This window comes from Candidatus Pelagibacter sp. HIMB1485 (assembly GCF_052048055.1).
Lineage (GTDB): Bacteria > Pseudomonadota > Alphaproteobacteria > Pelagibacterales > Pelagibacteraceae > Pelagibacter.
In genome coordinates this window covers 346,029-403,699 of sequence record NZ_JBNAIN010000002.1, presented here as the reverse complement: position 1 = coordinate 403,699, position 57,671 = coordinate 346,029, and the positions used below count along the sequence as shown (strand labels likewise).

Below are 57,671 nucleotides of genomic sequence, written 5' to 3'. Positions count from 1 at the left end.
AAATCAATAGTAGGCATCAATCCAAAAGAAATTTTCAATCAAATAGTTTTTACTTCAAAAGATATTAAGCCTGATGCAATCAAAATAGGAATGTTACACTCATCTAATGTTATCAAGATGGTAATTAAAGCATTAAATTTAATTAAAGTTAAAAGTATTATTTTAGACCCTGTCATGGTTGCAAAAGGTGGTGCCAAATTAATAGATAATAAAGCAATTAAGTTATTAAAATCGGAATTAATAAAAAAAGTTTCACTAGTTACCCCTAATATTCCTGAAGCTGAAATTTTGACTGAAACAAAAATCATATCTGTAGAAGATATGATTTACGCTGCAAATAAGCTTATGGAATTTGGAGCTAAAAATGTTCTTATTAAAGGTGGACATTCAAAAAATAAAATAGTTAAGGATGTTTTTGTTAATAAAAAAGATATTAAGATTTTTAATAGTACGCGTTATAAAACAAATAATACTCATGGCACAGGTTGTACTTTATCAACTGCAGTCACTACATTTGTATCGTGTGGAAAACCAGCAAAGAAATCTTGTGAGCTTGGAATTAAGTATGTAAATTCAGCTATTAAAACAAACCCAAATTATGGAAGAGGTCATGGTCCAATTAACCATCTCACTTCTATAAAAGTAAATAAAAAATTTAATTAATGAAAAACATAGTTGTTGTTGGATCTCAATGGGGTGATGAAGGAAAAGGTAAGATTGTTGATTGGTTATCTGAACAGGCAGATGTAGTTATTAGATTTCAAGGTGGTCATAATGCGGGCCACACTCTTGTTATTGATGGCGTTACTTATAAGCTAAGATTACTTCCATCTGGCATTGTTAGAAAAGGTAAAATATCAATAATTGGTAATGGTGTTGTTGTAGATCCTTGGGCCTTATTGGAAGAAATTGAAGAGATTAAATCTAAAGGTGTAGAAGTAGATGTAGATAACTTCATAATATCAGAATCTGCAAATCTGATTTTGCCATTCCATAGAGAAATGGATGAAATTAGAGAAGATACGGCAGGAAAAAGTAAAATAGGAACTACCAGAAGAGGAATTGGTCCTGCTTATGAGGATAAAGTAGGAAGAAGATCAATAAGGGTTATGGATTTAAGATCAGAAAAAAATTTAGATCAAAGATTAGATTCTGTATTGATACATCATAATGCAATCAGAAAAGGACTTGGAAAAAAAATTTTTGAAAAAGATCAACTTAAATCTGATTTACTCAAAATTGCTCCTAAAATATTAAAATTTTCACAGCCTGTATGGCTTAAAATTGATCAATTTAAAAAGCAAAAAAAGAAAATTTTATTTGAAGGTGCCCAAGGTATTTTACTTGATGTAGATCATGGAACTTATCCTTTTGTAACTTCATCTAATACAGTTGCTTCGAGCGCAGCTACTGGAACAGGCTGTGGTCCTAATTCAATAAACTATGTTTTAGGAATTACAAAAGCTTATACAACAAGAGTAGGGGAAGGGCCTTTTCCAACAGAACTAACTGATGAAGTAGGTGAACTTTTGGGCACACGTGGAAAAGAATTTGGAACTGTTACAAGTAGAAAAAGGAGATGTGGATGGTTTGATGGTGTTCTAGTAAGACAAACAATTAAAGTTTCAGGTATAGATGGTATAGCTTTAACAAAATTGGACGTTCTTGATGAATTAGATGAAATTAAAATGTGCGTTGCTTATGAACTAGATGGAGAAAAATTAGATTATTTGCCTGCTGCTGTAGAGGATCAAATCAAAATAAAACCAATTTACAAATCTTTTCCAGGCTGGAAAGTATCTACTAGTGGAATTAAAAATATGAACTCTCTTCCTGATAATGCAAAAAAATATATTTTTGCAGTAGAAGATTTTATAGGTGCCAAAATATCTAGTGTCTCTACTAGTCCTGAAAGAGATGATACTATTTTAATTGAAAATCCTTTTGAAACTTAATTTGCCGGTAATAAATTTTTAGATTTAGCAAGAAGTAGCATTTGTTTTTGAAGTTTTTCAAATGCTTTATTTTCTATTTGTCTAACTCTTTCTCTACTGATTTTATATTTTTTACTTAAATCTTCCAGGGTTGCTGGATCATCATTGAGTCTTCTTGAATATAATATCTCTCTTTCTCTATCATTAAGCACTGTAATAGAATCTTTTAACAAGTCTTTTCTTTGCTCCATTTCCTCATGTTGAGCAAATTTTAAATCATGATCAAGCTCTTTATCTACTAACCAGTCTTGCCATTCATCACCATCCTCTCCAACTTGAGCATTCAATGAAAACTCTTTTCCAGAAAGTCTTCTATTCATTGAAACAACTTCTTCTTTACTCACATCAAGTTTGTTAGCAATATGGTTTACGTGTTCATCCCTTAAATCACCTTCAGTTTCAGGAGATATTTGGTTTTTAATTTTTTTTAAATTGAAAAATAATTTTTTTTGAGCAGTTGTTGTTCCAATTTTTACAAGACTCCAAGATCTTAAAATATATTCTTGGATGGATGCTTTAATCCACCACATAGCATAAGTTGCTAATCTAAAACCTTTTTCAGGTTCAAATTTTTTAACAGCCTGCATCAGACCAACATTTCCTTCTGAAATCATTTCATTAATTGGCAGACCATAGCCCTTGTATCCCATAGCAATTTTTGCAACTAATCTTAAGTGACTAGTTACTAATTTTTCAGCAGCTTTAATATTTCCAGTTGTTTTCCAATTTTTGGCTAACATATATTCTTCTTCTGCGGCCAACATTGGGAATTTTTTAATCTGTTCTAAATATGCAGAAAGACCACCCTCATTGGATAGTGTAGGAAGATTGTTGCTCATAGTCGTGCTCATAGCAGAGTTTATTTAGTTAATTATACTTAATTTTCAATAATTTATTCTTCAATGTTTCTAAGCATTTTTAAAATATTATTTAGTTCTTGAGGCAAAATTGAGGTAAAAATCAGCTCTTTCTGAGTTCTGGGATGAACAAAGCCTAAAGTCTTTGCGTGTAGAAATTGTCTGTCTAAATTTGTAATTGAATTTTGAATGTCAAAATCAACGTTTTTTAATTTTTTATATTTTTTTTTATATTTGTCATCACCAACTAAACTATTTCCTTTATAGTTCATGTGCACTCTGATTTGATGAGTTCTGCCAGTTTCTAATTTGCATTCGACTAAACTTAATGTAGGTATTTTTTTATTTTCGAAAATTTCAATTGTTTTATAGTTTGTTACAGCTTTCTTACCCTTTGAACTGCTCACTTCCATAAGTTGTCTGTTTTTTGAACTACGAGTAATAAATGTTTCTATCCTACCAAAAGATGGTCTTAGCTTTCCCCATATTAAAAGTTGGTATTCTCTAATAATTGTGTGCTTACTGAATTGTTTTGATAAATTTTCATGGGTCTCATTATTTTTTGCCACAACAACTAAACCTGAAGTATTTTTATCAATTCTATGGACAATTCCTGGTCTTAATTCATCCCCAATAGTTGATAAAGATTCTTTATCGTAATGCATCAATGCATTTACAATTGTTTTGTCATAATTGCCTGCTCCAGGATGCATTATAATTCCTGAAGGTTTATCGATGACTAATAAATCAGAATCTTCATAAACAATATTTAATTTAAAATCATAAGGCTTTAGAGATGCAATCTCTGGTTCTGGAATCGTAAGATTTACAACATCACCAATCGAAACTTTTTTAGATGGACTTTTAATTATTTCATTATTTAGTTTTAATTTTTCTTTTAAAATTAAATTTTTAACTCTGGTTCTACTAATAATTTCGTCTCTTTTGTTAATTAATACATCTACTCTTAAATTCTTTTCTTCTTCTTCAACTATAAAATTAATGCTTTTTTCCATAAAATATAATATTAATACTAAATGCGCTTGTAGCTCAACTGGATAGAGCGCCAGATTTCGGCTCTGGAGGTTCAGGGTTCGACTCCTTGCAGGCGCACCATTTACTCTCCAATATTAATTAATGTCCCTTTTTCTCTAGCTTTATCAAACGAAAAATAAAAAGTTGCTATAGCAACTGTGAAATAAAATGCATTTAATGAAAGTGCGATACGAATATTTTCATAGCTAACAATTCCATTGACCAAGATATTTCTGGTTTCTTCAAATATATAAACTAATGGCAATGCGAAAGCTATTGATTGAAATATTTCAGGTAAAATTTCAACTGGATAATAGATACAGCCAAAAGGTGCCAATAAAAACATTGTAGACCATGCAATATTCTCAAAAGATGGCCCAAATCTTAGCAACCCAGCTGATACAAAAAGCCCCAAAGTAATTCCAAAAATGTACAAACTTAAAAAAAGAAAAGCTAATGGTAATCCCAAGTTTAATATAGATATGCCAAATAATGGTGAGGTTAAAAGTATCGCTGGAATTAATCCGATTAAAGCTCTTATTAAAGCGGTGATTACAAGTGCAGTAATTATTTCACTAATTTTCATTGGAGCAATAAATAAATTAGTAAAATTCCTACTCCAAATTTCTTCTAAAAATAACATATTAAAACCAATGCTTGTTCTAAAAAGAAAATCATAAAGAATTGCACAAGACAATATAACTCCAACAGCTCCACTATAGTATGAACTGTGTGCTGCAAAAAAATTGGAAATGAAACCCCAAAGAGTTATCTGTATGGAGGGCCAATATATTAAATCAAGTATTCTTGGGAACGATCTAGTAATTAAATAAAAATGCCTTAAAAATAATCCATATATTCTTGTAATATTCATTTATCTTTCCTAACAATTTCTAAAAAAACTTCTTCGAGGTTTTTTTGTCCATATTTTCTTATTAAATCTTCTGGAGTACCACTGTCTACGATAGTACCATCTTTCATCATCATAACAGAATTACATAATCTTTTTACTTCATCCATGTTATGAGAAGCCAGCAAAACAGATATTTTTTTTTCTTCTTTATACTTTTCTAAAAAGGTTCTAATAAAATCTGCTGTTTCGGGGTCTAGAGCAGCAGTTGGCTCATCTAACAAGAGCACAGTAGGATCATTAATTAATGCTTTCGCAAGACTGACCCTATTTTTTTGTCCTGATGACAGCTCTCCTGTAATTTTATCTAAAAGATCTCCCAATCTTAATTTTTCTGAGAGAAAATTAATTCTCTCATTTAAATTTTGAATATTATATAGTTTCCCATACACAATTAAATTTTGGTTTACTGTTAATTTTTTAGGCAATTCAATATAGGGAGAAATAAAATTCATTTTGTGTAGAATTGAAATCTTATTACTTTCAATATTTTTACCGTTAATTAATACTTGGCCATTTGTGGGTTTTAATAATCCTAGTATCATTCCGATTGTTGTTGTTTTTCCGCAACCATTTGGACCTAACAGTCCTACTATTTCATTTTCATTAATTTTAAAATTTATATTATTAACTGCATTTTTAGTCTTATATAATTTTGATAGATTTATGACTTCTATTGAGTTTTTCATTTGAAGTTTGATGCTCTCTTGAGTCTGTCGTTTATTGTTTTTCCAATTCCTTCATTTGGTATTTTTTCTACAGCTATTGATTTATATTTATCTTTTTTTATTTTCCTCAAAACACTATACAGGTTTCTGGCAGCTTCATTTAAGTTATTTGTTTTGCTTAAATAATAAATATCTTTAGATATATTTTCTCTTTTTTTTAATAGTACAAAAGCTTCATTTTTTTTGTTTTTTTTTGCATTCATTCTTAAAGGTAATCCTGGAGAATAGTGTAAAGGAAAAAGACCAGGAGAAATTTTATCTTTTGAATTTATATTAATTACTATTTTTTGATTTAAAGTTTTTTTAATCTTTGAAACACTCAATCCTCCATATCTTAGTAATCTAGGTTTATTTGTTATATTTAATATTGTAGACTCGACACCAATTTTACAAACACCACCATTCAAAATAAATTTTATTTTGTTGCCAAATTCTTCTTTGACGTCTGCTGCTTTTACAGCACTTAATCTTGAAGAAATATTAGCACTTGGTGCTGCAACTGGATATTTTAAATTTTTGAGTAATTTTCTAAATAAAGGATGTTTTGGAAATCGTATAGCAACTGTTTTTTTATTATTAGTTACAAACTTAGATATTTTAGAATTTTTTTTGAGCTTCAATATATATGTTATTGGTCCTGGAGAAAATTTTTTATAAAGTTTAATAAAATTATCATTTATCTCGCAGTCTTCTGAAATTTTTTTTAAATTATAGTAGTGAACAATTAGTGGATTGTTAGTAGGTCTTCTTTTTAGGTTAAAAATTTTTTTAACAGCAGTGTCCGAGTATGCGTTGCCTGCGAGTCCGTAAACAGTTTCTGTTGGAACAGCTACACAATGACTTTTATCTAAGTAATTTTTCGCTTTTTTGATGTTTGATTGAATATTTTTCATGTAATAGTAATGATTAATATATGAAAGATAAAAATTTACCACTCGATTATGATAATAGAACGCTTGAAGAGTTAACAGATGAAGCAAATCAAATGATAAAGTCTTTAGAAGAAAAAGATGACCTAGACAATTCTGTAGAAAGCTATCAAGAGTTACTAAAATTAAATAATTTAATTGAAAAAAAATTTCAAAAAAATTTAAGATCTATTAGTGAAAATACAAATAAAAAAATTAAGGATATCATTAAGAGAAAGTGAAAAATCAACTTAATAAAATTGCAAAAGATACCAATTTATTCTTGAAAAAATATATTCAGGAACAAGAAAATTCCAAATTAATTTATGCAATGAAGTATGGATTATTTCCTGGAGGAAAAAAAATTAGATCTAAAATATTAATTGATATTGGATCGTTATTCTCAATTAACTATCACACATTAATTGCTATAGGCGCTGCTGTAGAATGTATTCATGCTTATTCTCTTATTCATGATGATTTACCATGCATGGATAATGATAATATGAGAAGAGGTAAACCATCAACTCATATTAAATTTGGTGAGTCGACAGCTGTCCTCGCTGGAAATTCATTATTAACAATGGCTTTTGAAATTTTAACTAGTTCCAAGATAAAGTTGAGGGACAAAATTAAAGTTAAATTAGTAGATAAACTTTCTATGTGTTCAGGACATTTGGGTATAGCGGGTGGTCAATATTTAGATTTAGATTTTGAAAAAAAGAAAGTTTCAAAAAAACAAATTATAGAAATGGAAATTAAAAAAACAGGAAAACTTTTTAGTTTTTGTTGTGCAGTACCAGCAATCATTAAGGAGAAAAGTCTAAAGGAAATAAAATTTTTTGAGAGTCTTGGTTCTGATATTGGTCTTCTTTTTCAAATAGCAGATGATTTAATAGATTTTAAAGGTAATTCTAAAATTGCTGGGAAGAGAACAAAAAAAGATCAAAAAAAAGGCAAAGCTACGCTTATAAGTTTGCTAGGTTATGATGCTTCAATCAAATATTGTGGTAAGATTATTTCAGATATTAATAGAAATTTAAAAATTTATGGTTCAAAATCAGAAAATTTAAACGATACATTAGAATTTATATTGAATAGAAATAAATGAAAAATAATTACAAGTTTTTAGATAATATTAACTTTCCATCCGATTTAAGAAAAGTTTCTGAAAATGATTTACAACAAGTAGCTGATGAAGTTAGAGAAGAGATGATCAGTGCAGTATCTAAAACTGGTGGACATTTAGGTGCAGGTCTAGGGGTTGTTGAGCTGACTGTAGCTCTGCACTATGTTTTTGACACACCCAATGATAGATTAATTTGGGATGTAGGACACCAAGCATACCCACATAAAATTTTAACAGGAAGAAAACAAAAAATTACAACCTTAAGACAAGGCAACGGTTTATCAGGTTTTACTAAAAGATCTGAGAGTGAGTATGACCCATTTGGTGCAGCTCATAGTTCCACATCTATATCATCTGCACTTGGCATGGCTGAAGCAAATAAATTAGAAAATAAATCTTCAAATGTAATAGCTGTTATTGGAGATGGCGCGATTAGTGCTGGTATGGCATATGAAGCTATGAATAATGCTGGCGCATCAAAAACTAAAATGATCGTTATATTAAATGATAATGACATGTCTATAGCAAAACCAGTAGGAGCAATGAGAACATATTTAGCAAAGTTATTTACTGGAAAAATCTATTTTAGCTTAAGAGAAACTTTAAAATTAATCACCTCAGCTTTTTCAAAAAGATTTAGTGCTAAAGCTGGTAAGGCAGAAGATTTTTTTCGTTCTGCTGTCACCGGTGGAACACTATTTAGCTCACTTGGTTTTTATTATGCAGGACCAATAGATGGACATGATCTTTCCACACTTGTCCCTATTTTAAGAAATGCTAGAGACTCAAAGCATGAGGGTCCAATTATGATACATATTAAAACTCAAAAAGGAAAAGGATATTCTTATGCTGAAAAAGCTAGCGATCACTATCATGGAGTATCAAAATTTAATGTTGAAACTGGAGAGCAACAAAAAAGTGGTTCTAATTTACCTGCATATACAAAAGTTTTTGCAAATACACTTGTTAAGCATGCAAAAAAAGACAGTAAGATTGTTGGAATAACTGCAGCAATGCCAGATGGAACCGGTATGGATATCTTTGGCAAGGAATTTCCAAAAAGAATGTTTGACGTTGGTATAGCTGAACAGCATGCAGTTACTTTTGCTGCAGGTCTTGCAACAGAAGGGTATAAACCCTATGCCGCTATCTATTCTACCTTTCTTCAGAGAGCTTACGATCAAGTAGTGCATGATGTAGCAATACAGAGTCTACCTGTAAGATTTGCAATTGATAGAGCTGGATTAGTTGGCGCAGATGGATCAACGCATGCAGGGTCTTTTGATATTACTTATTTGTCAACTTTACCAAATTTTATCGTGATGGCAGCTAGTGATGAAGCTGAGTTAATAAAAATGATTAATACTTCGGTTGATATTAATGATAAACCCTGTGCAATAAGATATCCAAGAGGAACAGGTATTGGAGTTGAACTTCCTTCAATAGAGAAAAAAATAGAGATAGGTAAAGGAAAAATTATTCAGCAAGGAACTCAAGTTTGTTTGTTGAGCTTAGGAACAAGACTTGAGGAATGTAAAGTAGCTGCAGAAGAATTAAAAGCAAAGGGTATTTCAACAACAATTATAGATGCCAGATTTGCAAAACCCTTAGATGAAGATTTAATTTTAAAATCTGCAAGGGAACATGAATTAATGATTACAATTGAGGAAGGTTCTATAGGAGGATTTGGTTCCCATGTTAAAAATTTATTAGCTGAAAAAGGGATATTTGATAAAGGGTTAAAATTTAGATCCATGACTCTTCCAGATGAATTCATAGAGCAAGATAATCCAAAAAATATGTATGATATTGCTGGACTTAATAGTCCACAAATTACAAAAAAAGTTTTAGAAGTTTTATTTAATAAGGATTCAATTAGAGTAGTAAAAAACTAATTAGTTATCCGCACTGAGCCTGATTCATAAGGTAGTGGTCTAATAAAACACAATTCATCATAGCTTCTCCAACTGGAACAGCTCTTATTCCTACGCAAGGGTCATGTCTACCTTTAACTGATATTGTGGTATTTTTTCCGAATTTATTAATAGTTTTTCTTGTAGTTAAAATTGAAGATGTAGGCTTAACTGCAAATGATGCTATTATTTCTTGCCCAGAAGAAATTCCACCTAAGATCCCACCTGCATTATTAGAGTTAAATTTTAATTTATTATTTTTTAATGATATTTCGTCAGAGTTTTGCTCGCCACTTAGTTGTGCAGAATTCATTCCAGCACCAACATTTACTCCTTTAACTGCATTAATGCTCATAAACGCTGATGCGATATCAGAATCTAATTTTGAATAAATAGGCGCACCAAGACCTGCAGGAATACCTCTTGCTCTTACCTCTATTACAGCACCACATGATGACCCTGATTTTCTTACACCAAGTAAATATTTTTCCCATAATTTAATCATAGACTTATCTGGACAAAAGAATGGATTTTTTGAAATAATTTTATCATTCCACTGTGACGTATCACATCCTAAGATTCCTAATTGAGTTACAGCACCTATAACTTTAAATTTTTTTCCTAATTTTTTTTTAAGTACTACTTTAGCTATAGCACCAGCCGCAACTCTTGAGGCCGTCTCCCTAGCTGAAGATCTTCCTCCACCTCTGTAATCTCTAATTCCGTATTTTTTGAAATAGGTAAAGTCTGCATGACCTGGTCTGAATTTATCTTTTATATTTCCATAATCTTTAGATCTCATGTCTTTATTATAGATAATTAAAGAAATTGGTGTGCCAGTAGTTTTTCCCTCAAATACACCTGAAAGTATTTGGACTTTATCATCTTCCTTTCTTTGTGTGGTAAATTTTGATTGTCCAGGTTTTCTTTTGTCTAATTCTAATTGAATATCTTTTTCATCTAGATGTATGTTTGGAGGACAACCGTCAACAATGCAGCCAATAGCAGGTCCGTGAGATTCACCCCAAGTTGTGAAACGAAATAGCTTTCCAAAAGTGTTAAATGACATTATTTATATTATATAGATTATTTTGTTTAAATTATGAATGAAAAAAACCAACTTGGTATTAATAGCTGCTTTTTAAATTTAGATGATCCAATTAAGTTATTTGAAATATGGATGGAAAAAGCTAAACAGACTGAACCAAATGATCCAAATGCAGTTGCGCTAGCAACTTCAAGTAAAAATAATGTTCCATCAGTAAGAATGGTGCTCCTTAAGGATTTTAATAGAGATGGATTTGTTTTCTACACTAATTTAAATAGTCGAAAAGGTAATGAACTAAAGGAAAATCCTAACGCTTCAATGTGTTTTCATTGGAAAAGTCTTTTAAGACAAGTCAGAATTACTGGGAATGTAACTTTAGTTTCTGATGATGTTGCAGATGAATATTATTCTTCCAGAGCATATGAAAGTAGAATTGGTGCATGGGCATCAAATCAGAGCCAAGAATTAAAAAATCGAGATGAATTAATAAATTCAATTAAAGAGTATAAAAATAAATATTCTGATGAAACAAAAGTTCCAAGACCAAAACACTGGTCTGGATGGAATTTAAATCCACAAAATATAGAGTTTTGGTTAGATGGAGAAAATAGAATTCATGAAAGATTGCTCTACACAAAAAGCCATAATGGATTATGGAATAAGTCTTTATTAAGTCCTTAAAAATTTCTCGCTAAACTAAAAGATGTAAGTTTTTTAAGAATTTCTTTTTCTTTAGTATCCCTGAATACACTCAAAGAATTTGATGCTAAATTAATATAGTGCTGAGCCTTTTGGTAGCATTCATTTATAATCTTATATTTATTAATTAAAAATATAATATTATTAAAATCTTCGCTTGTTCTCTTTTTTTTATTAAATACTTCTTTTAGCCTATTTTTTTCATTGTTTTCTAATTTTTGGTAAAGCAAGATTATTGGTAAAGTCACCTTTCCTTCAAAAAAATCTTTTCCTATTTTTTTTCCAAATAACTTTAATTCAGAATTATAATCTAATGTGTCATCTGCAATTTGAAAAGTTAACCCTAAATTCCTTCCATAAAATTCTAGCGCATCTTTTTCTTTATTTTCTACTTCGGCTAAAATTGCACCTACTTTTGTTGAAGCAGCAAATAGTTCTGCAGTTTTGGCAGAGATAATTTTTAGATATGTTTCTTCAAGCATATCAACTTCATTATTATGTTGTAGTTGTAATACTTCTCCCTGGGCAATTTTAGATGAAGTTGATGATAATAATTTTAATACCTCTAAGTTTCCATCTTCCACCATCATCTCAAAACATCTACTTAAGAGATAATCTCCAATTAAAACCGAGGAATGATTACTCCATATTTTATTTAAAGTTTCTTTACCTCTTCTAATCTCACCTTCATCGATAACATCATCATGCATCAAAGTGGCACTGTGAATAAGTTCTACACAAGCTGCTAAATTTATATCCCTTGAACCTTTTGAGTAACCACATAATTTAGCACTTCCTAATGTCAATAAAGCCCTAAGTCTTTTACCACCAGTTTCTATATGATAATTAGTCATTTTTTGAACTAATTGAACATCACTGCTTAATTTAGATTTTATTCTTTCTTCAGTCAAAGCTAGTTTTTCTTCAACAGAATTCTTCAATTGGAAATATGAATTATTTATCTGGTTTTTAAGCTGTACTACAGTTCCCATATTAATTTTAAATTAATATAAATAAGCTATATTTATTACTTATCATTTGACGCACCTATTTCTTCAATTATAAGTAGTCTTTATAATCAACTAAATATTCTGTAAGAAATAAATATGTTCTCCTTTTTAAAAAAGAAAAAAATTATTTCACATATTAAATTAAATGGCGTCATTGGTAATGCTGGCAAATTTAAGCAAGGTATTGATTTTGCAGGACAGGAAGAAATTATTAAAAAAGCTTTTTCACTAAAAAAGGCTGCTGCAGTAGCAATATCAATCAATTCTCCAGGAGGTTCACCTGTACAGTCACATTTAATTTATAGTTTTATTCGTCAGCAAGCTAAAAAAAGTAATAAGAAAGTTATTTTTTTTGCAGAAGATGTTGCTGCATCTGGGGGATATCTTATCTCATGTGCTGGAGATGAAATTTATGCAAATTCAAGTTCAATCATTGGGTCTATAGGGGTTATATATTCATCATTTGGTTTTACTGAATTAATTAAGAAAATCGGTGTTGAGAGAAGAGTTCACACAGCTGGAAAGAATAAGAGCACACTTGATCCTTTTATGGAAGAAAAGGAAGAAGATATTCAAAGACTTAAAAATATTCAATTAGATTTACACCAAGATTTCATAAATGTTGTTGAAAAAAGTCGTGGAGCAAAATTAAATAAAACAGAAGTAGAATTATTTTCTGGTGAATTTTGGTCAGGTTCAAGAGCTAAGAAATTAGGATTAATAGATGGCATAGGAGATGCACATGAAATCTTAAAAGAAAAGTTTGGTGAAGATGTTGTAATTAAAAAATTTGAAAAAACAAAAGGGTGGTTAAGTCAAAAACTTTCATCTTCAAATCATATTGACCAATTTGCAAATATTTTAGATGAAAGATCAATCTGGCAAAGATATGGTTTCTAAATCAAAAGAGAAAATTCTTACATTTCAAGATACAATTTTAAATCTTCAAAAGTTTTGGAGCAAAAAGGGATGTGTAGTTCTCCAACCTTATGACATGGAAGTAGGAGCAGGCACATTTCATCCAGCAACTACATTGAGGTCATTAGGAGCTAAACCTTGGAAGACAGCATATGTGCAGCCATCAAGAAGACCCACAGATGGAAGGTATGGAGATAATCCAAATAGACTTCAACATTATTATCAGTTTCAAGTTCTTATAAAACCCTCCCCTGAAAATATTAAAAAACTTTACCTCAATAGCTTATCATCTATAGGAATTGATCATTCAGATCATGATATTAGATTTGTAGAAGACGACTGGGAAAGTCCAACATTGGGTGCTGCTGGTCTTGGTTGGGAGGTATGGTGTGATGGCATGGAAATTACTCAATTTACTTATTTTCAACAGATGGCTGGATTTGAGTGCAAACCTGTTTCTGTAGAAATTACATATGGATTAGAAAGAATATGTATGTTTACTCAGCAACAAAAAAATGTCTACGATTTGTTATGGAATGATGATGGTGTTAAATATAAAGAAGTATTTCATCAAGCTGAGAGAGAATTTTCGGCATATAATTTTGAACATGCGAATGTAGAGTCACTTTTTAAAATGTTTGATATGCATGAGTCGGAAGCAAAGTCATTAGTTGAAAAAAAAATTTCATTACCAGCTTATGATCAATGCTTAAAAGCAAGTCACGTATTTAATATATTAGATGCACGTGGAGCAATTAGCGTTGCTCAAAGAGCAGGATATATTGCCAGAATAAGAGATATTACAAAATCAGCCGCTAGTATTTGGTTAGATAGTCAAAAATAATGTCTGAATTTTTCTTAGAATTGTTTAGTGAGGAAATACCTTCAAATTTACAAAAAAATTTAAGAGAAAATTTACTAAAAAGTTTTAATGAATTTTTTTTAGAAAAATCTATTAAATTTAAAAAAAGCTCGTCTTACTCAACACCCAATAGGTTATTAATTTTGTTTGATGGAGTTGAAAAGAAGATAGTTTTAAAATCTGAGGAAATAAAAGGTCCGAGCACAAAGTCTCCAGATGCTGCGTTGGAGGGATTTGCGAGATCATATGGTGTTTCAAAAAAAGAATTGTTTATAAAAAAAACAGATAAAGGTGAGTTCTATTTTTATAAAACTAGATCAAAAAAATTAGATACACATACATTATTAGAAGGAGCCATACCTCAAATATTGAATAAAATTCAGTGGAAAAAGTCAATGAAATGGTCAAATTATGAACTATTATGGGGTAGGCCATTAAAATCTATCTTATCCATCTTTGATAAAAAAAAACTAAATTTTAAATTTCATCATTTCATTTCATCTAATTTGACATTTGTAGATAAAGAATTTGAAGAAAAGAAAAAACTATTTTCAGACTTTAAATCTTATAAAAATTTTTTTAAAAAAATGGATATACTTATCGATCACACTGAGAGAAAAGATTTAATAGAAAAAAAATTCGATATTATTTTAAAAAAAAGAAATATAAATATTGACAACAATCCCAAGCTTCTTCAGGAAGTAGTCGATTTAACTGACCAACCAAACGTAGTTGTTTGTGAATTTGATAAAAAATTTTTAAATATACCTAAAGAGATTTTAATACTAACAATGCAACACCACCAAAAGTATTTTCCTACTTTTGATAAAAAAGGAAACATTACAAATCAATTTTTGGTAGTAGCAAATAATAAAGATAAAAAAGGATTAATTAAATTAGGAAATGAAAGAGTAGTTGAAGCAAGATTAAGTGATGCAGAATTTTTCTGGCAGAAAGATAAAGCTCAAAACATGGTCAAAAAAATTTCTGATTTAAAATTAATGAATTATTTCAAAGGTCTTGGAAATTATTTTGATAAAGCTCAAAGAATGAGAAAGCTTGGTGCTAATATTTCTGATGAGTTATTAATTAGCAAAGAAAAAGTAGAATTATCAGCATCTATAAGCAAAGTAGACTTGTTATCTGAATTGGTTGGTGAATTTCCAGAACTTCAAGGAATTATGGGAGGTTATTTTGCAAATGAGCAAGGTTTTGATAAAGAAATATCACTTGCTGTTAGTGAGCAATATTTACCCGTTGGATCTGGAACAAAAATTCCAAAAAAACCTTATAGCATTGCTTTATCCTTAGCTGACAAGATTGATACTTTAGTTGGATTTTTTGGTGTAAACCAAAAACCAACAAGTTCCAAGGATCCTTTTGCCTTAAGAAGATTAGCATTAGGGATTGTTAGAATTATGATTGAAAATAAAAAAGATTTTAAAATTAGAGATTTAATAAACTATTCTTCAAGCTTGTATCAGGATCAAGGATTTGAATTTCAGAATAAATCTTTACAAAAAGAATTACTAGATTTTCTATTAGAGAGATTGAAATATTATATGAAGGAGGAAAATATCCGAAACGATATAATACAAGCTTCAATAAGTTCTTATAATTTAGATCAATCTGTAATTATTTTTAATAAAGCAAAAAATTTAAATAAAGTAATAAATAAACAAAACGGAATAGATATTATTGCAAGTTATAAAAGAGCATCAAATATTCTAGAAAGTGAGTTAAAAAAAGATAAAATCGAATTATCTAATACAACCGACCCTGGTATTTTTAAAACTGAGCTTGAAAAAAATTTATTTAAAAAAATTAATGAATTGAGGAAATATTTTTCTAGTATTAATAATGATGAAAATTTTGTTCAAACATTGGACAATTTAGCAAGTATTAAAAGAGAGGTATTTGATTTTTTTGATAATGTAATTGTGAATGAGGATGATCTGGTAATTAAGAAAAATAGGCTAGAACTAATTCAAATGATGTGTAAAACATTTGACAATTATGTTAACTTTTCTTTAATCGAGTCTAACTAATGACTAAACTAATATTAAACTTTAATTCGAAACAATCTAAAAGTATTAAAAATCCAAAAAATTTTTTAGGTGGAAAAGGTGCTAACCTTTCTGAAATGGGCAGAATGGGTTTGCCAGTTCCTCCTGGTTTTACAATATCTACTAAAGTTTGTGAGATTTTTTATAAAGATAAGAAAAAATTGAATAAAAATTTAATTTCTCAAATTAAAAAAGAATTAAAAAATATAGAAAAAGATGTTTCTAAAAAATTTGGTGACTTAAAAAATCCTTTGTTATTATCGGTTAGATCGGGTGCTAGAGTATCTATGCCAGGAATGATGGATACAATTCTCAATTTAGGTTTAAATGATAAAACAGTAAACGCGTTAGCTTTGAAAACTTCCAATGGGCGATTTGCCAAAGATAGTTACAGACGATTTATTCAAATGTATGGAAACGTTGTGATGGGTGTAGAGGGCTATCATTTTGAAGAATTAATTGAAAATTATAAATTAACAAAAGGTGTTTTGTTAGACACTGACTTAGATGAAAATGATTGGGATGGTTTAATTGAAGATTTTAAAAGAACAGTAAAAGAAAAAACGAAAAAAGAATTTCCTCAAGATGTATTTCAACAATTATTTGGAGCAATTAGTGCTGTATTTTTATCATGGGAAAGCAATAGAGCAAAAGTCTATAGAAAATTAAACCAAATACCAGCAGAATGGGGAACAGCAGTCAACGTTCAATCAATGGTTTTTGGTAATATGGGTGATGATTGTGCTACTGGAGTTGTATTTACAAGAAATCCATCAGATGGATCAAACGAAATATATGGTGAGTACTTAATTAATGCACAAGGCGAGGACGTTGTTGCTGGCACAAGAACACCTCAATATATAACTAAGAAGGCAAGAAAAAATGCTAAAGTTGAAGAACCTTCAATGGAAGAGTCTTTGCCAAAAGTTTTCAAAGAATTAAAAAAAATTTTAAAAAAATTGGAAAAACATTACAAAGATATGCAAGATGTAGAATTTACGGTTGAGAATAATAAACTGTGGATGCTTCAAACTAGATCAGGAAAACGAACTGCAAAATCTGCGATAAAGATTGCAGTTGATATGGTTAAGGAAAAATTAATATCAAAAAAAGAAGCAGTATTAAGAATTGATCCAAATTCTTTAGATACACTTTTGCACCCTACACTTGATGAAAAGAGTATAATCAATGTAATAGCAAATGGTTTACCTGCTTCACCAGGTGCAGCGAGTGGGAAAGTGGTATTTACTTCAGAGGAAGCAGAAAGATTAACTTCGATAATGCAAGACACTATCTTAGTAAGAGTAGAAACGTCACCTGAAGATATACAAGGAATGCATGCTGCAAAAGGAATTTTGACGGCTAGAGGAGGAATGACGAGTCATGCTGCAGTAGTTGCAAGGGGCATGGGAAGACCATGCGTATCTGGTTCAAGTGAAATTGATATAAATTATGAGATGAAGACATTTAAAACATCTTCAATGGAAATTAAAGAAGGCGACGTCATTACTATAGATGGATCAACCGGTAGAATTATATCAGGAAGTGTGGCAACAGTTAAACCAGAGATATCTGGAGATTTTTCCAAGATAATGACTTGGGCAGATAGTTTTAGAAAATTAAATATTAGAACAAATTCTGAAACACCTAAGGATACTAAAACAGCAAAAGATTTTGGAGCTGAAGGAATTGGTCTTTGCAGAACAGAACACATGTTTTTTGATGAAGAAAGAATTTTATCCGTAAGGGAAATGATTTTATCAAAGACTAAAGAAGATAGATCAATTGCATTAAAAAAACTTTTACCTCATCAAAAAAAGGATTTTATAGAAATATTTAAAATTATGAGTGGATTGCCAGTTACAGTAAGATTGTTAGATCCACCTCTTCATGAGTTTTTGCCTCGAACAGATAAAGAGATTAATGAAGTTGCAAATATTGTTAATCTTCCAGTAAAAGAAGTAGAATCTAGAATTGATGAATTGCATGAACAAAATCCCATGTTGGGTCATAGGGGATGTAGACTTGGAATATCTTTTCCTGAAATATATGAAATGCAATGTAGAGCAATATTTGAAGCTCTAGCAGAGCTTAAAAAAGAAAAAATTAAATCTGCTTTTCCAGAAATTATGATCCCATTAGTATCTACTGAAGCAGAAATAAAAATTATGAAAGATTTAGTAATTAGAATTGCAAGTGAAGTTCAAAAAGAGCATAAATTAAAAATCGAGTTTATGGTAGGTACGATGATTGAGCTTCCTAGAGCAGCTATAAAAGCCAAAGATATTGCAAAACATGCTGAATTTTTTAGTTTTGGAACTAATGATTTAACTCAAACTACATTTGGAATAAGCAGAGATGATAGTGGAAAATTTTTAAATGATTATATAGATAATAAAATTTTTTCAATTGATCCGTTTATTTCGATAGATGATGGAGTTGGAGATTTAATCAAAATAGCTGTTGAAAAGGGAAAAAGTCAAAATAAAAATATTAAACTTGGAATTTGTGGAGAACACGGTGGTGATCCTAACAGTATTTTATTTTGCTCAAAAGCTGGATTAAATTACGTTTCTTGTTCTCCGTACAGAGTTCCTGTAGCAAGATTGGCTGCTGCACAAGCCGAATTAAAAGATAAATAGAGAGTATTTTATGAAGGGATATAGATTTATTACAGATGATGACACATCAAAATTTTGTCACCGTGTTACTGAAGCATTGTCAAATGGTTGGACTTTATATGGAGAGCCAAAAATGACATTTGATAAAAAGAGAGGTGTTATGCGTTGTGGACAAGCAGTGATAAAAAATTCACCTAAAAAAAAATACTCAAAAAAAATTAATTTATCATCAATTTAAAGTAGGGGGCGTTCTGTTGCCAGGTGCCCCGGACCCCGTGCTTAATTAACTAAGTTAATTATGCAGCAAGTGCGTAACTTTCGTTAGCAATTATAAATTAGCCCGTTACGGTGGAACAATCCCGAACGAAAGAATAGCCTTTAGTCACCCGTCGATTCTAGTTCACCCCCGTAAGTTGTAATGGTGGAGGTGGTGGGTACTGCCCCCACGTCCGCAATGGTTATTACGAAATTCGTTTATCGTCGTAGTTGGAAATCCAACATTAATAATATAAAAGTAATTACAACAGATTCAATAACAATCATGAAATTAACAAAAGAACAATCAGAAGAAATAAAAAACCAGCAATCCCAAAGCAATCAAACTAAAAGAGTTACCGCTCCAGAGCTTGAAAAAATACTCTATGAAGCGCTGCCAGCATTAGATCATGGATTTGTAAGAGTAGTTGATTATATGGGCGATGACACGTCTATAGTTCAGTCAGCAAGAGTATCTTATGGAAAAGGGACAAAGCAAGTTTCAACAGATAAAGGTTTAATAAAATACTTGATGAGACATTGGCACAGCACGCCATTTGAAATGTGTGAAATAAAATATCATATTAAGCTTCCAATATTTATTGCAAGGCAGTGGATCAGACATAGAACTGCCAACGTAAATGAATACTCCGCAAGATATTCAATTTTAGATAAAGAATTTTATTTACCAACTAAAGAAAATTTAGCAGCGCAATCAACTAGCAACCGACAAGGAAGAGGAGATGTCCTTGAAGGAAAACAAGCAGAAGAAGTTTTAGAACTTTTGAAAAGTGATGCAGAGAGAACTTATGACAATTATGAAACAATGCTTAATGAAAGATATGATGGTTCAACTATTGATGAAAACAAAAAGGGATTAGCAAGAGAGCTTGCAAGAATGAACCTAACATTGAATACTTATACCCAGTGGTATTGGAAAACTGATTTATTAAACTTAATGAATTTTTTAAGATTAAGAGCTGACAGTCATGCTCAGTATGAAATTAGAGTTTATGCAGATATAATGTTAGATACAGTTAAAAAATGGGTACCAATAACTTATGATGCATTTATGGATTATAGAGTAGGAGGAACAGAGGTTTCTGCTAAAGGAAAAGTTATAATTCAAAAACTTATTAAAGGTGAAAATGTAGATGTTGAAAGTTCAGGTCTATCTAAAAGAGAATGGAATGAATTAATGGCTGCTTTTGATCTTAAAGATAAGTTGATTTAATCTTTTTAGCAAAATCTAAATATATTTTTGAAATATCATGGTCTGGGTTTGACTCAACTATTGGTTTTCCTTGATCACCAGAATTTCCAACTTCAGGATTAATTGGTATTTCTCCTAAAAAGTCTTTTTGAAACTCTTCTGCTGTTTTTTTTACTCCACCTTCTCCAAATATCTTGTACTTCTTTCCATCATCTCCGACAAAAAAACTCATGTTATCAACTAAACCTAAAATTTTAACTCCAAGTTTATCAAACATTTTAATTCCTCTTTTTACGTCCAAAAGAGCAACTTCTTGTGGAGTTGATACAATGATTGCACCATCCATTTTAATTTCTTGCGAAAACGTTAATTGAGTGTCACCAGTTCCTGGAGGCATATCAACAATTATAAAATCTAAGTCTCTCCAATTAACTTTCTGAGTAAAAGTTTTAATTGCACTGGTTACCATTGGACCACGCCAAATCATCGGTGTTTGTTGATCCGCTAAAAATCCAATTGACATACATTGAATGTCATATTTTGTTATGGGATCTAATTTTTGACCGTCGCTTTTTGGTTTTTCATTAATATCAAACATTTTTGGAATGGAAGGGCCATAAATATCAGCATCTAACAATCCAACTTTGCATCCAACTTTTTTTAAAGCTAGGGCAAGATTCGTTGCAAATGTAGATTTACCCACACCTCCTTTTGCACTTGAGATTGCAATAGTAAACTTAGTTCCTAGAATTGGATTTTTTGTAAAAACTCTAGGCTCCACCTTCTTTTTCATTGCGTCACTTAGTTCTGTCTTTTTATCTGACATAAAACTATCCTTACTTGTTTTTTAGGATAAAGACACTATATACTTTGACATATGTCAGATGATTTCAGAGGCAAAGGAGGAAGTCCATGGGGAGCACCCCCAGGAGGTGGAAGTGGAAGAAATGGTTCAGGAAGAGGACCAACACCACCAAACGTAGATGAAATCATCAGAGAGTTTCAAGATAAAATTAAAAAGTTTTTACCTGGTGGAAAATCTTCAGGCGGAAAGTCTATAGGATTAATTTTATTAGTCTTAGCCTTTGTATGGCTTGCAAGTGGGCTTTATAGAGTATTACCTGATGAACAAGGGGTTGTTCTTAGATTTGGAAAATTTGTTAAAACTACTCAACCTGGATTGAACTATCATATTCCTTTTCCAGTAGAGACTGTTCAAACTCCAAAAGTAACTAAAGTAAATAGAATCGATATTGGATTTAGGTCTGAAAGAGATAGTGGTTTTTCTACAGGTGGAGGAGTTGCAGATGTTCCTCAAGAAAGTTTAATGCTTACTGGTGATGAAAACATTGTAAATATCGATTTTTCAGTATTTTGGGTTATCAAAGATGCTGGAAATTTTTTGTTTAAAATTCAGGACCCTGTAGGAACTGTTAAAGCAGCCGCAGAAACAGCAATGAGAGAAGTTATTGCTAAAAGTGATATTCAACCAATATTAACAGAAGGTAGATCAAGTATTGAGATTGAAACTCAAGAAATTATTCAAAGCATTTTAGATGATTATGAAAGTGGAGTACAAATTACTCAAGTACAAACGCAAAAAGCTGATCCACCTGATCAAGTAATTGATGCATTTAGAGATGTCCAAGCTGCAAGAGCAGATATGGAAAGATCTAAAAACGAAGCTGAAGCTTATGCAAACGATGTGATCCCAAGAGCAAGAGGGGAAGCACAGAAAATTTTACAAGCTGCAGAAGCTTATAAAAAAGAAGTTGTTGCTAAAGCTGAAGGTGAAGCTAGTAGATTTTTAGCAATTTACAATGAGTATGCTAAAGCAAAACAAGTTACACAAGAAAGAATGTTTTTAGAGACAATGGAAACGGTTTTAGCAGATATAAATAAAATTATCATAGATAAAGAGTCCGGTTCAGGTGTTGTGCCATATCTACCATTACCAGAGCTTAAAAAGAAAGAGACAAATTAAATGAAAGCTGGAAAAATAGTAGCTGGAATATTAGTTTTAATAGCTGTTGTAGCGTTCCTATCAGTAATTATAGTCAAAGAAGTTAATCAAGCGATAATTCTTCAATTTGGTGATCCAAAAAGAATTATAATGAAACCAGGTTTGAACTTTAAGATTCCATTTATTCAAAACGTTGTTTATTTAGATAAAAGGATTTTAAATTTAGATACCCCGCCAGAGGAAGTAATTGCATCTGACCAAAAAAGATTGATTGTTGATGCTTTTGCGAGATTTCAAATAGTTGATCCTTTGAAATTTTATATTTCTGTTGGAGACGAAAGGGTTGCAAGATCAAGATTATCTACAATTATAAACTCAAGAATTAGAAATGTTTTGGGTCAAGAAGAATTACAAACTTTGCTATCACAAGATAGATCAAAACAAATGTCTTTGATTAAAGATGGAGTTAATAACGAAGCGCAAAATTTTGGAATAAATATTGTAGATGTAAGAATAAAAAGAGCTGATCTTCCTACAGCAAACAGTGATGCAATTTATAGAAGAATGCAGACTGAGAGGGAAAGAGAAGCAAAGGAATTTAGAGCAAAAGGTGCTGAGATGGCAGTAACAATTACTTCGACTGCTGACAAAGAAGTAACCGTGATATTAGCAGATGCTCAAAAGCAATCAGAAATTATGAAAGGAGAAGGTGACGGAGAAAGAAACAAAATTTTCGCTGAAGCTTTTGGAAAAGATCCTGAATTTTTTGCTTTTTATAGATCTATGCAAGCTTATGGCAAGGCATTTAATGCAGGAGAAACATCAATGATCTTGTCTCCCGATAGTGAATTTTTCAAATTTTTTGGAAATATAAATCCTGATATTAAACAGTAGTTTTTAGATGAATGAGCTAGTCATAGCTTTTGGTCTTTTTTTATTTATAGAGGGAATTATATATGCCTTATTTCCAGCAAAAATGAAAACTATGCTTAAAAAACTTGAACTTGTCAAAGATAGTCAACTGAGATCAGGTGGACTTATTTTTGCAGTTATAGGTTTTATAATTATTTATTTAATTAAAAGTTAATATGAAAAAATTAAAACTTATATTTTTAACAATTGTATTTTCTTTAAGTATTTCAATACAATCAAATTCTAAACCTGTTCCAGCATCATTTGCAGATCTTGCAGAAAAGTTGATGCCTTCTGTTGTAAATATTTCCACATCAACAACTGTAGTAACTAATAGCAATCCTTTGCCTTTTCAATTTCCTCCAGGTTCTCCATTTGAAGATATGTTCAAAGAATTTGGAACTCCTCAAGAAAGAAAATCAGCAGCTTTAGGCTCTGGATTTATCATAGATGAAAATGGAATTGTGGTAACAAATAATCACGTAATTCAAGATGCTGATGATATAATAGTTAGAGTAAATGGAGACCAAGAATATAAAGCAAAGGTTCTTGGTGCCGATCCTTTGATGGATATTGCTGTGCTACAATTAGAAACAGATGAGAAATTCAAACCTGTTGGTTTTGGAGATTCTGACAAAGCAAGAATTGGTGATTGGGTTTTGGCGATTGGAAATCCATTTGGTCTTGGTGGAACAGTAACCGCTGGTATTATTTCAGCGAGAAACAGATCAATTGGATTATCAAGATATGAGGATTTTATTCAAACAGATGCATCAATCAATTCAGGAAATTCAGGTGGACCTTTATTTGATATGGAAGGAAATGTAATCGGAATTAATACTGCTATTTTAGGAAGAAATGGTTCTATCGGTATAGGATTTTCAATTCCATCAAATAGCGCTCAACAAGTTATTAAACAATTAATAGAGTTTGGAGAAACTAAAAGAGGTTGGTTAGGTGTAAGAATTCAAGATGTTACGAAAGAAATTGCTGATGCTGAAGAACTAGATAAACCAAGAGGTGCCTTAGTTGCTAGTGTTGCTGAAAATAGTCCTTCCGAAAAAGCTGGTATTCAGGCTGGAGATATAATTTTAGAGTTTAATGGGGTTGAGATTAAGCAAATGAAAGAGTTACCAGCAATTGTTGCCAGAACAGATGTTGGTAAAAATGTAGATGTAAAAATATGGAGAAATAAAAAAGAAATAACTAAAAAAGTTTTGTTAGGAAGATTGGAAACATCTGATGATTTCAAAGTAAGCGAAAATCCAAAAAAAGATGAAAATAATTTGGATGAAATTATTGAGAGTTTAAGAATATCAGTAAGACCTTTAACTAAAGAAGATATAAAAAACCGTAAATTACCAAATCAAACTACAGGATTAGTAATTACTAATATGGCCAATAATAGTCCTTTAGTAAATTCAATTGAGATAAATAGTATTATTATTGAAGCTCAGAAGAAAAAAATTAAATCAGCAGATGATTTAAGAGACATTACTCAAAAAGCAATAAACTCAAATCAAAAAACTATTTTAATTGCAATTTATAACAATCAAAATCAACGAAGATACATTGGCGTTAAATTAGATTAGTAATGGATTTAAAATCCAAGATAATTTTAATTTCAGGACCCACAGCATCTGGAAAATCAAGTTTTGCAATTAAACTTGCAAAAAAAATTAAAGGAGAGATTGTTAATGCAGATAGTATGCAAGTTTATAAGCAACTTAAAATTTTGTCTGCAAGACCTAGCCCAAAAAATTGTCAATCAATAAAACATCATCTATATGGTTTCCAAGATGCAAAGAAAAGTTTTTCAACTGGTGATTGGCTTAAAATTGTAAATAAGAAAATAATTGAAGTTAGAAATAGAAATAAAATTCCAATTCTTGTTGGAGGAACTGGACTTTATTTTAAAGCATTAACTGATGGTTTGGTTCAAATTCCAAATATTCCAGTAAGGTTTAGAAATCAAATTCGAAATTTAAATAAAAAAATTGGCCAAAATAAATTTTATAAGCAATTATTAAAACTAGATCCTCTATCAAAAAATAAAATTAATCCAACGGATACCCAAAGATCAATAAGAGCTTTTGAAGTTAAAAAGTTTACAAACAAATCTCTTCATGATTGGTTTAAAAACACTAAATCAAATTATTTAGAAGACGATTTTTTAAAAATTTATATCGATTACCCTCGTGAAGAGCTAGTTAAAAGAATTAATCAAAGAACTGGGAAAATGATTAGAATGGGCGCTGTGAATGAGGTTAAAAGATTTCTAAAACTAAAAATTAATGATCAGATGACTGCATGTAAAGCAATTGGGATAAATGAAATTCAGGAATATTTAGCTAAAGAAAAAAAAATTGATGAAATCAAAGAAAAAATATCAATAAAAACTAGACAATACGCCAAAAGACAAAGCACATGGGCCCGAGGACACATGAGTGATTGGCTTAAACTGAATCCATCTGAGATAAATAAATTTTTAAAAAAAATTTAAATTTTCTATACTTAACCTTGACCAATCAGCACAACTTCAGCTAGATTGCGAAATGCCAAAATTATTAACTGGAGCAGAAATCGTATTTAAGTGTCTTGAGGACCAAGACGTAAACCATATTTTTGGTTATCCCGGTGGCGCTGTACTGCCAATATATGATGAATTAAAAAATCATCCATCTATTAAACATATTCTTGTAAGACACGAACAAGGTGCAGGTCATGCAGCAGAAGGTTATGCGAGATCATCTGGTAAACCTGGTGTTGTACTGGTTACATCAGGCCCCGGTGCCACTAATGTAGTCACTGCTTTAACTGATGCATATATGGATTCAGTTCCAATGGTTTGTATTTCGGGTCAAGTTCCAACACACCTAATTGGTACGGATGCATTTCAAGAATGTGATACAACAGGAATAACAAGACCATGTACAAAGCATAACTGGTTGGTAAAAGATATTAATGATCTTTCAGATGTTATGCATGAAGCATTTAAAGTTGCAACAACTGGAAGACCTGGCCCAGTATTAATTGATATTCCAAAAGATATTCAATTTGCAAAAGCAAAATATAAAAAACCAAAAAAAGAAAAAAACCTTAATGGTAAATCTCATAATAAGTTTTCGGCTGATGAAATTGATCAATTAATTAATTTAATTAACAAGGCAAAGAAGCCAATAATTTATAGTGGCGGGGGTGTAATTAACTCAGGGCCAAAAGCAAGTGAAGCTCTTAGAAAATTTGTTGAACTAACAGGATTTCCAATTACATCAACTTTACAAGGTTTAGGTGCTTATCCTGGAGATGATAATCAGTTTTTAGGAATGCTAGGAATGCATGGAACATATGAAGCAAACAACGCAATGCATGACTGTGATTTGTTAATAAACATTGGTGCTAGATTTGATGACCGTATCACCGGAAAAATTGATGATTTCTCTCCAAATTCAAAAAAAGTTCATATTGATATTGATCCATCCTCAATTAATAAAATTATTAAAGTAGATCTTGCAATAGTAGGTGATGTTACAAAAGTAATTGATAAAGTTAACAAAACAATTGTTAAAAAGAAAAATGGAAATGGTAAATCAAATAAACCAAATATTGCAAAATGGTGGGAACAAATTCAAAAATGGAGAAACAAAAATTCTTTAAATTTCATAAATAGTGAAGATAGCATAAAACCTCAGCATGCTGTTCAAAGACTTTATGAATTAACAAAAAATAAAGATACTTATGTAACAACAGAAGTCGGTCAGCATCAAATGTGGGCCGCTCAACATTATAAATTTAACAAACCAAATAGATGGATGACTTCAGGCGGATTAGGAACTATGGGTTATGGATTGCCTGCAGCTGTTGGAGTTCAAGTAGCTCATCCAGAAAAATTAGTTATTGATATTGCTGGTGAAGCATCTGTTTTAATGACAATGCAAGAAATGTCTACAGCAGTTCAATACAACTTACCAATAAAGATTTTTATCTTGAATAATCAGTACATGGGAATGGTAAGACAATGGCAAGAGCTTCTTCATGAGAAGAACTATTCTGAGAGTTACTCAGAAGCACTACCAGATTTTATGAAAATGGCTGATGCTTATGGTTGTAAAGGAATTAAAGCTGATGATCCATTAGAGCTTGATGAAAAAATTCAGGAAATGGTTGACCATAATGGCCCTGTTATTTTTGATTGTCATGTTGATCCAAATGAAAACTGTTTTCCAATGATACCTTCAGGTAAACCTCATAATCAAATGATACTTGGACCAAACGATCAAGAAGAGAATAAAATAAAAGGAAAAGGCAAAGCCTTAGTTTAATCAAAATGCCAAAATCAAAGTCAGCTTACAGCACCCCATCTATAAAACAAAAATCAGATACCTATATCTTCGTAGTTTGGGTAGATAATGAGGCGGGTGTTCTTGCAAGAGTAGTTGGTCTGTTTTCTGGAAGAGGTTATAATATTGAGTCTTTGGCAGTAGCTGAAGTTGATGCTATCAAAAACATATCAAGAATAACAATTGTAACAACTGGAACACCACAGGTTATTGATCAGATCAGACTACAATTAACTAAATTAGTACCTGTACACAAAGTTGCTGAATTTAAAAGAGATGATAAAGATGTGATTTTTAAAGAGATGGCTCTATTTAAAATTGTAGGTAAAAAAAATAAAATTGAAAAATGTTTAAATGCTTGTAAAAAATTTAACCCAGTAGTATTGGATGAAACAAAATCATCTGCAGTTATTCAAATAACAGCACTTAGAAGAGAGATTGATAAAACGAGTAAAAAATTAAAATCCTTGGGACTTATAAGCACTTCAAGAACCGGGGCAGTAGCAATGACAAGAGGTGCAAAAATTTTTAACTAATTAATAGGAGATAAATTATGAAAATGTTTTATGAAAAAGATGCAGATGTAGATTTAATTAAAAATAAAAAAATTGCTATTTTTGGTTACGGAAGTCAAGGCCACGCTCATGCACTTAATCTAAAAGATAGCGGGGTAAAAGAGATCGTTGTTGCGTTAAGAGAAGGATCATCAAGTGTTGCTAAAGCTGAGTCAAAAGGTTTAAAAGTGATGAATTTATCTGATGCAGCTGCTTGGGCAGATGTTGTTATGATATTAACTCCAGACGAATTACAAGCTGAAATTTATAAAAACCATATAGAACAAAGAGTAAGAGAAGGAACAAGCATTGCTTTTGCTCACGGTTTAAATGTTCACTATGATTTAATTAAAGCAAGAAAAGATTTAGATGTATTTATGGTTGCTCCAAAAGGTCCTGGTCATTTAGTAAGAAGCGAATATGAAAAAGGTGGTGGAGTTCCATGTTTGTTTGCAGTCCATCAAGATGGATCTGGTAAAGCTAGAGATTTAGCTCTTTCTTATGCATCAGCAGTAGGTGGTGGAAGATCAGGGATAATTGAAACTACTTTCAAAGATGAAGTTGAAACAGATTTATTTGGTGAACAAACTGTTTTATGTGGAGGTTTAGTTGAATTAATTAAAAATGGATATGAAACTTTAGTTGAAGCTGGGTATGAACCAGAGATGGCATATTTTGAAACCGTTCATGAAGTAAAATTAATTGTTGATTTGATATATGAAGGTGGAATTGCAAATATGAATTATTCAATTTCAAATACTGCTGAATATGGAGAATATCAATCAGGACCAAGAGTAGTTAATAAAGAAGAAACTAAAAAAAGAATGAAAGAAGTTTTGGCAGAAATTCAATCTGGAAAATTTACTAAAGAGTGGATGGATGAGTGTAAAAATGGCCAAAAGAATTTTCTTGCAACTAGAGCTAAATTAGCTGAGCATCCAGTAGAGAAAGTTGGTGCAGAACTTAGAGCTATGATGCCTTGGATTAGTAAGAAAAAATTGGTTGATAGCGATAAAAGTTAATTTTATTTAGCAATTTATATCTGTAATAATCTTTTTTTTTCACTTATAATTTTTTTATAAATTTTAAAAAAAGAGGTAAAAATGAAGATTAAAAAGTTAGTTAAAGCACTATTGTCTTTGGTACTTGTATTTGGATTTTCTTCTGCATACGCACAAACGATTAAGTGGTCTATGCAAGGTGATAGTCTTACACTAGATCCACACGCTCAAAATGAAGGTCCTACAACACAAGTTTCTAGACAAGTTTACGAAGCACTTGTTCAAAGAGGTCTTGATATGAAAATTGGACCTGCGCTGGCAACAAAGTGGAAAGCAACTGATCCAAACACTTGGGTCTTTACTTTAAGAGAGGATGCAAAATTTTCAGATGGTTCAGGAATGACATCTGCTGATGTTGTATTTAGTATATTAAGAGCAAAACAAAGAACTTCTGATTTTAAAGAATATATTAGTACAGTTTCAAATGTTGAGGCTATTGGTGACTATGCTGTTAAAATAACAACAAGCAAACCAAATCCTATTCTTTTAAATCAATTATCAAATATTTTTATAATGTCTAAAGCTTGGTCAGAGAAAAATTTTGCTACATCTCCTCAAAATTGGGATGCTGGACAAGAAACATTTTCAGCGACAAATGCTTTAGGAACTGGTCCTTTTAAAATAACTAAGAGAGAGCCAAATACTAGAACAGTATTTAAAAGAAATAGTCATTGGTGGGGTGAAATGAAAGATAAAGGTTTGACTACCATTGAACTACTTCCAATTAAAAATGCTGCAACTAGAGTAGCAGCTCTTTTATCTGGTGAAATTGATATTGTGACTGACGCTCCCGTTCAAGATCTAAAAAGAATTGGAAGATCGTCAGCACACAAAGTTGAAAGTACTGCTCAAATGAGAACTATCTTTTTAGGTATGGATCAAGCTGCTGATAAATTAAGAACAGGTAACACTGGTGATAATCCTTTTAAGAAAAAAGAGGTTAGACAAGCACTTTATCAGGCAATTGATATTGAAGCCATCAAGAAAAAAGTAATGAGAGGTTTAAGTGAACCTGCAGGAATAATAACTTTTCCTGGAGTAAACGGTTATACAGCTGAACTCGACAAAAGATTACCATACGATCCAGAAGCTTCTAAAAAATTATTATCTGAAGCTGGGTATCCTAATGGTTTTGAAGTTGAGTTAAGATGTCCTAACGACAGGTATGTAAATGATGAAGCTATCTGTACAGCAGTTGTTGGAATGTTAGGTAAAGTAGGTGTTAAAGTTAACTTATTTGCTCAAACTAAAAGCAAGCATTTCAAAGAGCTTAAAGATAATCAGGGTGATTTTTATATGCTTGGATGGGGAGTTCCAACTTTAGATAGTCATTATGTTTTCCATTACTTATATGAAACAGGCGCTAGTTGGAATAGAGTTAATTTCAGTAATGCTGAAGTAGATGCAGCTATTAGAGTTATGGAAGGTGAAGTTGACTTAGAGAAAAGAAATGCAGCAATTGCTAAAGCTTGGAAAATTGTGAAAGATGATATTTCTTATCTTCCTTTACATCACCAAGTAATTTCTTGGGCATCCAAAAGTAATGTTAGTGTTCCAATAAGACCAAATAATGAACCATTATTTAGAACTGCAGTATTTGGTGATAAATAAATAAAAATTATTACAAGTCCTCTAATTTTATAGAGGGCTTGTAAATTTTAATTCCTCTAAAATTGATAAAATATTTTTTTAAAAGATTGTTTCAATCAGCTTTGGTAATGCTTGTTGTTGCCTTTGTCTCATTTTCTTTATTTAATTTTGTAGGAGATCCAATAAACAATATGGTTGGAGAAGAAACTTCAGACGAAGAAAGAGCAGAATTAAGAGAAACATTGGGACTAATGGACCCAATTCACATACAATTTTCAAGGTTTGTAGTTAATGCATCCAAGGGAGAGTTTGGTATTTCTTATCAATTAAGAAGACCTGTATCAGAATTAATTGTAGAAAGATTACCAGCTACAATCGAGCTTGTTGTAATTTCAGCTTTAATAGCTTTAGTGACAGGAACTCTTCTAGGAGTCTACACAGGCATAAATAGAAAAGGTTTCTTAAGTGACTTTGTCTTGGCAATTTCGTTGCTAGGGGTATCACTCCCCACATTTGTAATTGGTATATTATTTATTTATTTATTTGCTGTTATTTTAGGAGTACTTCCTTCGTTTGGTAGGGGAGAAGTGGTTGATCTAGGATTTTGGACAACAGGTTTTCTAACAGTTTCAGGTCTTAAAGCAATAATTCTTCCCTCAGTTACATTAAGCCTATTTCAAATGACTTATATTATCAGGCTAGTAAGAGCTGAGATGATGGAAATTTTACAAACCGATTATATAAAATTTGCTAGAGCTCGAGGAATTAGTGAAGATAGTATTAAATACAAACATGCACTAAAAAATGGCCTGATACCTGTTATCACTATAGCAGGAATTAACATTGGAACTTTAATTGCTTTTTCAATTATAACTGAAACAGTTTTTCAATGGCCTGGTATGGGTTTCTTGTTCATACAAGCTGTTCAGTTTGTTGATATACCAATTATGTCAGCTTATTTAGTTTTCATCGCGTTTGTTTTTGTGATGATAAATTTTATAGTTGATATTCTGTATTATTTTATTGATCCAAGGATTAGAGTTAAAGGAGATGCCGCAAGTGGATAATAATTTAAATTTAACAAGATGGGAAAGAATTAAGGATAGTGATATCTATCATAGCTTCATAAAATCTCCAACGGCAATTATATCTTCGGCAATTTTATTTATTATTTTTTTCTGTTCTTTTTTTATTGAATTTTTAACACCTTACACTCCTTTTGATCCATCATCTTTATCTTTGATGGATGCATTTACACCACCATCATGGACAGAGGATGGTTTAGCACAATTTATTTTAGGAACAGATGGTCAAGGAAGAGATATGTTATCAACCATATTATACGGATGTAGAATATCTCTTATTGTTGGTTTCGCTGCAATTATATTTAGTCTAGTTCTTGGCGTTGGTTTAGGATTAACAGCTGGATATTTTGGTGGAAAATATGAAATGGTAGTAATGAGACTTACAGATGTTCAGTTGACTGTACCAAGTATATTGATGGCACTTTTGGTTGATGGAATAGCAAGAGGATTAATTTCAAGAGAAATGCATGATGAAATGGCGATCTATGTTTTGATTTTTGCTATTGGGATTTCAGAATGGCCGCAGTTTGCAAGAGTATCTAGAGCAGCAACTTTGGTAGAAAAAAATAAAGATTACGTTTCTGCTTCAACGATAATTGGAGTTTCAAATATAGTAATTATGTTTAAACATATTCTACCAAATATCATGAGACCTGTTTTAGTCATCGGTACAATCGGTTTAGCTCTTGCAATCCTAGCTGAGTCAACCCTAAGTTTTTTGGGAGTTGGAGTTCCTCCAACAACACCTTCTTTAGGAACATTAATAAGATTGGGTAATGACTTTTTATTTTCGGGGGAATGGTGGATTACATTTTTTCCAGCAATTTTTTTAGTGATTTTAGCTTTTTCAATTAATTTATTAGGAGACTGGATGAGAGATACTTTAAATCCAAAACTAAAAAAATGAGCTTTTTAAAAATAAATAATTTAAGTGTTGATTATAAAATGCGAAAAGAGACTATTTATGCAGCTAAAAATGTAAATATTGACGTAAATAAAGGTGAAATTTTAGGCTTAGTTGGTGAGTCTGGTTCTGGAAAAAGCACAGTTGGAAATGCTATAATTAATTTAATTGATGAGCCAGGGAAAGTTTCAAGTGGTTCAGTAATATTGGGAGATTTAAATATTCATGAAAATTCAGAAAGTATCGTTAAATATAGAGGAAATAAAATTGGATTAATATTTCAAGATCCACAAACATCTTTAAATCCAATATTAACAGTTGGCGAACAATTAATTGAAACTATACAAACTCATCTTAACTTAAGCAAAGAAGATGCAAAAAATAAATCTATTAATCTATTAAAAGAAGTTGGAATTAAGGATGCTGAAAAAAGATTTAATGATTATCCTCATCAGTTTTCAGGAGGAATGAGACAAAGAGTGGTTATTTCTTTGGCATTATGCTGTGAACCAGAGTTGTTAATTGCTGATGAACCTACTACAGCTCTGGATGTATCTATTCAATCACAGATTTTAGATTTAATTAAAAAACTAACAAAAGAAAGAAACTTAGCTGTGATTTTAATCACTCATGATATGGGTGTTATTGCTGAAACAGCCAACCGTGTAGCTGTGATGAAAAGCGGAAATTTAGTCGAAATTGGTGAAACAAAAAAAATATTAACAACCCCTCAACAAAGTTATACTAAAAGTCTTGTAAGTTCAGTTCCACCTACCAATAAGAAAATCTCAAGATTTGTAATAGTTGATAAAGATAATAAAAATAAAGTAAATAATATCAAAATTTTGAATAGATGGAGTAAAAAAGAAATTACCAACAGAGATTTAGTTCAAGTTAAAAATCTAAATAAAAGTTTTGATGACAATTTTTTTACAGAAAATTCTAAAAATTCTGTATTAGCTGTAAATAATGTTTCATTTGAAATAAAAGAAGGTGAGTCATTTGGATTGGTGGGTGAAAGTGGTAGTGGAAAATCAACTATTGCAAAAATGATTGTAAATTTATTTAAACCTTCTTCAGGAGATATATTTTTTGATAACACTTGTATTACGAAGATAAAAAACAGGTCAGAACTAATGAAATTTAGAAAACAAATACAAATGATTTTTCAAGATCCTTATTCATCGCTTAATGGTAGATTGAAAGTAAAAGATATTATTGCTGAGCCTATTACACTTCACAATCCTTTGATATCTAATACTGATCTAAATAATTATGTCTATGATTTATTAGACTCTGTTGAAATGTCTCAAAAATCAGCAGATAGATATCCACATGAATTTTCTGGTGGTCAAAGACAAAGAATTTCGATTGCAAGAGCTTTAGCAACTCAGCCAAGACTCTTAGTTTGTGATGAACCCACATCTGCACTAGACGTTAGTATTCAAGCACAAATATTAAATTTGTTAAAAGATCTTCAAGAGCAATTAAATTTAACAATTTTATTTATTAGCCATGACTTACCTGTTGTAAGACAAATGTGTGATAGAATTGGAGTTCTAAAAGATGGCAAGTTATGTGAAGTTTCAAACACTGAGGATTTATTTTTGAACCCTAGCCATGAATACACAAAAGAACTTTTACACTTGATGCCTAAAATTGAGTCTATTTATAATTAATTTTTATCACCTAAAATGGACGAAAAAATTTACCTATTTACACTAATTATTTTGCAATCTCTCTTATAGATTGTATTATAGATTTTCCAAAAATTTTTATTATGAGCGACAAAGATAGAGTCTTTATATTTGACACAACTATGCGTGATGGTGAGCAATCACCAGGTGCGTCAATGAGTTTAGAAGAAAAAATTCAGATTGCTCGGGTATTTGATGAATTGGGAATTGATATTATCGAAGCAGGTTTTCCTATAGCATCACCGGGAGATTTTGAGGCAGTTTCTGAGGTTAGTAAGATTTTAAAAAATTCTATTCCAGCAGGATTATCTAGACATTCAGTAAAAGATATCGACAGAGCTTACGAAGCACTCAAACATGCTCCTAGATTTAGAATACATACTTTTATTTCTACAAGCCCTTTACATATGAAACATAAACTAAATATGTCACCTGAAGATGTTTATGAGTCAATTGGAAAACACGTCTCTTATGCAAGAAAATTTACTGATGATGTTGAGTGGTCATGTGAAGATGGGACAAGAACTGATATGGATTATATGTGTAAAACAGTTGAGCTTGCAATTAAAAATGGAGCAACAACAATTAATATTCCCGACACAGTTGGTTATACAATACCGTCTGAGTTCACTACAATTATTGAAACTCTATTAAATAAAGTTCCTAACATTGATAAAGCAATTTTATCTACTCATTGCCACAATGATTTAGGTTTGGCCGTCGCTAACTCTTTAGCTGGTGTTCAAGCAGGAGCAAGACAAATTGAATGTACTATAAATGGTTTAGGTGAGAGAGCGGGAAATGCTGCATTAGAAGAAGTTGTTATGGCAATTAAAACAAGACCAGACTTAATGCCTTACGAAACTGGAATCAACACAACTTTATTAAGCAAGGCATCAAAGATAGTTTCAAATGCAACGGGATTTCCTGTCCAATATAATAAAGCAATTGTTGGAAAAAATGCATTCGCACATGAGGCAGGTATTCATCAAGATGGAATGTTAAAAAATAGACAGACTTATGAAATTATGACGCCAGAGAGTGTCGGAGTTAAACAAACTTCATTGGTTATGGGTAAACATTCTGGACGTCATGCTTTTAAAGATAAATTAAACAGTTTGGGTTATCCAGATTTAACAGATGATGTAGTAGGAAATGCATTCGCAAAGTTTAAAGTTTTAGCAGACAAGAAAAAACATGTTTATGACGAAGATATTATTGCACTAGTTGACGATAGTTTAATTGTTGATAATAAAGTTAGCGCAATTAACTTAAAATCATTAAAAGTATTTGCCGGTACAGGAGAACCTCAAAAAGCAGAGATGACTTTAGATGTATACGGAGATGTAAAACAAGCTACAGAAACTGGGGACGGACCAGTTGATGCAATATTTAAATGTATAAAAACTCTTTATCCTCATGATGTAAATTTACAGCTTTATCAAGTGCATGCTGTAACTGAAGGTACTGATGCTCAAGCTACTGTAAGTGTAAAAATTGAGGAAAATGGAAAAACTACTGTGGGTCAAGCAGCAGATACTGATACTTTAGTTGCTTCTGCAAACGCTTACATAAATGCTTTAAATAAAATGATAATTAAACGAGATAAAACGGCTCCAATGGAGCAAGAAAGTCAAAAGGTAAGGGGAATATAATGGGATTATTCGATAGCGTTAAAAAAGTATGGAGTCAAGATATGGCAATCGATCTTGGAACAGCAAATACACTAGTGGTGTTAAAAGGAAAAGGTGTTGTCCTTAATGAACCATCCGTTGTTGCAATTGTTGATCAAGGTGGAAAGAAAAATGTTTTAGCCGTTGGAGATGAAGCCAAAACAATGCTTGGAAGAACACCTGGGAATATTAGTGCTATCAGACCTTTAAGAGATGGTGTTATTGCAGACTTTATTGTTACAGAAGAAATGATTAAACACTTTATAAAAAAAGTTCATAAAGGTAGTACTTTTGCTAATCCTAGAATTTTAATTTGTGTACCAACTGGCTCAACACCAGTTGAAAGAAAAGCAATTCAAGACAGTGCATTAGCTGCGGGAGCAAGAAGAGTTCAATTAATTGAGGAACCAATTGCTGCAGCTATTGGAGCTGGCCTTCCAATTTCTGAAGCCACAGGGTCAATGATTGTTGATATAGGTGGTGGTACCAGCGAGATAGCAGTCATGTCACTAGGTGGATTGGTTTATTCTAAATCTTTAAGGGTTGCTGGTGATGCTATGGATACAGCAATAGTTAATTACATGAGAAAAGAATATAATTTGCTTATCGGAGATACTACAGCTGAAAAAATTAAAAAGGAAATGGGTACAGCCGTTCCAACAGGAACTAACACTTACCCAGTAAAAGGTAGAGATTTAAGATCAGGTACTCCTAAAGAAGTAAATATTACCGAGGAAGATACTGCTGAGGCACTAAATGATATATTGAAAGAAATGGTTAGTGCAATCAAAGATGCTTTAGAAAATACACCTCCTGAATTATCCGCCGACCTAGTAGATATGGGTCTTACTTTAACAGGTGGTGGAGCTTTATTAAAAAATATTGATAAAAGATTCTCAAAAGAAACAGGTTTACCAGTGCATGTTGCTGATGATCCATTATCTTGTGTTGCAGTTGGAACTGGTAAAGCTTTGGATCAAGAAGAAACTTTTTCTACTATGTTATCTGAATATTAAAAGATGGTAAAAGGCAGAGATGACTTTGTAATTGCCTTAAGATCAGTTTTTTTAAAAAAGAAAGATCAACAAAAGTTTTCGCTTATAAGTTTAATTGTTTTATCTATAATTATAATAATTTTAAGTAATTTTAACTTTAGACCAATTCAACTTATTAAATTAGGAATCAACGAAGTAATTTATAGATCTTCTTACATTGCATCAGTTCCAGAAAATAAAATTAAAGAGGTAATATCTGAATTTAAATCACACCTTGATTTTTATAAAAATCATCAAAACCAATTAATTAAAATAGAAAACACAGATGAGATAAAAGTATTAAATAATATTTTAATTGCTGAAAATAAAAGACTTAGAGGGTTGATTGATGAAAGCATAAATTCAGAAGATATATTTGCAAGAGTTTTAATTGATAGAGAAAGCCCATATTTAAAATCAATAGTCTTGAATAGAGGTACTAAAGACAATGTAAAAATGGGAATGGCAGTAATGGATCGCAATTATTTGGTTGGTCAAATTATTGAGGTAAATTATTCAAATTCCAGAGCTCTACTTCTGTCAGATTTAAATAGCAAAATACCAGTGGTAATTCAGCCTCCATTTCTACAAGCTGTAGTCTCTGGAACTGGGAAGGATCATGGAATAATAGAATATACCAAAGACGAGTACAAAGAAAATCAGATAGAAAATGATGCAGTTGTGTATACCTCTGGTCTTGCTGGTATTTTCAAACCAGGTATTCCAGTTGGCAAAATAACAAACAATTCAGAGCAATTAAGTTTTTATTCTGATTTTGGACAATTAAGTTTTGTAAAGATTGTAGAATTTAAAATAGGTGAGGATCAATAATGGCTTCATTAAACAAAAGTACATTTTTTAGGTCACTCCTCTCATACTTGCCAATTATTCTTTTGTTTTTTTCAGTGTTTAATGAATTTGATTTTAATTATTTAAAATTAGATTATTTTTCATTTAACTTTATTTTCATTTTAATTTTTTTTTGGACTTTAAGAAATCCAGATCAGCTAGGATACTTTGCAATTTTTTTAGCAGGAATTATTAATGATGTAGTAATTGGTATTCCAATTGGAATAAGCAGTTTTTGCTACTTATTAATCTGTACCATTACCTCATATATTAGACAAATTACACTAAGTCCAAAATTTATAAATGATTGGCTTTCATTTATTATTGCTGTTTTACTTATAAATTCAATTCAAGTAATAATTTTGGATTTAATATTTTTATACCAGGTAGATTATATGAGCTACTTGATAAACTCTGGTTTTACTTTTTTATTTTATCCATTATTTTTCATTTTATTTAACATTTTAAACAGCAAAATTTCACTTAAAAAGAATGATTAAAGGAAATTCAGGAATTAGAAAAACAGACGTAATTAATAGACGGATGTTCATTATTGGTGCTGCAAAAATAATAATTTTTACAGGAATTATAGCTAGACTTTTTTCTCTGCAAGTTAATGAAAATAAAAAATATCTTACTCTTTCAGATAAAAATAGAATTAGAGAGTGGAAGTTGCCACCTATAAGAGGTGATATTGTAGATTATTTTGGTAATGTGATTGCTGGAAATTTAAAAGTATACCAACTTCATATTATTCCTGAACAAGTTGAAAACTTTAATTATTTGTTAACACGTTTAAAAACTCTACTCAATCTAAGTGATAAAAAAATAGAAAAAATTGTAAAATTAAAAAATAAATTAAAACCTTGGGAAAGCATTATTGTTTCTGAAAATTTATCCTGGAGTGATTTTTTAAAAATAAATAATTATTTATATGATTTAGTTGGTGTTAAACCAGTTATGACTATTTCAAGAAATTATCCTTTTAGTGAAACTTATACACATATTTTAGGATATGTCAGTCAACCTAATGAAGAAGAAATTCTTGCTAATGAAACAGTTCAAGAAAGGTTTGTTCCAGGAATGAAAATTGGAAAATTAGGTTTAGAAAAAACTTTAGAGAACTACTTAATTGGCACAAACGCAATTCAAAGATATGAAGTAAACGCTTATGGCAAAAGAATTAATCAACTTGAGCATCAAAAAGGAAAACAAGGTTTAAGAATAAGATTAACTGTTGATACTGAGGTTCAAAAAGCTTGTGGAAAACTTTTAAATGATCGTGCTGGATCTATAAGTGTAATGGATATTTATACAGGTGATATCATCGCAATGTACTCTTCTCCTTCTTATGACCCAAATAAATTTTTATTTGGTATCAGCAATGATGATTGGGCATTAATTAGAAATAATCCATTAAAACCACTAGTAAATAAGACACTTGCAGGACTTTATTCTCCAGGATCTACAATTAAACCAATTGTAGCTTTATCAGCTTTGGAAAATAAAATTGTTAGTCCAACTTTCAAAGTTAAATGTACTGGAAAGATGGAGCTTTATGGACAAACTTTTCACTGCTGGAAAGAAAAAGGTCATGGATTTGTGAGTTTAAAAAATGCAATGAAACAATCATGTGATACCTATTTTTATGAAGTTGCAAGATTACTAGGAGTAGATCGACTAAATGTTACAGCTGAAAAATTTGGTTTAGGTAAAAAAGTATTAGGAGATTATTTTGATTTTGAAAAATCAGGTTTATTTCCAAACACTAAATGGAAAAAAAATAATCTTGGAAAAGGTTGGGTTCTTGGGGAAACATTAATAACTGGAATAGGTCAAGGTTACATTCAAACAACTCCACTTCAATTATGTCTTATGACAGCTCAGATTGCTAATGGTGGCTACTCTATTAAACCAAGAATTATTGTTGATAATAACCCTACTTCACTTGAAGAAACAAAAAGAAAATTAAAAGAAGAAACTTTGTATGCTGAAGAAAAGAAATTATTTAATGATCCCAGAAATATAAAAATCGTTCAAGAGGCCATGTTTAGTTCTACCAATGAATTATATGGAACTTCATATAAATCTAGAATAGATGATCCAAAATACCAATTTGCTGGCAAAACTGGAACCGCACAGGTCAAGAGAATTAGTATGCGAGAAAGAGAACTTGATTTGAAAATTGAACAAATCCCTTATAAAGATAGAGATCATGCATTATATGTCGCTTATGGTCCATATATTAATCCTAGGTATGCATTAAGCATTATAGTTGAGCATGGAGGTTCGGGAAGCAGAACCGCAGCGCCAATTGCAAAAGAATTGTTCAAATTAATAATTGATAGAAACGATCTAAGAAATAAACAAAAAAATTTTGAGGAGATAGAAATTTGATGTTTCAACACGATAGATTAAATAACGAACTTACTTTTTGGCAAAAGGTTAAAGAGTTAGATTATATTTTACTGATAAGTATATTTTTACTTTCAATATTAAGTTTATTTGTGATGTATTCAACAGACGGTGGAGAAATTTTATTTCATACAAAAAGTCATTTTAGTAAATTAGTAGTTTTTTTCCCTTTAATGATTTTAATTGCGTTTTGTAATATTAGATGGTGGCACAACTTATCATACTTGTTTTATATAGCTGTAATACTTTTACTTGTTTATGTTTCTTTTTTTGGAATAAAATCATCAGGATCTAGAAGATGGATGGATTTATATTTATTTAATTTACAGCCATCCGAGTTAATGAAAATAGCAATTATACTTTGCTTAGCAAAATATTATCACAGGGTTAAAATTGAAAATGTAAACTCAGTTACAAGTATCATTACAGTTATAACTATAATTTTAATACCAATCATTATGGTGCTCTCACAACCAGATTTAGGAACTTCAATTCTAATTGCATCAAGTGGACTAATTGTATTATGGCTGGGAGGCGTTAAGATAAAATATTTTATTTATTCTTTTATAGTATTTTTAATATCACTACCTTTTGTAATTTCTTTCTTAAAGCCTTATCAAAAATTGAGAATATTGACTTTTTTAGACCCTGATAGAGATCCATTGGGCGCTGGTTATCAAATAATTCAGTCAAAAATAGCAATAGGTTCTGGTGGCTTAGAGGGCAAAGGTTTTTTAAAAGGCACACAAAGTTATTTAGATTTTTTACCTGAAAAACATACTGATTTTATATTTACTTTATTTTCTGAAGAGTTTGGATTTATAGGATCAGTAGGATTATTGGTTTTGTATTCAATTATTATTATTAGAATTTTGAGAATAGGTGCTATCTCAAGAAGCAATTTTTCAAGATTGTTCTGCTTTGGATTTGCTTTTGCAATATTCATTTACATTGTTGTAAATCTTTCAATGGTCTTAGGTTTATTGCCAATTGTTGGTTCTCCATTACCAATAATGTCCTATGGAGGATCTTCTATGTTAGCAACTATGATCGGGTTCGGAATTGTTCTTAGTGCTAAGATAAATCATAAACAGATGATTGCTTAAATAATCTAATTTAATTAAGCATAATTTGTCACTATGAAAATTTAATTTTTTAATTGTATAACATTCTCATGAATAAGAACATTAAGGTTGGTATAGTTGGTGCAGGTATTCAAGGTGTTTCAAATGCATTGTTCCTTCAGAAAAAGGGATTTAATGTAACAATATTTGACAGAGACAATCCAGGAAGCCAAGCAGCCTCATATGGAAATGCAGGACATTTCTCGCCTTATGCTTCACTTTCTTTAAATAGAACTGATGTCTTAGCGGATGTTCCAGCTATGTTATTAAGTTCAACTGGTCCTCTAGCTTTAAAATGGAATTATGTTCCAAAAATGATTCCATGGTTCATGAAATTTATCATGAACACCACAAAAACTAAGATGATGCATACGGCAAAAAATATGCATCAAATTTTAGATTTAGCTTTACCAGCTTATGATGAATTATTTGATGAAATAGATCTAGAAGGATTAGTGGAAAACAAAGGAATACTTTATATCTGGAATGATCAAGATTTAAAAAGTAGGGAATTAGAAATTAGAGTTAGAGATGAATTGGGAGTTAAGCAACAACTAGTAAATAAAGCTGAAATTCATGATTTAGAACCCCATATTAAACCTTTCTATCATGCTGGAGTTTACTATCCTTATGCGAGACATGCTCGAAACCCAAAAAGAATTCTCTTAAAATTATTTGATTTATTTTTACAAAAAGGTGGAAAGTTTAACAAAGTAAATATTAAAGATATAAAATTTGATGAGGAAAAACCTATTTTTAAAACTGAAACACAAAGTTATGTTTTTGATAAAGCAGTAATTGCTTGTGGCGCTTTTTCTAAAAAATTGACTGATAATTTAGATGAACAAATTCCTCTAGATACTGAAAGAGGATATCATGTTCATTTTAAAAACTGTGATCATTTATTAAGTCGACCGGTAATATTTTCGAACCGTGGTTTTGGGATTACACCAATGGAACAAGGATTAAGAGTGGTTGGTACAGTTGAATTTGGTGGATTAGAAAATCCTTTGTCAAAATCTAGAGTTAAAAATTTAATTAACAATGCAAAATATATGCTTGGTGATTTACCCGAGCATGAGGATGAGTGGTTAGGATTTAGACCAACTTTACCAGACTTTTTACCTGTCATGGGGCCATCAAAAAATTATAAAAATGTTTATTATTGCTTTGGACATCATCATTTAGGATGGACTTTAGGCCCAATTTCTGGAAAGATTGTTTCAGGAATGATAGCGAACGAAAATACAAACTTAGATTTAAAACCTTATAGCTCGCTTAGATTTAGTTAAGTGACTAAAGATAATAATTTTCTAGCTTATATATATCTATTTTTGACTGTAACATTTTGGGCGGGAAATTTTGTAGTGGGTAAACTTGCAAGTTTTTATGAAGTTCCACCATTTTCACTAAATTTTTATCGATGGTTTTTTGCTTGGTTAATTTTAGCACCATTTACAATTCCTGAAATATTAGAGAAAAGAAACTATATAATCAAAAACTATAAGCTTTTTATTATATTAGGAGTTACTAGTATTACAGTATTTAATTCTATTGTTTATTATTCATTAAATTTTACTCAAGTGATTAGTGGAGTTTTAATGATCTCAACTATACCTGTTATGATAATGTTATTTTCATCAATTTTAAAAATTGAAAAGACAAATATTTTTCAAATTATAGGAGTAATATTCTCTTTTGCAGGTGTGATTATGATAATCACAAAAGCAAATATTCAGATCTTAAAGAATTTAGATTTTAATAAAGGAGATATAACAATGGTTATAGCAATGTTTTCTTGGGCTTTATATTCGACATTATTAAAAGGAAAAAAATATGAGTTAACACAAATATCTTTGCTTCAAGTAGTAATCACCTTTGGTTTGATATTTTTAATACCAGTTTATTTTATTGAGTATCAAATTGGATTTAGAATTAACTTAGATTTGCCATTTATTTTAATTTTATCCTATGTAGTTTTGTTTCCAGGTTTGGCATCTTTTCTTTTATGGATAAAAGGAATTTCAATGATAGGTGCTAATCGATCAGGAGTTTTTTTGCACTTAATGCCAATATTAAGCGCAATAATGGCGATGATTTTTTTTAGTGAAAAATTTATGTTTTATCATATTTTAGGCGCTTGTTTTATTGTAACAGGAATATTGTTATCAAATAAGAAAGTTTAAAATGCTTAAAGTTGCTATATTAGACGATTATCAAAACGTTGCACAACAATTTGTTGATTTAGAAAAATTATCTGGAAAATATGAATTTAAAATTTTCAGTGAACCTTTTATTGACGAAGCAGATGCTATTGAGCAATTAGCTGATTTTGAGGCTCTTTTAATAATGAGAGAAAGAACTCCAATTACAAAAAATCTTATTGATAATTTAAGTGATTTAAAATTTGTTATCACTAGTGGATTAAGAAACAGATCTATAGACCTAGATGCTGCTAAAAAAAGAAAAATTATAGTTTGTGGAACAGACATCAATATCAATCCTACACCAGAACTAACTTGGGCATTAATTCTTGGTTTAGCTAGAAACTTTAAAGAAGAGTTTGATAATATGTATCAAGGATACTGGCAAACTACTATTGGCGTTGAGCTAAAAGGAAAAATATTAGGATTAATTGGATTGGGAAGAGTAGGAAGTGAAGTTGCAAAAATTGGAAAAGCTTTTGGAATGCAAGTTATGGCTTGGAGTGAAAATTTAAGTTTAGATAAATGCAAAGAGCTAGATGTCTTGCCATGTAGCAAAGATGATTTAATTAAGAACTCAGATGTTTTATCTATTCATGTGCAAGGTGGAGAGAGATATAAAGATTGCATAACATTAAAAGAGTTAGACAATATGAAGAAGACAGCTTTTTTAATTAATACTTCGAGAGGTCCAATAGTTAATGAAGATGATTTGATTATAGCATTATCTACGAATGTAATTGCTGGAGCTGGAATTGATGTTTATGAAAAAGAACCTTTACCTGAAAATAATAAATTAAGATTTTTACCTAACGCTTTGTTAACTCCGCATATAGGATATGTAACAGCAGAAAATTACAGTATTTTTTACAATCAAATGATCGAGGGATTAGAGGCTTGTGTTAATGGAAAGCCAATCAGAGTTTTAGAGTAACCATGGAGTTACCAGTTGTAAATCACGAAGATTATTTTGCAAAAATTGGAGATGATCATAAATTTCCAATAAATAAATTTAGTGAAATTGCAAATTATTTAATTAAAAAAAATGTAGTCAAAAAGTTTCATAAACCTTATCCTTGCTCATCTGAAACATTAAAGTTTGCTCATTCTGAAAAATATATAGGAGACATCACAAATAAAACTTTAGACAAAGATGGTGTTAAAAAAATAGGTTTTCCTTTGGTAGACAGTGTTGTTAAGAGATCTTTGGTTGCAACAGGGGGTACTGTGTTGGCATCAAAACTAGCTATAAATTATGGAATTTCTTGTAATACGGCTGGAGGGAGCCACCACGCTAATTACAATGGTGGTGCCGGTTACTGTGTATTTAATGATGTAGCAGTTGCAGCTCATTATTTACTTAACAGGGGTTTAGCAAATAAAATTTTAATTGTAGATCTTGATGTTCATCAAGGAAATGGAAATTCAGATATTTTTAAAGAAAATAGAAATGTTTTTACATTTAGTATGCATTCAAAAACTAATTATCCTGCAAAAAAATCAATTAGTGATTTAGATGTAGAGCTAGAAGACAACACTGAAGATGACACTTACATTAAAACATTAAAGCACTATTTAGTAGAGTTAAATCAAGAAAATTTTGATTTTGTATTTTATATTGCAGGAGTAGACATTCATTTTAATGATCGATTAGGAAAATTAAAAATTTCTGATCAAGGTGTAAAGTTGAGAGATGAGCTTGTAATAGAAAATTTTTATTCAAAAAGAATACCTTTTTGTGGAGTTTTAGGAGGAGGATACAATAAAGATTTTGAAAAATTAGTAGAATTGCACTCTATACTGCATCAAACTTGTGCTAAATATATTTAAATGACAAAAAAAATTAATCCTAACCTTACAGCAGAACAAAAATTAATTTTGTTTGAGGAAGGCACAGAACTTGCTGGATCAAGTGAACTTAATAATGAAAAAAGAGAAGGAAGTTTTCATTGTGCAAATTGTGGTGAGAAATTATTTGATTCAAATACTAAATATGAAAGTGGATCTGGTTGGCCATCCTTTTATGAATCTTTGCCAGATGTATTTGAAACAAAAACAGATTATCACTTAGGCTATGGAAGAACAGAATATCATTGTAAAAAATGTGGTGGTCACCATGGACATATATTCGATGATGGTCCAGAACCAACTGGAAAAAGATATTGTAACAATGGTGTCTGTTTAGTTTTTAAACCAAAAGCTTAAAAATAATTTTAATTTTTTAGCAAGTCTTGAAGTTTATTTTCTTTTTCTAGAGCTCTTACTTCGTCATAACCACCTATATGTTGCTCATCAAAAAAAATTTGCGGAATTGTTCTTTTTCCATTTGCTTTCTTAATCATTTCATCCATTGCGCCTTCAACTTTTGAAATGTCAATTTCGTTATATGGAGCGTTGTTTCTTGTTAATAATCTTTTTGCAGCTTCACAATAGTTACATAGCGGACCTGTATACATAGTAATTTTTTTCATAGCTTACAAATAGTCACCTTTTTTAATTTTACTAGTGATTTCTTTTCTAGAATATTCAAATTTTTTTCTATGTTTAATACTTTTTTGATTTACTCTTTTTCTCCACAATCTGAAAGAAGAAGGTTTTAGAGCTCTCCTCATAATCTTAATTACATCAGATTCTCGCTTACCTGTTTTTTTTTCAATTTCCTCAAAAGTAATCCGGTCTGCCCAAGCTGCCCAAATTATCCAGTCTGGGTCGTCAATGCTTGGTTCAGGATTTTTAACTTTGGTAACCGGGGTGTACCCTTTTTTTTTCATAAACCCTTTATATTTGAAAAAAAAATTTAATGCATTTTTTTTACCCTCTGATATTATCGCCTAGATAGTCCTTCTTAGCCATCTTTAGCTCCCGGTTTTTAAGGACTATCTTCTCTTTACGAATATGCTTCCTTTAGAATTTATACTATACTTACAAATCATCATTTTTTTGTTCATTACCCCGGGTACTCCAAGAATAGTTATAATTTCTTATTCAATGAATTATGGTGTAGGGAAATGTGTTTGGTCAGCACTTGGTGATGTTACTGCAAATTTAATTCAAGCGACTTTGGTAATTTTTGTAATAGGTTCTTTTTTTTCAGAAAATTCATTAATTCTTAATATTTTCAAATGGATTGGAGTTCTTTACATTTTGTATCTTGCTTATGATATTTATAAGTCTCGCCCAAAAAACTTAAAAGATAAGGAAGAAATTACAAAAAGTAATTTATCTTTTTTTAGAGATGGGTTTTTAGTTGCAGGAACTAGTCCTAAGGCATGGATGTTTTTTCCTTTTATATTTCCGCAATTTATTGACTTTAGTTCTAATCTTTTAAGTCAATTTATAATTTTAATTACAACTTACATTGTATTAGATTTTTTATCTTTGATTGGTTATGCAATACTTGCACAAAAATTGATTAAATGGATTACTGCAAATCCTAAAACAATTAATACAATTTCAGCGAGTGTTTTAGTTATTATTGCTGGAATTATTGTTATTACTCAACAATATTAAATCTAAATTAAGTCTTTATTGCCACTTGCATTGTATGCAATTTATTTATTTAATTAATAATAAATTAATTAATTAAAGAGGAAATAAAATGAAGTTAAATAAAATAATTTTAAGTTTTGTTTCTGCATTAGTAATTTTATTTTCAACTTCTGTTGCATCTTTTGCAAAGGTAGTTGGTGACAAAATTATTTTAGGTGCTGCAATTTCCTTAACTGGTAAATACTCATCTAATGGTGTTCATACTCAAAATGGTTATAACATGGCCGTGGACAGAATTAACAGCATGGGTGGTGTTAAAGTTGGTGGAAAAACTTATAAGTTTGACATTATCTACTATGATGATGAGTCGAACCCTAAGAGAGCTGCACAGCTTGCAGAAAGATTAATTTCACAAGACGGTGTTGAGTTTATGCTTGGACCATACAGTTCAGGTTTGACAAAAGCGATTGCACCTGTGACTGAAAAATATGGAGTTCCAATGGTTGAGGCAAATGGTGCATCTAGATCTTTGTTTACCAAAGGTTACAAATATCTATTTGCGGTATTAGCTCCAGCAAACTTATACCTTGATGTAGCGATTGAAACAGCAGTTGAGTTAAATGGTGGAAAACCAGTTAGAATTGCTCAAGCTTTTGAACAAGATGCTTTTTCACAGGACGTTAGATTGGGTATCTTAGATGCTGCAGAAAGAACTGGTTCTAAGATCATTATTGATGACAAGCTGCCTAAAGAGTTAAATGATATGGCTGCAACTTTGGTTAAAGTTAAACAAATGAAACCGGATGTTCTTGTTGTATCAGGTCATACTAAAGGTGCATTGACTGCAATCAGACAAATTGCTGAAATGAAAGTTGATGTTCCAATGTTGGCTATGACTCACTGTGATGCTGCGAAATTATCAAAACAACATGGTAAAAACTCTCAGTATGCACTTTGTGCTTCTCAATGGCATAAATCTCTAACTTATAAAGATGATTTCTTTAAAGACGGAATGACTTATGCTGCAGACTTTGAGAAAGAGTTTGGATATGATCCGCCATACCAATCTGCTGAGTCTTCAGCTGCATTATTGGTATTCAAAGATGCATTTGAAAGAGCTAATTCTTTCGATCAAAAGAAAGTAAGAGATGCTCTTGCGGCTACTAACATGCAAACATTCTATGGAAATATTAAATTTGCACCTGGCGGTCAGAACGTTGATAAGCCAATGGTACTTTTCCAAGTAATGTGTGATGACGCTGGTAAATGTGAAAACAAAGTTGTTGCTCCATTAAAATGGGCATCTGCTAAGTTAATTCACCCAGTACCTAAGTGGTCTGAAAGATAATAATTAAAAATTGAGCCCCCTAGTAATAGGGGGCTTTTTTTTATATAAACCAAAAAAGATTTTATGGATTTTCTAGTATTTCAATACCCAATGATAACCGTTCAAGCTTGCTTGGATGGAATTCTTTTAGGAGTATTGTTCGCATTAATTGCATATGGAATGGCACTTCAGTGGGGTGTTATGAATATAATTAACATTGCTCAAGGAGATCTTGTTATTTTAGGAGGATACATTGCATACTTTATGTATCTTTACGGTATTCATCCAGCATGGGGAGTAATTGTTGCTCCAATCATAATGTATTTCGTAGGTATTGCGATCTATAAGCTGGTAATAAATAAAGTGGTAGATAGAGATTTATTCATCTCAATTTTAGCTACCTTTGGAATAAGTATTTTATTCATGCAATTAATGAACTTTGCATTTGGTGCAGATGTTGTGCTTGCAAACTCTCATTACGGTACAACAATGTTGTTTGACAATAATGTTGTTCTTCCTAATTCAAAAATATTTTCAGCATTTATCAGTATTTTATTTGCAGTTTGCTTAGTGATTTATATGAAAAAATCTAAGCTTGGACGGGCAATTAGAGCAACTGCACAAAATGCACGTGCTGCAAAAATTTTAGGTGTAGATACAGAAAAAGTATATGCAGCAACTTTTGGAATTAATGCTGCTTTGTGCGGTGTAGCTGGGGCCTTGATTTCTATAACATTTACTATCCACCCTTATATGGGTTTACCTTATACGATTAGATCTTTCATGATTGTAATTGTTGCTGGTTTAGGAAACTTACCAGGTGTTGCTATGTCTGGAATGGGATTAGGAGTTTTTGAAGAATTTGCAGATTATATTTTAGGTACAGAATTTAGAATTGGATCAGTATTTTTATTATTAGTTTTAATCTTAGTTTATAGAAGATTTAAACTTTCAAGAAAAAGAGAGTACTTAAAATGAGGAAAGTTAAAATTAATGATAATCAAGGTCAATCAGTTGAAGTTGACATAGATGAATTTAAGAAACACTTAGATGAATTTCATTCATCAGGTTCAAGTGTACATGATGAAGATGGTCATTATTTTACAGTAGATCAAAATTTCAGAGAAAAAATAAATAGTCTATATGAACAAAAATAATTTAATACTCTATATAGGAATTTTAATATTTGGTTTAGCAGCTCCATTTATATTTCCAGCATTTAAAGTTCAATTATCAATTCTTTGTATTCTAATAATTCTTGCAACTACTTGGAATATCCAAGGAGGGGAGATGGGCTATAATACATTTGGAAATATTTTATTCTATGGACTGGGAATGTACTTGTGTGCTTCAGTTCAGGTTGGAATGTTTTTTCCATTAGCAGAATGGACAGAAAGTGGAGGTGAAAAAACATTTGTACATACTCCTACCCAATTTTTCCAAGGTATGGCGATGGGACTTGTTGTTGCCGCGGTGGTTCCAACTATTGTTGCTGGTTTAATTGGTTATGCAATATTAGGATTAAGGGGACATTATTTTGCAATCTGTACATTAGGTTTAGGAGTAGCTGCTGGTGAAATTTCTGGAGGAATTGAAATTATTGGAGCAGGACAAGGTTTTACTACTCCACCTTTTCCAAATGTAGGAAGCTTAGAAGCTAGGGGTGAGTTCTTTTATTTTTTAAGTTTCTTAGTTTTGGTTCTTACGTTCGTTGCCGTCAAAGCAATCTACTCTACTAGATTTAAATTAATTCTGAATGCAATCAGAGATAATGAAGATAAGGCTGAAGCTATGGGAATTGCAACAATGAAATACAAAATTATTGGTTGGATGATTTCTGCATTTTTCTGTGGTTTAGCCGGAGGAATAATGGGTGGACTAGTTGGATACATCGATTCTACAGATGTTGCTTTTGATGGGAGAGAAATGGGAGTGTTCATGGTTTTAATGGCGATATTAGGTGGTAAAGGAACTTTATGGGGACCTGTTATTGGTGCAACAGTATTTCATATATTTAAAGAAGGCTTTTGGACATTCTTCTTGGGATGGCAGTATGTAGCTCTTGGAGTTTTAATTGTAGTAATTGTAATTTATTTCCCAGAGGGAATTATGGGATGGTTGAGAGAAAAATATCCCGAAAGATTTGGTGAAGTTGTTGATGAGGCTGATCGAAAGGCTCAGGTAGAAATAAAATGAGTATTTTAGAAGTAAATAATGTCAGTAAATCTTTTGGAGGTGTAAAAGCTAATGTTGATATTTCTATGTCAGTTGAAAAAGGTAAAATTGTAGGATTGATTGGTCCAAATGGATCAGGAAAAACAACTCTTTTTAATTCAATAGTGGGAACTTATCCAATTGACCAGGGTTCAATTAAATTTAATGGAAAAGAAGTTTCTGAACTTCCTGTTCCCGTAATAGCAAAGCTAGGATTATTAAGAACATTTCAACAAACAAGAATTTATGGAAAACTAAACTGTATTGATAATATGCTCATTAGTCATAAGGGCAGTGATGAAAGTTTATTAAAACTGTTTTCAAAAATACCTCAAGAGCTTACAGAAAAAGCAGAAAATTTACTAAATTTTGTTGGTTTATATCAAAAGAGAAAACTTAGAGCAGGAGATTTATCTTTTGGACAACAAAAACTCCTAGAACTTGCTATGGCATTAATGAATGAACCAGAAATGCTTTTACTAGATGAACCAACAGCAGGAATTAATCCAACCTTAATTAATGGAATTATTGATAGATTAATAAAAGTAAATCAAGATTTTGGCATCACCCTCTTGGTTATTGAACACAATATGAGAGTGATCATGCAATTAGCGGAGAATATATTTTGTTTAGCTCACGGTAAGATGTTAGCAAATGGTTCACCAGATGAAATTAAAAACGATAAGCGTGTTATCGATGCATACCTAGGAGCCCAATAATGTCAAATCAATATGAAGTTTTAGGAAAAGCTCCAACACCAGAAGATTTAAAAAAATTGTCTTCAGATGAAATACATCTGACAATAAAAAATTTAAATGCTGGGTATGGTAAAATGGAAATTTTACATAATTTTGATTTATTTGTGAATAAAGCACAGTCGTTATGCTTAATAGGACCAAACGGAGCTGGTAAATCTACAATTCTTCACTCAATCTATGGATTTACAAATATCTTCTCTGGTCAAATTGAAATAGAAGGAAAAGAAATTACAAATCTTACGCCAGCTGAAAAATTAAAATCAGTTGGAATTGCATATATTTTACAAGATAACTCAGTATTCCCAGATATGACAGTTGAAGAAAACTTATTAATGGGTGGATATATTAAAGATAAAACTGAAGAGTCTTTTGAAGAGGCTGAAAGAATTTTAGAAAAATATGAGAGATTGAGGAATAGAAGAAATCAGCCTGCTAAAGTTTTATCTGGTGGCGAAAGAAGACTTTTAGAAATTTCTAGAGCATTAGTTATGAGGCCATCTGTTCTATTAGTTGATGAACCATCAATTGGTTTAGAACCCAGATATATTGATATGGTTTTTGAAATTTTGAGAGATCTTCAACAAAATGAAAAGAAAACTATTATATTAGTTGAGCAAAATGCCAAAAAAGGATTAGAGTTTGCAGACATTGGATATGTATTGGTATCTGGACAAACTGCAATTGCTGGCAAAGGGGATGAGTTACTGCAAAACCCTGATGTCGGTAGACTATTCCTTGGTGGCTAATGATAAATAAAGATTTCTTTTTTAAAGGCTATAAATCAATACTAGCACACGATAGTCCAGCAATAGCATTAGGTTGTTGCTTTATTGCTATAGGAGCTCTTTTAAAAAATCTTGGCTTCAATATTCAGGAAAGCGTTTTTTCTACCATGCTGACTTACGCTTTACCAGGATCTCTGGTTATGGCAGAGTCTTTATTGGTTGGCGCTTCTTTATTAAATATTTTTTTAGCAGTTTGGTTTGTTAACGCTCGTTTATATCCAATGGCTGTTTCCTTATTTCCATTAATGATGCATGAAGATCAACCAAAGTGGAAATATTATTTTTCCTGCCATTTTATCGCTGTATCAGCATGGTTGATCATGAAGAGTAATTATAAGACTATTCCAGAAAAATATAGAATTGATTACTGGATAGGAATTGGAAGTGCTACTTGGAGTGTAGCTGTAATTGGTACCTTAATAGGCTTCTATTTTTCAGAATATTTAAACAAAGAAATGATGATGGGTTTAGCTATATTAAATCCTGTTTATTTTTTATGCATGATGGTAGGAGCATCAAAGACAAGACAAGTCACTTTATCAGTTTTATTTGGAATTATATTAGGTCCTGTTTTTTATTTTTTTTCACCCGAATGGTCTATTTTGTTAGGCGGAGTAGTTGGTGGAACTATTGCTTATTTAATAGGAGAGAAAAATGTCAACTAGTATCGTTTTAGCAATTTTAGTTACATCACTTGCAACTTTTTTATCAAGATTTCTTGGAGCAGTAAGCTCAGAGGGTATAAAAGAAACTTCTAAGATATTTAAATGGTTCAACTGTTTAGCTTATGCAACTTTAGCAGCTCTAATTGCAAGAACAATAATTTTTCCAGTCGGTGTAATGGATGACTCAAGCTACCTAGTTAGATTTGTTGTTGTTGCATTATCTATATCTGTTTTTTTTATTTCTAAAAAAAATTATGTTTATCCTACAATTTTTTCAGCTTTAAGTATGGCTATATTAGTTAATTATTTTTAAATAAAATTGATTTATCAATTTAGTTATTTTAAGGTTTAATATGGAAAAAATACCTGGTTTAGAAATTCAAGAACATGAAAAATCCAAAAGAATTCTGAACATTAAAATTACAGATGAGATTATTAAGAAATTAGTTTTTCCATTTAATAAATTCGACTTAACAGCTTTAGAACTAAAACCTTTTACAAGATTTACTATTGCAAAAAGCTTAGATGATTTACTAGAAAAAAAACTAAGTAAATTAATGAACTCAATAATAAGAGATCGTTCAACCGGATGCTTTATAATTGGACCAAAAAATATTACACCAAAAATTAATGACAAATTTTTAGTAAAATTATCAACTGCTATTGCTTATCTAATTGGTAATCCTAACCATGACTCAATGGCAGGAAAATACTATGCTCGTTTCCATGTCAAACACGAAGATGCGAGTGACTCTTATTTAAGAAAAGCTTATCGTAATATGGATCTTCATACGGATGGAACCTATGTTAAAGAAGTTACTGATTGGTTAATAATGACTAAGTTAGAGGAAGAAAATGTGGAAGGTGGCGAGACAGCGATGCTACATTTAGATGACTGGGAACATTGCAAAGAATTATCAAAGGATCCTGTAGGAAAACAAGACTTTCTTTGGAGCTCACCTAAGAGTAAAAATGTAGATTATAAAGTCGAGCATCCAGTATTTTCGTCAGATGAAAAGGGTAGGCCTCATATTTCTTACATTGATCAATTTCCTGAGCCAAAAAATATGGAACAAGGCAATTTTTTACAGAAATTATCTGATGCTCTCGAAGGAAGTGAAAATAAAGTAATTACAAAGTTACCAGTTGGGTGCTCTATAATTGCAAATAATTATTTTTGGCTTCATGGAAGAAAACCTTTCAAAGAAAATAAAGAATTAAGTAGAGAATTGCTACGTATTAGAGGTTCTTTTTTTGTTAATTAATTCAATATAATCAATATAAAGTAACCAAAAAATTATGATTTTAGGCTTTGTTGGTACAGGTAAAATTGCATCTTCAGTAATAACTGGAATATGTAAATCTAATCTTAAATACAAAAAAATAATAATTTCTCCAAGAAACAAACAGATTGCTCTAAGTTTAAAAAAAAAATTTAAAAAAATTGTTATCGCTAAAAATAATCAACAAATTGTAGATCAATCTAATTGGGTATTTTTATCTGTTACACCTACTGTTGGTGAAGAAATTATTAAAGATTTAAAATTTAAATCGACCCAAACGGTTGTTAGTTTTATTTCGACAATTACTTTATCTCAATTAAAAAAAGCAATTAAAGTAAAAGCAAAGATTGTAAGAGCAATACCCCTACCTCCAATTTCATTAAAAAAAGGTCCTGTACCTATTTGTCCTCCTAATTCAAAAGTTAAAGCATTTTTTAATAATTTAGGAACAACTGTAGAAATTAAAAATGAAAAATCCTCAATTAATTTTTGGTCAACCTCTGGCATGATGGCGCCTTTTTATGAGATGTTGAGAGTAATGACTGATTGGTTGGTAAAAAGAGGAGTAAAAAGAAATAATGCTCAAAAATATATTACTTCTTTATTTTTAGCTTTATCTGAAGATGCTGTAGTAAATTCAAAAGAAAATTTAAAGAATTTAGTAAAAGAGTCTCAAACACCAAAAGGGTTAAATGAACAAGGTGTAAAAGAATTAACTAAAGCAGGTTTTTATAAATCTCTAGAAAAAACTCTAAATAGTATTTACAAAAGATTAGATAAATAAATGTCTGAAAATATTTTAGAGATTAATAATTTAAGTAAATATTTTGGTGGACTGGCTGCAGTTTCAGATTGTTCAATTAAAGTAAAAAGAGGAACAATTACAGGAATCATTGGACCAAATGGATCTGGTAAAACAACTTTATTTAATTTAATCGCTGGAAATTTAAAATCATCAGGCGGAAGTGTAACTTTTGATGAGGAAAATATTACTGATGTTCCATCTTATGAATTATTTTCTAAAGGTTTGTTAAGAACATTTCAAATTGCACATGAGTTTTCAAATTTATCTGTTTTAGAAAATTTAATGATGGTTCCCGGAAATCAATCTGGGGAAAAAATAATGACTGCATTATTTAAACCAGGCTTAGTTGCAAAAGAAGAAGCTGTCATTAAAGAAAAAGCAAAAGAAGTTGTTGAATTTTTAAATCTAGGACATTTATCTAACGAGCTTGCTGGAAATCTTTCTGGTGGTCAAAAGAAATTATTAGAACTTGGAAGAACCATGATGGTTGATGCAAAATTAGTATTGTTAGATGAAGTAGGCGCTGGTGTTAATAGAACTTTGTTAAAAGATCTTGGAACTGCAATAGAAAAGCTAAATAAAGAAAAAGGTTATACTTTTTGTATGATTGAACATGACATGGATTTTATTGGAAGATTGTGTGATCCAGTTATTGTAATGGCTGAGGGATCAGTATTATTTGAAGGAAGTGTTGAAGAAGCAAAAAAAGATGAAAAGGTTATTGAAAGTTATCTTGGCAGAGGATCAAAATTAAAGGATACAAACTAATGGCATATTTTGAGGGAATAGAAATGACAGGTGGTTATGGCAATGGTCCTGATATCATCAGCTCTTGTTCAGTAAGTGTAAATAAGGGTGAAATAGTTTCTATTCTGGGTCCTAATGGTGCTGGCAAGTCAACTGCTATGAAAGCAATGTTAGGTTTGCTCAATTTAAAATCAGGATCAGTAAAAATTGATGGCAATGATATTTCAAAATTATCTCCTCAAGATAGAGTTAAACAAGGTATTTCTTTTGTCCCTCAAACTAAAAATGTTTTTGCCGGTATGACTGTTGAAGAAAATTTAGAAATGGGTGCATTTCTTGTTGAGGATGATATCAAAAATATAATTGAAGAAATTTATGAACTGTTTCCAATTTTAAGAGAAAAAAGAAATCAAATGGTTGGTGAACTTTCGGGTGGTCAAAGACAACAAGTTGCTCTCGGTCGAGCTTTAATGATTAAACCTACAGTTTTAATGTTAGACGAGCCAACTGCTGGCGTATCACCAATTGTGATGGATGAATTATTTGATCACATTGTAAAAGTAAAAAGAACTAACGTTGCAATCTTAATGGTAGAGCAAAATGCAAAACAAGCATTAAATATTTCTGATAGGGGCTACGTTCTGGTTACTGGAGAAAATCGTTATTCAGGAACTGGAAAAGAATTATTAGACGATCCAAGAGTAAGAAGCTCTTTCTTAGGGGGATAGCATGGATCTTATTAATGCAATAATTCTTTTATTAAATTATATTTTTATTCCAGGACTTACTTATGGTTCTCAATTAGCTCTAGGTGCAATTTTTGTTACTTTAATTTATGGTATTCTGAGATTTGCTAATTTCGCTACTGGAGACATGATGTCATTTGGAACCATGATGACAATTTTATTCACTTGGTATTTTCAATCTTTAGGAATTTCTCTTGGAGTTCTGCCTACAGCATTAATAGCACTTCCTTTTGGTATTTTTTTCATGATCCTGTATATGCTTACAATTGATAAATTTGTGTTTAAATATTATAGAACTCAAAAAAGTCCACCAGTTCAGTTTGCCATGGTTAGTATTGGTGTGATGTTTGTTACTCAAGCAGTTGTTAGAATTATAATAGGTCCAGGAGATAGAAGATTTTTTGATGGAGAAAAATTCATTATCAAGGCTAGAGAATTTAAAGAAATGACAGGTTTAAATGAAGGGCTTGCTCTTAAATCTACTCAGGTAATAACTATTTTTGTTACAATAATTTTAGTCTCTTTACTATTCTGGTTTTTAAATAGAACAAAAACTGGAAAAAGTATGAAAGCTTATTCTGATAACGAAGATCTTGCTTTACTTTCAGGAATAGATCCTAAGAAAATAGTACTGGTAACTTGGGTTATTGCAGGAATTTTAGCTACTATTGGAGGTGCTTTGTATGGTTTAGATAAAAGTTTTAAACCTTTCACTTATTTTAATAACATGCTTCCAATTTTTGCTGCAGCAATTGTGGGTGGAATTGGTAATCCTTTTGGTGCATTTTTAGGTGGCTATGTTATCGCTTTTTCAGAAATTTTATTAACATACGCGTATAAGAAATTTTTTATATATGTTTTACCAGAAAGTATGGAGCCAGAAGGCTTAGTTCAATTACTTTCGACCGATTACAAATTTGCAGTTTCATTTTCAATCTTGGTGATTGTATTACTTTATAGACCATCAGGGATATTCAAAGGGAAAGTATTGTGAGAAAAAATCTAAACGTTATTGCAGCATACAGTATCATGATGGTTCTAATTCTATTAGTTGGAATTTTTCAATCATGGAATATTGCATTATCAATATTTAATCTTTGCTTAATTTCAGCAGTCATGACCATGGGTGCAAACATACAATGGGGTTATGCTGGTTTAATTAATTTTGGAATAATGGGATACACTGCTTTAGGGGGTCTTGCTGCAGTAATAATTTCAGTTGATCCAGTTCAAGAAGCATGGAGAGCTGGTGGATTTGATATTTTAATGTGCTTATGGCTC

General features: G+C 31.0%; 60 protein-coding genes, 1 tRNA gene and 1 other RNA gene (2 of these 62 cut by a window edge). 51 read left to right on the top strand and 11 right to left on the bottom strand.

What is annotated here, in order from left to right:
* Positions 1-663, top strand: partial view of a bifunctional hydroxymethylpyrimidine kinase/phosphomethylpyrimidine kinase gene (thiD, locus tag ACTTA4_RS04580; protein WP_440633717.1) — the 3' portion only. The gene continues 150 nt to the left of window position 1, outside the view; 663 of the gene's 813 nt are visible here — the last part of the coding sequence; its start codon lies beyond the left edge, outside the window; the stop codon is at positions 661-663.
* Positions 663-1,955 (top strand): adenylosuccinate synthase, encoded by a 1,293-nt coding sequence (locus ACTTA4_RS04575; protein WP_440633716.1) that lies wholly within the window; start codon positions 663-665, stop codon positions 1,953-1,955. The genes thiD and ACTTA4_RS04575 overlap by 1 nt, the downstream gene beginning before the upstream one ends.
* Here ACTTA4_RS04575 and rpoH read toward each other — a convergent pair.
* Together rpoH and ACTTA4_RS04565 are read right to left on the bottom strand one after the other, a co-directional pair.
* Positions 1,952-2,833 carry an RNA polymerase sigma factor RpoH gene (rpoH, locus tag ACTTA4_RS04570; RefSeq protein WP_440633715.1) on the bottom strand — a complete coding sequence of 294 codons (882 nt, stop codon included), beginning with the start codon at positions 2,831-2,833 and terminating at the stop codon, positions 1,952-1,954. The two genes, ACTTA4_RS04575 and rpoH, sit on opposite strands and share 4 nt — an antisense overlap.
* A gap of 53 nt (positions 2,834-2,886) precedes the next feature.
* Positions 2,887-3,867 (bottom strand): RluA family pseudouridine synthase, encoded by a 981-nt coding sequence (locus ACTTA4_RS04565; protein ID WP_440633714.1) that lies wholly within the window; start codon positions 3,865-3,867, stop codon positions 2,887-2,889.
* 23 nt (positions 3,868-3,890) lie between these two features.
* On the opposite strand from ACTTA4_RS04565, the gene ACTTA4_RS04560 reads away from it, so the two are divergent.
* Positions 3,891-3,967, top strand: a tRNA-Arg gene (locus ACTTA4_RS04560).
* A 1-nt stretch (position 3,968) separates the two neighbouring features.
* Here ACTTA4_RS04560 and ACTTA4_RS04555 read toward each other — a convergent pair.
* Genes ACTTA4_RS04555 through ACTTA4_RS04545 form a run of 3 tightly spaced genes read right to left on the bottom strand, consistent with a single transcriptional unit; the run spans position 3,969 to position 6,417 of the window.
* Positions 3,969-4,760: an ABC transporter permease gene (locus tag ACTTA4_RS04555; protein ID WP_440614004.1), complete on the bottom strand. Its 792-nt coding sequence runs from the start codon at positions 4,758-4,760 to the stop codon at positions 3,969-3,971.
* Positions 4,757-5,485 (bottom strand): ABC transporter ATP-binding protein, encoded by a 729-nt coding sequence (locus ACTTA4_RS04550; protein ID WP_440633713.1) that lies wholly within the window; start codon positions 5,483-5,485, stop codon positions 4,757-4,759. The genes ACTTA4_RS04555 and ACTTA4_RS04550 overlap by 4 nt, the downstream gene beginning before the upstream one ends.
* Entirely contained in the window at positions 5,482-6,417 is a 936-nt protein-coding gene (locus ACTTA4_RS04545; protein WP_440633712.1) for an L-threonylcarbamoyladenylate synthase, read from the bottom strand. Before ACTTA4_RS04545 ends, ACTTA4_RS04550 begins: the two co-directional genes overlap by 4 nt.
* A gap of 20 nt (positions 6,418-6,437) precedes the next feature.
* Between ACTTA4_RS04545 and ACTTA4_RS04540 the strand changes: the two genes are divergently transcribed.
* The 3 genes from ACTTA4_RS04540 to dxs are packed head-to-tail and all read left to right on the top strand — an operon-like array spanning position 6,438 to position 9,456.
* Positions 6,438-6,674: an exonuclease VII small subunit gene (locus ACTTA4_RS04540; RefSeq protein WP_262590296.1), complete on the top strand. Its 237-nt coding sequence runs from the start codon at positions 6,438-6,440 to the stop codon at positions 6,672-6,674.
* Positions 6,671-7,543, top strand: coding sequence for a polyprenyl synthetase family protein (locus tag ACTTA4_RS04535; RefSeq protein ID WP_440618078.1), 873 nt, complete (start codon positions 6,671-6,673; stop codon positions 7,541-7,543). The genes ACTTA4_RS04540 and ACTTA4_RS04535 overlap by 4 nt, the downstream gene beginning before the upstream one ends.
* A complete protein-coding gene (gene dxs / locus ACTTA4_RS04530) occupies positions 7,540-9,456 on the top strand; it encodes a 1-deoxy-D-xylulose-5-phosphate synthase (protein WP_440633711.1) in 1,917 nt (638 codons plus the stop codon). Before ACTTA4_RS04535 ends, dxs begins: the two co-directional genes overlap by 4 nt.
* Positions 9,457-9,460: 4 nt before the next feature.
* Here dxs and aroC read toward each other — a convergent pair whose 3' ends face one another.
* Positions 9,461-10,543 carry a chorismate synthase gene (aroC, locus tag ACTTA4_RS04525; RefSeq protein ID WP_440633710.1) on the bottom strand — a complete coding sequence of 361 codons (1,083 nt, stop codon included), beginning with the start codon at positions 10,541-10,543 and terminating at the stop codon, positions 9,461-9,463.
* Positions 10,544-10,576: 33 nt separating this feature from the next.
* On the opposite strand from aroC, the gene pdxH reads away from it, so the two are divergent.
* A complete protein-coding gene (gene pdxH / locus ACTTA4_RS04520) occupies positions 10,577-11,203 on the top strand; it encodes a pyridoxamine 5'-phosphate oxidase (RefSeq protein WP_440633709.1) in 627 nt (208 codons plus the stop codon).
* Here the strand turns inward: pdxH and ACTTA4_RS04515 are convergent.
* On the bottom strand, positions 11,200-12,213 hold the full coding sequence (locus tag ACTTA4_RS04515) for a polyprenyl synthetase family protein (RefSeq protein WP_440633708.1): 1,014 nt from the start codon (positions 12,211-12,213) through the stop codon (positions 11,200-11,202). The two genes, pdxH and ACTTA4_RS04515, sit on opposite strands and share 4 nt — an antisense overlap.
* Positions 12,214-12,327: 114 nt before the next feature.
* On the opposite strand from ACTTA4_RS04515, the gene ACTTA4_RS04510 reads away from it, so the two are divergent.
* From ACTTA4_RS04510 to ACTTA4_RS04490, 5 genes are read left to right on the top strand one after another with little or no spacing between them, the layout of a single operon-like run.
* On the top strand, positions 12,328-13,131 hold the full coding sequence (locus ACTTA4_RS04510) for a S49 family peptidase (protein ID WP_440633707.1): 804 nt from the start codon (positions 12,328-12,330) through the stop codon (positions 13,129-13,131).
* Positions 13,097-13,993 carry a glycine--tRNA ligase subunit alpha gene (locus tag ACTTA4_RS04505; RefSeq protein ID WP_440633706.1) on the top strand — a complete coding sequence of 299 codons (897 nt, stop codon included), beginning with the start codon at positions 13,097-13,099 and terminating at the stop codon, positions 13,991-13,993. The genes ACTTA4_RS04510 and ACTTA4_RS04505 overlap by 35 nt, the downstream gene beginning before the upstream one ends.
* Positions 13,993-16,059 carry a glycine--tRNA ligase subunit beta gene (glyS, locus tag ACTTA4_RS04500; protein WP_440633705.1) on the top strand — a complete coding sequence of 689 codons (2,067 nt, stop codon included), beginning with the start codon at positions 13,993-13,995 and terminating at the stop codon, positions 16,057-16,059. The genes ACTTA4_RS04505 and glyS overlap by 1 nt, the downstream gene beginning before the upstream one ends.
* Entirely contained in the window at positions 16,059-18,719 is a 2,661-nt protein-coding gene (gene ppdK / locus ACTTA4_RS04495) for a pyruvate, phosphate dikinase (protein WP_440633704.1), read from the top strand. The genes glyS and ppdK overlap by 1 nt, the downstream gene beginning before the upstream one ends.
* Positions 18,720-18,729: 10 nt before the next feature.
* Positions 18,730-18,936, top strand: coding sequence for a DUF1737 domain-containing protein (locus ACTTA4_RS04490; protein WP_075506272.1), 207 nt, complete (start codon positions 18,730-18,732; stop codon positions 18,934-18,936).
* Here ACTTA4_RS04490 and ssrA read toward each other — a convergent pair.
* Positions 18,937-19,235: a transfer-messenger RNA gene (ssrA, locus tag ACTTA4_RS04485) on the bottom strand.
* Between the two features lie 4 nt (positions 19,236-19,239).
* On the opposite strand from ssrA, the gene thyX reads away from it, so the two are divergent.
* The gene (gene thyX, locus ACTTA4_RS04480; RefSeq protein WP_440614017.1) at positions 19,240-20,187 is read left to right on the top strand and encodes an FAD-dependent thymidylate synthase; all 948 of its coding nucleotides are present in this window, start codon (positions 19,240-19,242) and stop codon (positions 20,185-20,187) included.
* Here thyX and ACTTA4_RS04475 read toward each other — a convergent pair.
* Complete coding sequence (locus ACTTA4_RS04475; protein WP_440633703.1) at positions 20,168-20,992, bottom strand: Mrp/NBP35 family ATP-binding protein; 825 nt, start codon at positions 20,990-20,992, stop codon at positions 20,168-20,170. The genes thyX and ACTTA4_RS04475 overlap by 20 nt on opposite strands.
* 51 nt (positions 20,993-21,043) lie before the next feature.
* Between ACTTA4_RS04475 and hflK the strand changes: the two genes are divergently transcribed.
* The 23 genes from hflK (at position 21,044) to msrB (ending at position 45,776) form a co-directional block, all read left to right on the top strand.
* The gene (gene hflK / locus ACTTA4_RS04470) at positions 21,044-22,150 is read left to right on the top strand and encodes an FtsH protease activity modulator HflK (protein ID WP_440633702.1); all 1,107 of its coding nucleotides are present in this window, start codon (positions 21,044-21,046) and stop codon (positions 22,148-22,150) included.
* Positions 22,151-23,023 (top strand): protease modulator HflC, encoded by an 873-nt coding sequence (gene hflC / locus ACTTA4_RS04465; RefSeq protein WP_440633701.1) that lies wholly within the window; start codon positions 22,151-22,153, stop codon positions 23,021-23,023.
* 7 nt (positions 23,024-23,030) lie between these two features.
* Entirely contained in the window at positions 23,031-23,216 is a 186-nt protein-coding gene (locus ACTTA4_RS04460) for a DUF2065 domain-containing protein (protein WP_440633700.1), read from the top strand.
* Position 23,217: 1 nt separating this feature from the next.
* Positions 23,218-24,633 carry a Do family serine endopeptidase gene (locus ACTTA4_RS04455; RefSeq protein ID WP_440633699.1) on the top strand — a complete coding sequence of 472 codons (1,416 nt, stop codon included), beginning with the start codon at positions 23,218-23,220 and terminating at the stop codon, positions 24,631-24,633.
* Between the two features lie 2 nt (positions 24,634-24,635).
* On the top strand, positions 24,636-25,544 hold the full coding sequence (miaA, locus tag ACTTA4_RS04450) for a tRNA (adenosine(37)-N6)-dimethylallyltransferase MiaA (protein WP_440633698.1): 909 nt from the start codon (positions 24,636-24,638) through the stop codon (positions 25,542-25,544).
* Positions 25,545-25,596: 52 nt separating this feature from the next.
* The gene (locus tag ACTTA4_RS04445) at positions 25,597-27,363 is read left to right on the top strand and encodes an acetolactate synthase 3 large subunit (protein WP_440633697.1); all 1,767 of its coding nucleotides are present in this window, start codon (positions 25,597-25,599) and stop codon (positions 27,361-27,363) included.
* Positions 27,364-27,368: 5 nt separating this feature from the next.
* The gene (gene ilvN, locus ACTTA4_RS04440; RefSeq protein WP_440633696.1) at positions 27,369-27,917 is read left to right on the top strand and encodes an acetolactate synthase small subunit; all 549 of its coding nucleotides are present in this window, start codon (positions 27,369-27,371) and stop codon (positions 27,915-27,917) included.
* A 17-nt stretch (positions 27,918-27,934) separates the two neighbouring features.
* The gene (gene ilvC / locus ACTTA4_RS04435; RefSeq protein ID WP_440633695.1) at positions 27,935-28,957 is read left to right on the top strand and encodes a ketol-acid reductoisomerase; all 1,023 of its coding nucleotides are present in this window, start codon (positions 27,935-27,937) and stop codon (positions 28,955-28,957) included.
* 81 nt (positions 28,958-29,038) lie between these two features.
* The gene (locus tag ACTTA4_RS04430) at positions 29,039-30,607 is read left to right on the top strand and encodes an ABC transporter substrate-binding protein (RefSeq protein WP_440633694.1); all 1,569 of its coding nucleotides are present in this window, start codon (positions 29,039-29,041) and stop codon (positions 30,605-30,607) included.
* Positions 30,608-30,669: 62 nt separating this feature from the next.
* Positions 30,670-31,653 carry an ABC transporter permease gene (locus tag ACTTA4_RS04425; RefSeq protein ID WP_440633693.1) on the top strand — a complete coding sequence of 328 codons (984 nt, stop codon included), beginning with the start codon at positions 30,670-30,672 and terminating at the stop codon, positions 31,651-31,653.
* Positions 31,646-32,578: an ABC transporter permease gene (locus tag ACTTA4_RS04420; RefSeq protein WP_425321972.1), complete on the top strand. Its 933-nt coding sequence runs from the start codon at positions 31,646-31,648 to the stop codon at positions 32,576-32,578. Before ACTTA4_RS04425 ends, ACTTA4_RS04420 begins: the two co-directional genes overlap by 8 nt.
* Positions 32,575-34,254, top strand: coding sequence for a dipeptide ABC transporter ATP-binding protein (locus ACTTA4_RS04415; RefSeq protein ID WP_440633692.1), 1,680 nt, complete (start codon positions 32,575-32,577; stop codon positions 34,252-34,254). The genes ACTTA4_RS04420 and ACTTA4_RS04415 overlap by 4 nt, the downstream gene beginning before the upstream one ends.
* Before the next feature lie 101 nt (positions 34,255-34,355).
* Positions 34,356-35,927, top strand: a complete 1,572-nt coding sequence (locus tag ACTTA4_RS04410) for a 2-isopropylmalate synthase (protein ID WP_440633691.1) — start codon at positions 34,356-34,358, stop codon at positions 35,925-35,927.
* Positions 35,927-36,961 (top strand): rod shape-determining protein, encoded by a 1,035-nt coding sequence (locus tag ACTTA4_RS04405; protein ID WP_262590321.1) that lies wholly within the window; start codon positions 35,927-35,929, stop codon positions 36,959-36,961. Before ACTTA4_RS04410 ends, ACTTA4_RS04405 begins: the two co-directional genes overlap by 1 nt.
* A gap of 3 nt (positions 36,962-36,964) precedes the next feature.
* The gene (mreC, locus tag ACTTA4_RS04400; RefSeq protein WP_440633690.1) at positions 36,965-37,810 is read left to right on the top strand and encodes a rod shape-determining protein MreC; all 846 of its coding nucleotides are present in this window, start codon (positions 36,965-36,967) and stop codon (positions 37,808-37,810) included.
* Positions 37,810-38,328: a rod shape-determining protein MreD gene (gene mreD / locus ACTTA4_RS04395; RefSeq protein ID WP_440633689.1), complete on the top strand. Its 519-nt coding sequence runs from the start codon at positions 37,810-37,812 to the stop codon at positions 38,326-38,328. Before mreC ends, mreD begins: the two co-directional genes overlap by 1 nt.
* The gene (gene mrdA, locus ACTTA4_RS04390; protein WP_440633688.1) at positions 38,321-40,225 is read left to right on the top strand and encodes a penicillin-binding protein 2; all 1,905 of its coding nucleotides are present in this window, start codon (positions 38,321-38,323) and stop codon (positions 40,223-40,225) included. The genes mreD and mrdA overlap by 8 nt, the downstream gene beginning before the upstream one ends.
* Complete coding sequence (rodA, locus tag ACTTA4_RS04385) at positions 40,225-41,349, top strand: rod shape-determining protein RodA (RefSeq protein ID WP_440633687.1); 1,125 nt, start codon at positions 40,225-40,227, stop codon at positions 41,347-41,349. The genes mrdA and rodA overlap by 1 nt, the downstream gene beginning before the upstream one ends.
* 68 nt (positions 41,350-41,417) lie before the next feature.
* Positions 41,418-42,659 (top strand): NAD(P)/FAD-dependent oxidoreductase, encoded by a 1,242-nt coding sequence (locus ACTTA4_RS04380; protein WP_440633686.1) that lies wholly within the window; start codon positions 41,418-41,420, stop codon positions 42,657-42,659.
* Positions 42,660-43,553 (top strand): DMT family transporter, encoded by an 894-nt coding sequence (locus ACTTA4_RS04375; RefSeq protein WP_440633685.1) that lies wholly within the window; start codon positions 42,660-42,662, stop codon positions 43,551-43,553. It abuts the gene before it with no gap.
* A 1-nt stretch (position 43,554) separates the two neighbouring features.
* Complete coding sequence (locus ACTTA4_RS04370) at positions 43,555-44,505, top strand: D-2-hydroxyacid dehydrogenase family protein (protein ID WP_440633684.1); 951 nt, start codon at positions 43,555-43,557, stop codon at positions 44,503-44,505.
* A 2-nt stretch (positions 44,506-44,507) separates the two neighbouring features.
* On the top strand, positions 44,508-45,401 hold the full coding sequence (locus ACTTA4_RS04365; RefSeq protein WP_440633683.1) for a histone deacetylase family protein: 894 nt from the start codon (positions 44,508-44,510) through the stop codon (positions 45,399-45,401).
* Positions 45,402-45,776 (top strand): peptide-methionine (R)-S-oxide reductase MsrB, encoded by a 375-nt coding sequence (msrB, locus tag ACTTA4_RS04360; protein WP_440633682.1) that lies wholly within the window; start codon positions 45,402-45,404, stop codon positions 45,774-45,776. It abuts the gene before it with no gap.
* An 8-nt stretch (positions 45,777-45,784) separates the two neighbouring features.
* Here the strand turns inward: msrB and grxC are convergent, their stop codons facing one another.
* Positions 45,785-46,042: a glutaredoxin 3 gene (gene grxC / locus ACTTA4_RS04355; protein ID WP_075506250.1), complete on the bottom strand. Its 258-nt coding sequence runs from the start codon at positions 46,040-46,042 to the stop codon at positions 45,785-45,787.
* Between the two features lie 3 nt (positions 46,043-46,045).
* Entirely contained in the window at positions 46,046-46,342 is a 297-nt protein-coding gene (locus ACTTA4_RS04350) for a TIGR03643 family protein (RefSeq protein WP_440633681.1), read from the bottom strand.
* 169 nt (positions 46,343-46,511) lie between these two features.
* On the opposite strand from ACTTA4_RS04350, the gene ACTTA4_RS04345 reads away from it, so the two are divergent.
* From ACTTA4_RS04345 to ACTTA4_RS04275, 15 genes are all read left to right on the top strand, one after another.
* On the top strand, positions 46,512-47,081 hold the full coding sequence (locus tag ACTTA4_RS04345; RefSeq protein ID WP_440633680.1) for a LysE family translocator: 570 nt from the start codon (positions 46,512-46,514) through the stop codon (positions 47,079-47,081).
* Between the two features lie 88 nt (positions 47,082-47,169).
* Positions 47,170-48,408 (top strand): amino acid ABC transporter substrate-binding protein, encoded by a 1,239-nt coding sequence (locus ACTTA4_RS04340; RefSeq protein ID WP_440633679.1) that lies wholly within the window; start codon positions 47,170-47,172, stop codon positions 48,406-48,408.
* A 63-nt stretch (positions 48,409-48,471) separates the two neighbouring features.
* Positions 48,472-49,365: a branched-chain amino acid ABC transporter permease gene (locus ACTTA4_RS04335; RefSeq protein WP_075506246.1), complete on the top strand. Its 894-nt coding sequence runs from the start codon at positions 48,472-48,474 to the stop codon at positions 49,363-49,365.
* Positions 49,362-49,544 (top strand): hypothetical protein, encoded by a 183-nt coding sequence (locus ACTTA4_RS04330; RefSeq protein ID WP_440633678.1) that lies wholly within the window; start codon positions 49,362-49,364, stop codon positions 49,542-49,544. The genes ACTTA4_RS04335 and ACTTA4_RS04330 overlap by 4 nt, the downstream gene beginning before the upstream one ends.
* Positions 49,531-50,583, top strand: coding sequence for a branched-chain amino acid ABC transporter permease (locus ACTTA4_RS04325; RefSeq protein WP_440633677.1), 1,053 nt, complete (start codon positions 49,531-49,533; stop codon positions 50,581-50,583). Before ACTTA4_RS04330 ends, ACTTA4_RS04325 begins: the two co-directional genes overlap by 14 nt.
* The gene (locus tag ACTTA4_RS04320; RefSeq protein WP_075506243.1) at positions 50,580-51,320 is read left to right on the top strand and encodes an ABC transporter ATP-binding protein; all 741 of its coding nucleotides are present in this window, start codon (positions 50,580-50,582) and stop codon (positions 51,318-51,320) included. Before ACTTA4_RS04325 ends, ACTTA4_RS04320 begins: the two co-directional genes overlap by 4 nt.
* Positions 51,320-52,105 carry an ABC transporter ATP-binding protein gene (locus ACTTA4_RS04315; protein WP_440633676.1) on the top strand — a complete coding sequence of 262 codons (786 nt, stop codon included), beginning with the start codon at positions 51,320-51,322 and terminating at the stop codon, positions 52,103-52,105. Before ACTTA4_RS04320 ends, ACTTA4_RS04315 begins: the two co-directional genes overlap by 1 nt.
* Positions 52,105-52,809, top strand: coding sequence for an AzlC family ABC transporter permease (locus ACTTA4_RS04310; RefSeq protein WP_440633675.1), 705 nt, complete (start codon positions 52,105-52,107; stop codon positions 52,807-52,809). Before ACTTA4_RS04315 ends, ACTTA4_RS04310 begins: the two co-directional genes overlap by 1 nt.
* Positions 52,799-53,122 (top strand): AzlD domain-containing protein, encoded by a 324-nt coding sequence (locus ACTTA4_RS04305; RefSeq protein WP_440633674.1) that lies wholly within the window; start codon positions 52,799-52,801, stop codon positions 53,120-53,122. The genes ACTTA4_RS04310 and ACTTA4_RS04305 overlap by 11 nt, the downstream gene beginning before the upstream one ends.
* 40 nt (positions 53,123-53,162) lie before the next feature.
* Positions 53,163-54,074, top strand: coding sequence for a glutarate dioxygenase GlaH (gene glaH, locus ACTTA4_RS04300; RefSeq protein ID WP_440633673.1), 912 nt, complete (start codon positions 53,163-53,165; stop codon positions 54,072-54,074).
* A 34-nt stretch (positions 54,075-54,108) separates the two neighbouring features.
* Positions 54,109-54,876 (top strand): pyrroline-5-carboxylate reductase, encoded by a 768-nt coding sequence (locus tag ACTTA4_RS04295; protein WP_440633672.1) that lies wholly within the window; start codon positions 54,109-54,111, stop codon positions 54,874-54,876.
* The gene (locus tag ACTTA4_RS04290) at positions 54,877-55,665 is read left to right on the top strand and encodes an ABC transporter ATP-binding protein (protein WP_440633671.1); all 789 of its coding nucleotides are present in this window, start codon (positions 54,877-54,879) and stop codon (positions 55,663-55,665) included.
* Positions 55,665-56,372 (top strand): ABC transporter ATP-binding protein, encoded by a 708-nt coding sequence (locus tag ACTTA4_RS04285; RefSeq protein WP_440633670.1) that lies wholly within the window; start codon positions 55,665-55,667, stop codon positions 56,370-56,372. The genes ACTTA4_RS04290 and ACTTA4_RS04285 overlap by 1 nt, the downstream gene beginning before the upstream one ends.
* 1 nt (position 56,373) lies before the next feature.
* A complete protein-coding gene (locus ACTTA4_RS04280; protein WP_440633669.1) occupies positions 56,374-57,384 on the top strand; it encodes a branched-chain amino acid ABC transporter permease in 1,011 nt (336 codons plus the stop codon).
* Between the two features lie 35 nt (positions 57,385-57,419).
* On the top strand, positions 57,420-57,671 hold the start of the coding sequence (locus ACTTA4_RS04275) for a branched-chain amino acid ABC transporter permease (protein ID WP_440634177.1). It continues 1,080 nt past the right edge of the window; only the first 252 of its 1,332 coding nucleotides appear in the window; the start codon lies at positions 57,420-57,422; its stop codon lies beyond the right edge, outside the window.

What these genes read in the sequence shown, in the direction of transcription:
- ACTTA4_RS04455 (WP_440633699.1), top strand. Translation starts at nt 23,218, where the DNA reads ATGAAAAAATTAAAACTTATATTTTTAACAATTGTATTTTCTTTAAGT.
- thyX (WP_440614017.1), top strand. Translation starts at nt 19,240, where the DNA reads ATGAAATTAACAAAAGAACAATCAGAAGAAATAAAAAACCAGCAATCC.
- ACTTA4_RS04555 (WP_440614004.1), bottom strand. Translation starts at nt 4,760, where the DNA reads ATGAATATTACAAGAATATATGGATTATTTTTAAGGCATTTTTATTTA.
- ppdK (WP_440633704.1), top strand. Translation starts at nt 16,059, where the DNA reads ATGACTAAACTAATATTAAACTTTAATTCGAAACAATCTAAAAGTATT.
- ACTTA4_RS04410 (WP_440633691.1), top strand. Translation starts at nt 34,356, where the DNA reads ATGAGCGACAAAGATAGAGTCTTTATATTTGACACAACTATGCGTGAT.
- ACTTA4_RS04415 (WP_440633692.1), top strand. Translation starts at nt 32,575, where the DNA reads ATGAGCTTTTTAAAAATAAATAATTTAAGTGTTGATTATAAAATGCGA.
- mreC (WP_440633690.1), top strand. Translation starts at nt 36,965, where the DNA reads ATGGTAAAAGGCAGAGATGACTTTGTAATTGCCTTAAGATCAGTTTTT.
- ACTTA4_RS04290 (WP_440633671.1), top strand. Translation starts at nt 54,877, where the DNA reads ATGTCTGAAAATATTTTAGAGATTAATAATTTAAGTAAATATTTTGGT.
- ACTTA4_RS04370 (WP_440633684.1), top strand. Translation starts at nt 43,555, where the DNA reads ATGCTTAAAGTTGCTATATTAGACGATTATCAAAACGTTGCACAACAA.
- pdxH (WP_440633709.1), top strand. Translation starts at nt 10,577, where the DNA reads ATGAATGAAAAAAACCAACTTGGTATTAATAGCTGCTTTTTAAATTTA.
- ACTTA4_RS04295 (WP_440633672.1), top strand. Translation starts at nt 54,109, where the DNA reads ATGATTTTAGGCTTTGTTGGTACAGGTAAAATTGCATCTTCAGTAATA.
- ACTTA4_RS04280 (WP_440633669.1), top strand. Translation starts at nt 56,374, where the DNA reads ATGGATCTTATTAATGCAATAATTCTTTTATTAAATTATATTTTTATT.
- ACTTA4_RS04490 (WP_075506272.1), top strand. Translation starts at nt 18,730, where the DNA reads ATGAAGGGATATAGATTTATTACAGATGATGACACATCAAAATTTTGT.
- dxs (WP_440633711.1), top strand. Translation starts at nt 7,540, where the DNA reads ATGAAAAATAATTACAAGTTTTTAGATAATATTAACTTTCCATCCGAT.
- grxC (WP_075506250.1), bottom strand. Translation starts at nt 46,042, where the DNA reads ATGAAAAAAATTACTATGTATACAGGTCCGCTATGTAACTATTGTGAA.
- ACTTA4_RS04565 (WP_440633714.1), bottom strand. Translation starts at nt 3,867, where the DNA reads ATGGAAAAAAGCATTAATTTTATAGTTGAAGAAGAAGAAAAGAATTTA.
- ACTTA4_RS04315 (WP_440633676.1), top strand. Translation starts at nt 51,320, where the DNA reads ATGTCAAATCAATATGAAGTTTTAGGAAAAGCTCCAACACCAGAAGAT.
- ACTTA4_RS04380 (WP_440633686.1), top strand. Translation starts at nt 41,418, where the DNA reads ATGAATAAGAACATTAAGGTTGGTATAGTTGGTGCAGGTATTCAAGGT.
- ACTTA4_RS04285 (WP_440633670.1), top strand. Translation starts at nt 55,665, where the DNA reads ATGGCATATTTTGAGGGAATAGAAATGACAGGTGGTTATGGCAATGGT.
- ACTTA4_RS04515 (WP_440633708.1), bottom strand. Translation starts at nt 12,213, where the DNA reads ATGGGAACTGTAGTACAGCTTAAAAACCAGATAAATAATTCATATTTC.
- ACTTA4_RS04550 (WP_440633713.1), bottom strand. Translation starts at nt 5,485, where the DNA reads ATGAAAAACTCAATAGAAGTCATAAATCTATCAAAATTATATAAGACT.
- msrB (WP_440633682.1), top strand. Translation starts at nt 45,402, where the DNA reads ATGACAAAAAAAATTAATCCTAACCTTACAGCAGAACAAAAATTAATT.
- ACTTA4_RS04350 (WP_440633681.1), bottom strand. Translation starts at nt 46,342, where the DNA reads ATGAAAAAAAAAGGGTACACCCCGGTTACCAAAGTTAAAAATCCTGAA.
- ACTTA4_RS04545 (WP_440633712.1), bottom strand. Translation starts at nt 6,417, where the DNA reads ATGAAAAATATTCAATCAAACATCAAAAAAGCGAAAAATTACTTAGAT.
- aroC (WP_440633710.1), bottom strand. Translation starts at nt 10,543, where the DNA reads ATGTCATTTAACACTTTTGGAAAGCTATTTCGTTTCACAACTTGGGGT.
- ACTTA4_RS04510 (WP_440633707.1), top strand. Translation starts at nt 12,328, where the DNA reads ATGTTCTCCTTTTTAAAAAAGAAAAAAATTATTTCACATATTAAATTA.
- ACTTA4_RS04340 (WP_440633679.1), top strand. Translation starts at nt 47,170, where the DNA reads ATGAAGTTAAATAAAATAATTTTAAGTTTTGTTTCTGCATTAGTAATT.
- miaA (WP_440633698.1), top strand. Translation starts at nt 24,636, where the DNA reads ATGGATTTAAAATCCAAGATAATTTTAATTTCAGGACCCACAGCATCT.
- rodA (WP_440633687.1), top strand. Translation starts at nt 40,225, where the DNA reads ATGTTTCAACACGATAGATTAAATAACGAACTTACTTTTTGGCAAAAG.
- ACTTA4_RS04430 (WP_440633694.1), top strand. Translation starts at nt 29,039, where the DNA reads ATGAAGATTAAAAAGTTAGTTAAAGCACTATTGTCTTTGGTACTTGTA.
- mrdA (WP_440633688.1), top strand. Translation starts at nt 38,321, where the DNA reads ATGATTAAAGGAAATTCAGGAATTAGAAAAACAGACGTAATTAATAGA.
- ACTTA4_RS04505 (WP_440633706.1), top strand. Translation starts at nt 13,097, where the DNA reads ATGAAAGATCAATCTGGCAAAGATATGGTTTCTAAATCAAAAGAGAAA.
- ACTTA4_RS04320 (WP_075506243.1), top strand. Translation starts at nt 50,580, where the DNA reads ATGAGTATTTTAGAAGTAAATAATGTCAGTAAATCTTTTGGAGGTGTA.
- hflC (WP_440633701.1), top strand. Translation starts at nt 22,151, where the DNA reads ATGAAAGCTGGAAAAATAGTAGCTGGAATATTAGTTTTAATAGCTGTT.
- ACTTA4_RS04325 (WP_440633677.1), top strand. Translation starts at nt 49,531, where the DNA reads ATGAACAAAAATAATTTAATACTCTATATAGGAATTTTAATATTTGGT.
- ACTTA4_RS04575 (WP_440633716.1), top strand. Translation starts at nt 663, where the DNA reads ATGAAAAACATAGTTGTTGTTGGATCTCAATGGGGTGATGAAGGAAAA.
- rpoH (WP_440633715.1), bottom strand. Translation starts at nt 2,833, where the DNA reads ATGAGCAACAATCTTCCTACACTATCCAATGAGGGTGGTCTTTCTGCA.
- ACTTA4_RS04335 (WP_075506246.1), top strand. Translation starts at nt 48,472, where the DNA reads ATGGATTTTCTAGTATTTCAATACCCAATGATAACCGTTCAAGCTTGC.
- ACTTA4_RS04310 (WP_440633675.1), top strand. Translation starts at nt 52,105, where the DNA reads ATGATAAATAAAGATTTCTTTTTTAAAGGCTATAAATCAATACTAGCA.
- ACTTA4_RS04460 (WP_440633700.1), top strand. Translation starts at nt 23,031, where the DNA reads ATGAATGAGCTAGTCATAGCTTTTGGTCTTTTTTTATTTATAGAGGGA.
- hflK (WP_440633702.1), top strand. Translation starts at nt 21,044, where the DNA reads ATGTCAGATGATTTCAGAGGCAAAGGAGGAAGTCCATGGGGAGCACCC.
- mreD (WP_440633689.1), top strand. Translation starts at nt 37,810, where the DNA reads ATGGCTTCATTAAACAAAAGTACATTTTTTAGGTCACTCCTCTCATAC.
- glaH (WP_440633673.1), top strand. Translation starts at nt 53,163, where the DNA reads ATGGAAAAAATACCTGGTTTAGAAATTCAAGAACATGAAAAATCCAAA.
- ilvN (WP_440633696.1), top strand. Translation starts at nt 27,369, where the DNA reads ATGCCAAAATCAAAGTCAGCTTACAGCACCCCATCTATAAAACAAAAA.
- ACTTA4_RS04405 (WP_262590321.1), top strand. Translation starts at nt 35,927, where the DNA reads ATGGGATTATTCGATAGCGTTAAAAAAGTATGGAGTCAAGATATGGCA.
- ACTTA4_RS04445 (WP_440633697.1), top strand. Translation starts at nt 25,597, where the DNA reads ATGCCAAAATTATTAACTGGAGCAGAAATCGTATTTAAGTGTCTTGAG.
- ACTTA4_RS04365 (WP_440633683.1), top strand. Translation starts at nt 44,508, where the DNA reads ATGGAGTTACCAGTTGTAAATCACGAAGATTATTTTGCAAAAATTGGA.
- ACTTA4_RS04305 (WP_440633674.1), top strand. Translation starts at nt 52,799, where the DNA reads ATGTCAACTAGTATCGTTTTAGCAATTTTAGTTACATCACTTGCAACT.
- ACTTA4_RS04330 (WP_440633678.1), top strand. Translation starts at nt 49,362, where the DNA reads ATGAGGAAAGTTAAAATTAATGATAATCAAGGTCAATCAGTTGAAGTT.
- ACTTA4_RS04475 (WP_440633703.1), bottom strand. Translation starts at nt 20,992, where the DNA reads ATGTCAGATAAAAAGACAGAACTAAGTGACGCAATGAAAAAGAAGGTG.
- ACTTA4_RS04540 (WP_262590296.1), top strand. Translation starts at nt 6,438, where the DNA reads ATGAAAGATAAAAATTTACCACTCGATTATGATAATAGAACGCTTGAA.
- glyS (WP_440633705.1), top strand. Translation starts at nt 13,993, where the DNA reads ATGTCTGAATTTTTCTTAGAATTGTTTAGTGAGGAAATACCTTCAAAT.
- ilvC (WP_440633695.1), top strand. Translation starts at nt 27,935, where the DNA reads ATGAAAATGTTTTATGAAAAAGATGCAGATGTAGATTTAATTAAAAAT.